This window comes from Luteimonas galliterrae (assembly GCF_023374055.1).
GTDB classification, from domain to species: domain Bacteria; phylum Pseudomonadota; class Gammaproteobacteria; order Xanthomonadales; family Xanthomonadaceae; genus Luteimonas_C; species Luteimonas_C galliterrae.
The window spans coordinates 114,660-171,474 of sequence record NZ_JAMBEP010000004.1 but is presented as its reverse complement, the minus strand read 5'-3'; the positions used below and the strand labels follow the sequence as shown (position 1 = coordinate 171,474).

At 65.6% G+C, this 56,815-nt stretch carries 47 protein-coding genes, 2 tRNA genes, 3 rRNA genes and 2 pseudogenes (2 of these 54 only partly in view); 27 read left to right on the top strand and 27 right to left on the bottom strand.

The genetic code is table 11. The features are described 5' to 3' along the window. The 3 genes in view from M2650_RS15035 to M2650_RS15025 are tightly spaced (at most 1 nt apart) and all read right to left on the bottom strand, a layout consistent with a single transcriptional unit that may run on beyond the window. Positions 1-1,054 carry the 5' portion of a COX15/CtaA family protein gene (locus M2650_RS15035; RefSeq protein ID WP_249475900.1) on the bottom strand. The gene continues 110 nt to the left of window position 1, outside the view, so only the first 1,054 of its 1,164 coding nucleotides appear in the window; its start codon is at positions 1,052-1,054; its stop codon lies off the left edge, out of view. 1 nt (position 1,055) lies between these two features. After that, positions 1,056-1,643: a hypothetical protein gene (locus M2650_RS15030; RefSeq protein ID WP_249475899.1), complete on the bottom strand. Its 588-nt coding sequence runs from the start codon at positions 1,641-1,643 to the stop codon at positions 1,056-1,058. Beyond that, a complete protein-coding gene (locus tag M2650_RS15025; RefSeq protein ID WP_249475912.1) occupies positions 1,640-2,314 on the bottom strand; it encodes an SURF1 family protein in 675 nt (224 codons plus the stop codon). Before M2650_RS15025 ends, M2650_RS15030 begins: the two co-directional genes overlap by 4 nt. Positions 2,315-2,434: 120 nt before the next feature. Between M2650_RS15025 and M2650_RS15020 the strand changes: the two genes are divergently transcribed. Further along, positions 2,435-2,659, top strand: a complete 225-nt coding sequence (locus M2650_RS15020) for a twin transmembrane helix small protein (RefSeq protein WP_249475898.1) — start codon at positions 2,435-2,437, stop codon at positions 2,657-2,659. Positions 2,660-2,849: 190 nt separating this feature from the next. On the opposite strand, the gene M2650_RS15015 is transcribed toward M2650_RS15020, so the two are convergent. The 5 genes and pseudogenes from M2650_RS15015 to coxB form a co-directional block, all read right to left on the bottom strand. Continuing rightward, complete coding sequence (locus M2650_RS15015; RefSeq protein WP_249475897.1) at positions 2,850-3,737, bottom strand: cytochrome c oxidase subunit 3; 888 nt, start codon at positions 3,735-3,737, stop codon at positions 2,850-2,852. Between the two features lie 32 nt (positions 3,738-3,769). Next, positions 3,770-4,318 (bottom strand): cytochrome c oxidase assembly protein, encoded by a 549-nt coding sequence (locus tag M2650_RS15010; protein WP_249475911.1) that lies wholly within the window; start codon positions 4,316-4,318, stop codon positions 3,770-3,772. Between the two features lie 41 nt (positions 4,319-4,359). Next, positions 4,360-4,503, bottom strand: coding sequence for a hypothetical protein (locus tag M2650_RS15005; RefSeq protein ID WP_249475896.1), 144 nt, complete (start codon positions 4,501-4,503; stop codon positions 4,360-4,362). 49 nt (positions 4,504-4,552) lie between these two features. Next, positions 4,553-6,175 (bottom strand): annotated as a pseudogene (ctaD, locus tag M2650_RS15000) (cytochrome c oxidase subunit I); the annotation flags it as partial. 22 nt (positions 6,176-6,197) lie between these two features. After that, on the bottom strand, positions 6,198-7,118 hold the full coding sequence (gene coxB / locus M2650_RS14995) for a cytochrome c oxidase subunit II (protein ID WP_249475895.1): 921 nt from the start codon (positions 7,116-7,118) through the stop codon (positions 6,198-6,200). Between the two features lie 219 nt (positions 7,119-7,337). Here coxB and putA point away from each other — a divergent pair, with 219 nt between their 5' ends. Further along, positions 7,338-10,649: a bifunctional proline dehydrogenase/L-glutamate gamma-semialdehyde dehydrogenase PutA gene (gene putA / locus M2650_RS14990; RefSeq protein ID WP_249475910.1), complete on the top strand. Its 3,312-nt coding sequence runs from the start codon at positions 7,338-7,340 to the stop codon at positions 10,647-10,649. Positions 10,650-10,966: 317 nt separating this feature from the next. On the opposite strand, the gene M2650_RS14985 is transcribed toward putA, so the two are convergent. Next, a complete protein-coding gene (locus M2650_RS14985) occupies positions 10,967-12,298 on the bottom strand; it encodes an OmpP1/FadL family transporter (RefSeq protein ID WP_249475894.1) in 1,332 nt (443 codons plus the stop codon). A gap of 240 nt (positions 12,299-12,538) precedes the next feature. On the opposite strand from M2650_RS14985, the gene M2650_RS14980 reads away from it, so the two are divergent. From M2650_RS14980 to M2650_RS14970, 3 genes are all read left to right on the top strand, one after another. Next, positions 12,539-13,231 carry a rhomboid family intramembrane serine protease gene (locus M2650_RS14980; RefSeq protein WP_249475893.1) on the top strand — a complete coding sequence of 231 codons (693 nt, stop codon included), beginning with the start codon at positions 12,539-12,541 and terminating at the stop codon, positions 13,229-13,231. Between the two features lie 18 nt (positions 13,232-13,249). Next, positions 13,250-13,570 carry a DUF1820 family protein gene (locus M2650_RS14975; RefSeq protein ID WP_249475892.1) on the top strand — a complete coding sequence of 107 codons (321 nt, stop codon included), beginning with the start codon at positions 13,250-13,252 and terminating at the stop codon, positions 13,568-13,570. Positions 13,571-13,989: 419 nt separating this feature from the next. Then, the gene (locus M2650_RS14970; protein WP_249475891.1) at positions 13,990-14,520 is read left to right on the top strand and encodes a CHRD domain-containing protein; all 531 of its coding nucleotides are present in this window, start codon (positions 13,990-13,992) and stop codon (positions 14,518-14,520) included. Positions 14,521-14,539: 19 nt separating this feature from the next. On the opposite strand, the gene M2650_RS14965 is transcribed toward M2650_RS14970, so the two are convergent. From M2650_RS14965 to gpmI, 5 genes and pseudogenes are all read right to left on the bottom strand, one after another. Continuing rightward, positions 14,540-15,241, bottom strand: a complete 702-nt coding sequence (locus M2650_RS14965) for an RES family NAD+ phosphorylase (RefSeq protein WP_249475890.1) — start codon at positions 15,239-15,241, stop codon at positions 14,540-14,542. A 3-nt stretch (positions 15,242-15,244) separates the two neighbouring features. Continuing rightward, the gene (locus tag M2650_RS14960) at positions 15,245-15,661 is read right to left on the bottom strand and encodes an antitoxin Xre/MbcA/ParS toxin-binding domain-containing protein (RefSeq protein WP_249475889.1); all 417 of its coding nucleotides are present in this window, start codon (positions 15,659-15,661) and stop codon (positions 15,245-15,247) included. A gap of 185 nt (positions 15,662-15,846) precedes the next feature. Next, a pseudogene (locus M2650_RS14955) lies at positions 15,847-17,193 on the bottom strand (S41 family peptidase); the annotation flags it as partial. 89 nt (positions 17,194-17,282) lie between these two features. Further along, positions 17,283-18,494 carry a murein hydrolase activator EnvC family protein gene (locus M2650_RS14950; protein ID WP_425602555.1) on the bottom strand — a complete coding sequence of 404 codons (1,212 nt, stop codon included), beginning with the start codon at positions 18,492-18,494 and terminating at the stop codon, positions 17,283-17,285. Next, positions 18,491-19,999, bottom strand: coding sequence for a 2,3-bisphosphoglycerate-independent phosphoglycerate mutase (gene gpmI, locus M2650_RS14945; RefSeq protein ID WP_249475888.1), 1,509 nt, complete (start codon positions 19,997-19,999; stop codon positions 18,491-18,493). The genes M2650_RS14950 and gpmI overlap by 4 nt, the downstream gene beginning before the upstream one ends. 149 nt (positions 20,000-20,148) lie before the next feature. On the opposite strand from gpmI, the gene M2650_RS14940 reads away from it, so the two are divergent. The 4 genes from M2650_RS14940 to M2650_RS14925 all read left to right on the top strand — a co-directional run bounded on the left by M2650_RS14940 (position 20,149) and on the right by M2650_RS14925 (position 23,749). Further along, on the top strand, positions 20,149-20,829 hold the full coding sequence (locus M2650_RS14940) for a DUF4097 family beta strand repeat-containing protein (RefSeq protein ID WP_249475887.1): 681 nt from the start codon (positions 20,149-20,151) through the stop codon (positions 20,827-20,829). 205 nt (positions 20,830-21,034) lie between these two features. Next, on the top strand, positions 21,035-22,735 hold the full coding sequence (locus tag M2650_RS14935; RefSeq protein ID WP_249475886.1) for a M28 family metallopeptidase: 1,701 nt from the start codon (positions 21,035-21,037) through the stop codon (positions 22,733-22,735). A gap of 241 nt (positions 22,736-22,976) precedes the next feature. Continuing rightward, a complete protein-coding gene (locus tag M2650_RS14930) occupies positions 22,977-23,369 on the top strand; it encodes an MAPEG family protein (RefSeq protein WP_249475885.1) in 393 nt (130 codons plus the stop codon). After that, entirely contained in the window at positions 23,369-23,749 is a 381-nt protein-coding gene (locus tag M2650_RS14925; RefSeq protein ID WP_249475884.1) for a hypothetical protein, read from the top strand. Before M2650_RS14930 ends, M2650_RS14925 begins: the two co-directional genes overlap by 1 nt. A 94-nt stretch (positions 23,750-23,843) precedes the next feature. On the opposite strand, the gene rrf is transcribed toward M2650_RS14925, so the two are convergent. From rrf to tyrS, 6 genes are all read right to left on the bottom strand, one after another. Continuing rightward, positions 23,844-23,957: ribosomal RNA gene (gene rrf / locus M2650_RS14920) — 5S ribosomal RNA — on the bottom strand. 131 nt (positions 23,958-24,088) lie between these two features. Continuing rightward, positions 24,089-26,967 (bottom strand): 23S ribosomal RNA (locus M2650_RS14915). A 240-nt stretch (positions 26,968-27,207) separates the two neighbouring features. Further along, a tRNA-Ile gene (locus M2650_RS14910) sits at positions 27,208-27,284 on the bottom strand. Between the two features lie 17 nt (positions 27,285-27,301). Beyond that, positions 27,302-27,377, bottom strand: a tRNA-Ala gene (locus M2650_RS14905). Positions 27,378-27,471: 94 nt separating this feature from the next. Beyond that, positions 27,472-29,016: ribosomal RNA gene (locus M2650_RS14900) — 16S ribosomal RNA — on the bottom strand. The 16S, 23S and 5S rRNA genes sit together here with 2 tRNA genes alongside, the layout of an rRNA operon. A 488-nt stretch (positions 29,017-29,504) precedes the next feature. After that, the gene (tyrS, locus tag M2650_RS14895) at positions 29,505-30,716 is read right to left on the bottom strand and encodes a tyrosine--tRNA ligase (RefSeq protein ID WP_249475883.1); all 1,212 of its coding nucleotides are present in this window, start codon (positions 30,714-30,716) and stop codon (positions 29,505-29,507) included. Between the two features lie 175 nt (positions 30,717-30,891). Here tyrS and M2650_RS14890 point away from each other — a divergent pair, with 175 nt between their 5' ends. From M2650_RS14890 to M2650_RS14880, 3 genes are all read left to right on the top strand, one after another. Next, the gene (locus M2650_RS14890; RefSeq protein WP_249475882.1) at positions 30,892-32,313 is read left to right on the top strand and encodes a M23 family metallopeptidase; all 1,422 of its coding nucleotides are present in this window, start codon (positions 30,892-30,894) and stop codon (positions 32,311-32,313) included. 129 nt (positions 32,314-32,442) lie between these two features. Then, a complete protein-coding gene (locus M2650_RS14885) occupies positions 32,443-33,612 on the top strand; it encodes an anhydro-N-acetylmuramic acid kinase (RefSeq protein ID WP_249475881.1) in 1,170 nt (389 codons plus the stop codon). A gap of 49 nt (positions 33,613-33,661) precedes the next feature. Further along, positions 33,662-34,993 (top strand): AmpG family muropeptide MFS transporter, encoded by a 1,332-nt coding sequence (locus tag M2650_RS14880; RefSeq protein ID WP_249475880.1) that lies wholly within the window; start codon positions 33,662-33,664, stop codon positions 34,991-34,993. A 15-nt stretch (positions 34,994-35,008) separates the two neighbouring features. On the opposite strand, the gene M2650_RS14875 is transcribed toward M2650_RS14880, so the two are convergent. Then, positions 35,009-35,782 carry an exodeoxyribonuclease III gene (locus tag M2650_RS14875; RefSeq protein ID WP_249475879.1) on the bottom strand — a complete coding sequence of 258 codons (774 nt, stop codon included), beginning with the start codon at positions 35,780-35,782 and terminating at the stop codon, positions 35,009-35,011. Positions 35,783-35,930: 148 nt separating this feature from the next. Here M2650_RS14875 and M2650_RS14870 point away from each other — a divergent pair, with 148 nt between their 5' ends. The 3 genes from M2650_RS14870 (at position 35,931) to M2650_RS14860 (ending at position 37,953) form a co-directional block, all read left to right on the top strand. After that, the gene (locus M2650_RS14870; RefSeq protein ID WP_249475878.1) at positions 35,931-36,437 is read left to right on the top strand and encodes a GNAT family N-acetyltransferase; all 507 of its coding nucleotides are present in this window, start codon (positions 35,931-35,933) and stop codon (positions 36,435-36,437) included. A gap of 24 nt (positions 36,438-36,461) precedes the next feature. Then, the gene (pyrE, locus tag M2650_RS14865; protein ID WP_249475877.1) at positions 36,462-37,124 is read left to right on the top strand and encodes an orotate phosphoribosyltransferase; all 663 of its coding nucleotides are present in this window, start codon (positions 36,462-36,464) and stop codon (positions 37,122-37,124) included. Between the two features lie 124 nt (positions 37,125-37,248). Further along, a complete protein-coding gene (locus tag M2650_RS14860; RefSeq protein WP_249475876.1) occupies positions 37,249-37,953 on the top strand; it encodes a hypothetical protein in 705 nt (234 codons plus the stop codon). A 190-nt stretch (positions 37,954-38,143) separates the two neighbouring features. Here the strand turns inward: M2650_RS14860 and M2650_RS14855 are convergent, their stop codons facing one another. Genes M2650_RS14855 through coaBC form a run of 3 tightly spaced genes read right to left on the bottom strand, consistent with a single transcriptional unit; the run spans position 38,144 to position 42,133 of the window. Further along, positions 38,144-40,411 (bottom strand): phosphomannomutase/phosphoglucomutase, encoded by a 2,268-nt coding sequence (locus M2650_RS14855; RefSeq protein ID WP_425602556.1) that lies wholly within the window; start codon positions 40,409-40,411, stop codon positions 38,144-38,146. A 55-nt stretch (positions 40,412-40,466) separates the two neighbouring features. Next, positions 40,467-40,940 carry a dUTP diphosphatase gene (gene dut / locus M2650_RS14850; protein ID WP_249475874.1) on the bottom strand — a complete coding sequence of 158 codons (474 nt, stop codon included), beginning with the start codon at positions 40,938-40,940 and terminating at the stop codon, positions 40,467-40,469. Then, a complete protein-coding gene (gene coaBC, locus M2650_RS14845; protein WP_249475873.1) occupies positions 40,937-42,133 on the bottom strand; it encodes a bifunctional phosphopantothenoylcysteine decarboxylase/phosphopantothenate--cysteine ligase CoaBC in 1,197 nt (398 codons plus the stop codon). The genes dut and coaBC overlap by 4 nt, the downstream gene beginning before the upstream one ends. 122 nt (positions 42,134-42,255) lie before the next feature. On the opposite strand from coaBC, the gene radC reads away from it, so the two are divergent. From radC to M2650_RS14805, 8 genes are all read left to right on the top strand, one after another. Next, positions 42,256-42,930 carry a RadC family protein gene (gene radC, locus M2650_RS14840; protein ID WP_249475872.1) on the top strand — a complete coding sequence of 225 codons (675 nt, stop codon included), beginning with the start codon at positions 42,256-42,258 and terminating at the stop codon, positions 42,928-42,930. 99 nt (positions 42,931-43,029) lie between these two features. Next, entirely contained in the window at positions 43,030-43,254 is a 225-nt protein-coding gene (locus M2650_RS14835; RefSeq protein ID WP_283254812.1) for a GIY-YIG nuclease family protein, read from the top strand. Between the two features lie 234 nt (positions 43,255-43,488). Further along, positions 43,489-45,177 carry an arginine--tRNA ligase gene (gene argS / locus M2650_RS14830; RefSeq protein ID WP_249475871.1) on the top strand — a complete coding sequence of 563 codons (1,689 nt, stop codon included), beginning with the start codon at positions 43,489-43,491 and terminating at the stop codon, positions 45,175-45,177. A gap of 2 nt (positions 45,178-45,179) precedes the next feature. Then, on the top strand, positions 45,180-45,926 hold the full coding sequence (locus tag M2650_RS14825; protein WP_249475870.1) for an SPOR domain-containing protein: 747 nt from the start codon (positions 45,180-45,182) through the stop codon (positions 45,924-45,926). 3 nt (positions 45,927-45,929) lie between these two features. After that, the gene (locus M2650_RS14820) at positions 45,930-46,784 is read left to right on the top strand and encodes a carboxylesterase family protein (protein ID WP_249475869.1); all 855 of its coding nucleotides are present in this window, start codon (positions 45,930-45,932) and stop codon (positions 46,782-46,784) included. Positions 46,785-47,036: 252 nt separating this feature from the next. Further along, entirely contained in the window at positions 47,037-47,399 is a 363-nt protein-coding gene (locus tag M2650_RS14815; protein ID WP_249475868.1) for a hypothetical protein, read from the top strand. 39 nt (positions 47,400-47,438) lie between these two features. Continuing rightward, the gene (locus tag M2650_RS14810; RefSeq protein WP_249475867.1) at positions 47,439-48,005 is read left to right on the top strand and encodes a methyltransferase family protein; all 567 of its coding nucleotides are present in this window, start codon (positions 47,439-47,441) and stop codon (positions 48,003-48,005) included. Positions 48,006-48,156: 151 nt separating this feature from the next. Then, a complete protein-coding gene (locus M2650_RS14805; protein ID WP_249475866.1) occupies positions 48,157-48,909 on the top strand; it encodes an SDR family NAD(P)-dependent oxidoreductase in 753 nt (250 codons plus the stop codon). 200 nt (positions 48,910-49,109) lie between these two features. Here the strand turns inward: M2650_RS14805 and speA are convergent, their stop codons facing one another. Together speA and M2650_RS14795 are read right to left on the bottom strand one after the other, a co-directional pair. Continuing rightward, positions 49,110-50,999: an arginine decarboxylase gene (speA, locus tag M2650_RS14800; RefSeq protein WP_249475865.1), complete on the bottom strand. Its 1,890-nt coding sequence runs from the start codon at positions 50,997-50,999 to the stop codon at positions 49,110-49,112. Positions 51,000-51,059: 60 nt separating this feature from the next. Further along, positions 51,060-52,910, bottom strand: a complete 1,851-nt coding sequence (locus M2650_RS14795) for a M48 family metallopeptidase (RefSeq protein WP_249475864.1) — start codon at positions 52,908-52,910, stop codon at positions 51,060-51,062. Positions 52,911-53,014: 104 nt separating this feature from the next. Here M2650_RS14795 and speE point away from each other — a divergent pair, with 104 nt between their 5' ends. Continuing rightward, positions 53,015-53,863 (top strand): polyamine aminopropyltransferase, encoded by an 849-nt coding sequence (gene speE / locus M2650_RS14790; RefSeq protein ID WP_249475863.1) that lies wholly within the window; start codon positions 53,015-53,017, stop codon positions 53,861-53,863. A gap of 171 nt (positions 53,864-54,034) precedes the next feature. Here speE and M2650_RS14785 read toward each other — a convergent pair whose 3' ends face one another. Further along, positions 54,035-54,373 (bottom strand): P-II family nitrogen regulator, encoded by a 339-nt coding sequence (locus tag M2650_RS14785; RefSeq protein ID WP_249475862.1) that lies wholly within the window; start codon positions 54,371-54,373, stop codon positions 54,035-54,037. 133 nt (positions 54,374-54,506) lie between these two features. Here M2650_RS14785 and ubiK point away from each other — a divergent pair, with 133 nt between their 5' ends. The 3 genes from ubiK to M2650_RS14770 form a co-directional block, all read left to right on the top strand. After that, a complete protein-coding gene (gene ubiK, locus M2650_RS14780) occupies positions 54,507-54,782 on the top strand; it encodes a ubiquinone biosynthesis accessory factor UbiK (RefSeq protein ID WP_249475861.1) in 276 nt (91 codons plus the stop codon). 9 nt (positions 54,783-54,791) lie between these two features. Next, the gene (locus tag M2650_RS14775) at positions 54,792-56,306 is read left to right on the top strand and encodes a YifB family Mg chelatase-like AAA ATPase (protein WP_249475860.1); all 1,515 of its coding nucleotides are present in this window, start codon (positions 54,792-54,794) and stop codon (positions 56,304-56,306) included. A 272-nt stretch (positions 56,307-56,578) separates the two neighbouring features. Beyond that, positions 56,579-56,815, top strand: partial view of a potassium/proton antiporter gene (locus M2650_RS14770; protein WP_345779869.1) — the start only. It continues 1,521 nt past the right edge of the window; only the first 237 of its 1,758 coding nucleotides appear in the window; its start codon is at positions 56,579-56,581; its stop codon lies off the right edge, out of view.

Here is a 56,815-nt window from a genome sequence, read left to right as displayed (position 1 = left end):
CGTTGGCGATGCCGAGCATCACCTGCGCGACCGTCAACCCGCCGAGCAGCAGCGTCCAGCCGCGCATGCCCGGCGTCTGCAGCAGGCGCGCGCACATGCACGACAGGTAGAGGAACAGCGCGATCGCCATCATCCGGTGCGCGAGCTGGATCGCGATGCGCGATTCGCCGTCGAGGATGCCGCCTTCGTAATCGACGCCGATGCCGCGCCACAGGACGAATCCTTCGCGGAAATCGTGCGGCGGCCACCATTGCCCCACGCACTTCGGAAAATCGGTGCCGCACGACAAGGCCGCGTAATTGGCGCTGGTCCAGCCACCGAGCGCGATCTGCACGCCCAGCAAGGCCAAGCCGACGATCGCCCAGCGACGCAATGCGTCGGCTTCGGCCAACAGGATCGGACGGTCGATCGCGCGCCACGCCATCCACACCAGCAGCGAGAACGTCAGCAGGCCGCCGAGCAGGTGTCCCATCACCACGATCGGCTTCAACAGCCAGGTGACCGTCCACATGCCGAGCAGGGCCTGGAACACGATCACCATCAGCGTCAGCGCGGCGGCGCGCGACAGATCCGCGTTGGACCAGCGCAATGCGACGACCAGCAACAGGGCTTCGCCCGCGGCCGCCAGCGCGCTGGCGGCCGCATGCTGGCCGCGCATGTACAACGGAATCGACACCGCGACCAGGGCAGCCGCGCCCAGCACCTGCAGCACGCCGTAGCGCCGCTTGCGCGCGGCCACCAGCGCCAGCGTCAGCACCAGCACGCCGAGCGCGCCGGCCAGCATGCGATGCACCTGTTCGCGCCAGGCCTTGTGCGGTTCGACCGGACGGATCGCGGTAGCGACGTGGTCCACGGCTTCGTGCGCGGCGCTGGGCCATGCTGCGCGGCCGTAGCAGGTGGGCCAGTCGGGACAGCTCAGGCCCGCGTTCGACAGGCGCACGAACGCGCCGAATACGATCACGCCGAACGCCAGCGCCACCGCCAGCCAGGCGATGCGGTGGAAGTTGCGGTTCAAGGCCGGATGCTGCAGCACGGGGCGGAAAGTTGGATTCATGTCATCGCAGTTTCAGCAAGCGCGCCACGTCGGTGCGCAGATCGCCGGGATCGAAGCCGGGAGCGTAGCGCAATATGACGAAGCCGTTCGGGTCGACGACGTATACCGGCACGCCGGGCCGGCCAGCGCTACCGGCATCGTCCACGCGCGGCAGCGCGGCGCGCAGCGCGGGCGCGGGGCGCAGCGATTGCAGCTTCACGGTCGTTTTTTTGACGCCGGCGGGCGGCGCGCCCATCCATAGCACGTGGACGCGATCCGCATCGCGGCCGAACAGCTGCCAAACCACGTCGATCTCGCGCGCGAGCTCCACGCAAGCCTGAGTGCAATCGGCAGGAGGCGCCACCACGATGCGCCAGGTGCGTTCCACCGGATTCCAACGATACACGCTGCCATCGGCCAGCACCGGTTCCATCTGGCGCAAATCGCTCGGCGGCTGCAGCAACTCGCCATGATTCTTCAGCCCGCTGGGGCGCCAGCCGGAAAAGCGCAATACGCCGGCCACGAAGAAGCTGCCCAGGAAGATCGCGAAGATCGCGATCAGCATCCTGCGATTGCGGTTGCGCTGGGAGAGCGATTGCTGCGTGGTCATCGGCGCGGTCTTCTCTTACGGAAGGTGAGAACGAACGCGGTGACGAGCACCGCAAGCGCCAGCGCGAACCACTGCACCGCGTAGCCGAGGTGCCGTTCCGGCGGCAGAGTGTTGGGCAGAATGTCCAGATCGCGCGCATAGCCGATCTTGTTCGCGGGATCGGGCCGCAGGATGCGCGCCGCGATCGGCGGCGAACGCAATGCCGCCGGCAACGCTTGCATGTCCAGCGAAAGCGCCAGCAAGCTGCCGTCGTCCTGCGCCTGCAACGGCGCGGCCGCGATGCCGGCCGACGGCGGCGGCAGCAGCAGGCCTTCCAAGCGCAGCACACCTTGCGGCGCCGGCACGGCCGGCATGCGCCGGTCGCCCGGCAGCGGCAGCCAGCCGAGCTCGACCAGCAGCGGCATTGCGTCCGATGCCGGCTGGAACAAGCGGTAGGCGCGCACGCCCGGCCGTCCGTCGCGTTGCTGGTTGTCGAGCAGCACCGCGGGTGCCGCAGCGAAACGGCCTTCGCCGGCCGCCCAGTCGTAGTCGTGCCGGCGCGCAGCATCGCCCGCGCTTGAAAGCGGCTTCGCCTGGCGCCGCGTCAGCACCGCCTGCGCCGCGTCCAGCATCGCCTGTTTCTCATGCATGCGCCCGAGCTGCCAGCGGCCGAGCCCGGCGAACAGCGCCATCGTCGCCAGCGCCAGCGTCCAACCCAGGAACAGTCTGTTACGGCGTCCGCTCACGCCGCACTACCGGCCGGCTGCGATAATGCGGCACTCGCGACGCAGCGCCGCGACCCGGACATCGCCATGAACGACTCGCTCAAGACCCTGCTGATCGTCGCCTTCCTGATACTCATCTTGTGGAACCTGGGGGCCGGCCTCTACTACATGCTGGTCGACAAAGGGCAGACCAAGCGGACGGTGAACGCGTTGACCAAGCGCATCGGGCTGTCGGTGGCGCTGATCCTGCTGGTGATCCTCGCGATCTATATGGGCTGGATCACGCCGCACGGCGTCGGCCGCGCGCCTTAAAGTTTTGCTATTCCTTCCCTCCGGAAGAAGGTGCCCGAAGGGCGAGGGTGCGGCGAAAAGCTCGGGCTCCAAGATCGCGATAGACGTGCTGCGCTCACGAAGCATGGATAGGTTTTTGCGATCGGTCGCTTTCACCGCTTCGCCGAACCCTCATCCCGACCCTTCTCCCGGAGGGAAAAGGGCTTAAGCGTCACAGCACGTAGACGAACAGGAACAGGCCCAGCCAGACCACGTCGACGAAGTGCCAGTACCAGGCCACCGCTTCGAACGCGAAATGGTCGTCCTTGCTGAAATGGCCCTTCAGGCAGCGCAGCCAGATGATCGCCAGCATGATCGTGCCCAGCGTCACGTGCGCGCCGTGGAAACCGGTCAGCATGAAGAACGTGGAGCCGTAGATGCCCGAGCCCAGCGTCAGGTTAAGTTCCGTGTAGGCGTGGATGTATTCCTCGGCCTGGAAGAACAGGAACAGCGCGCCGAGCAGCACCGTCAGTCCCAGGAACAGCAGCAACTGCTTGCGGTGGCCGGCCTTGAGCGCGTGGTGGGCGATGGTGACGGTGACGCCCGACGACAACAGGATCAGCGTATTGAGCAGCGGCAAGCCCCAGGCGGGGATGGTCTGATAGGTGCCGCCGATCGCGCCCGGGCCGTTGCTCGGCCAGGCCGCGCTGAAACCGTCCCACAGCAGCGCGTTGGTCATCACGCCGTCGCCTTCGCCGCCCAGCCACGGCATCGCGTACTGGCGCGCGTAGAACAGCGCGCCGAAGAACGCGGCGAAGAACATCACCTCGGAAAAGATGAACCACACCATGCCCATGCGGAACGAGGTGTCGACCTGCTTGTTGTAGTAGCCGCGGATCGATTCGGTGATCACGTCCGCGAACCACTTGAAGAGGATCAGCGCGAGGAAGACCAGGCCCGCGAAGAACACCGGACGGCCCCAACTGGCCTCGTTGAGCCAGCTGGCGAAGCCCAGCATCGTGGTGAACAGCGCGACCGAGGCGATGACCGGCCAGCGGCTGCCGTGCGGCACGTAATAGATGTTGGAATCGTGCTGGTCGTGGGAATGGGCCTGGGCCATGGTGTTCGTCCGTTGCTGATCTGGCTATCGGGTCAGGGCGCCGCGAGCGCGGCGCGCGAAGATGCCGTCGCCGGCGCGTTGAGGCGCTGGGTCAGGGCATCGTTCTTGTAGAACGTGTAGGAGAGCGTGAGGGTGGTGACTTCCGGCGGCAAGGCCGGATCGACGATGAAACGCACCGGCATGTCGCGCGATTCGCCGGGATTCAAGGTCTGCGCGGTGAAGCAGAAGCATTCGGTCTTGCTGAAATAGCCCGAGGCCTTGGCCGGCGCCACCGAAGGCACTGCGTTGCCGACGATGGCGCGGTCGCCGTTGTTGCGCGCGAAATAGGTGGTCTCGTACTGCCGGCCGGGCTGCACTTTCATCGTCAGCTGGTTGGGATGGAAGCCCCAAGGCAGCTTGGAATTGACGCCGCCGTCGAACTGCACGGTGACCCAGCGCTCGTTCGGATCGGCTTTTTTCGCCTGGCTGCCGTCGACGGCATTCCTTTCCAGGCGGATGCCGAATACCTTCTCGCACGCGATCCGGTACAGCGGCACCAGCGCGAAGGTGAAGGCGAACGCAGCCAGCGCCACGGCGACCATCTTGCCGATGCCGAACCCGCCGCTCTTGTTCTCGCCGGCGTTCACTGCCCCATCGCTCCGGACAGGATGAAAGCGCCGTAGATCGCTACCGCGATGACGACCAGCACGAGCACGGTGCGCCGCACGCCACGGCGTGCGGCGTCGCTGCCGGCGTTATCGCTGCGGGGGTCAGGACTGGCGCGCATTCTGGTGGGCGGCGGTATCGGCGCCGGTGGTCGCGGAGTCGTAATCCAGGTGCTCGAAATCGCCGTGCGCCAGGTCGCCCGGCCGGATCACCGGCGGCGTGGTGAAGGTGTGGTGCGGGGCCGGCGACGGCACTGTCCACTCCAGGCCGCGCGCGCCTTCCCAGGCGCGGGCCGGGGCCTTGGCGCCGTTCTTGAGCGAGGCGTAAAGGATGGCGAACATCATGAACGGCGTGACGAACATGCCGAAGGCGCCGATCGAGCTGACCAGGTTCCAATCGGCGAACACCACGTTGTAGTCCGGGATGCGGCGCGGCATGCCGGCCAGGCCCAGGAAGTGCTGCGGGAAGAACAGCAGGTTGACGAACACCACCGTCCACCAGAAATGGAACTTGCCCCAGAACTCGTTGTACATGCGCCCGGTCCATTTCGGCCACCAGTAGTACGTGGCCGCGATGATCGAGAACAGCGCGCCGGTGACCAGCACGTAGTGGAAGTGCGCGACCACGAAGTAGGTGTCGTGGTACTGGAAGTCGGCGGGCACGATCGCCAGCATCAGGCCGGAGAAGCCGCCGATGGTGAACAGGATCACGAAGGCCACGGCCCACAGCATCGGCGTTTCGAAGCTCAGCGAGCCCTTCCACATCGTGCTGACCCAGTTGAACACCTTCACGCCGGTGGGCACCGCGATCAGCATGGTCGCGAACATGAAGTAAATTTCGCCGCCCAGCGGCATGCCCACCGTGAACATGTGGTGCGCCCACACGATGAACGACAGGAAGGCGATCGAGGCGATCGCGTACACCATCGCCTGGTAGCCGAACAGCGGCTTGCGCGAGAACGTCGGCAGGATCTCCGAGACCACGCCGAACGCCGGCAGGATCATGATGTAGACCTCGGGATGGCCGAAGAACCAGAAGATGTGCTGGAACATCACCGGGTCGCCGCCGCCGGCCGCGTTGAAGAAGCTGGTGCCGAAGAACTTGTCGGTCAGCAGCATGGTCACCGCGCCGGCCAGCACCGGCATCACCGCGATCAGCAGGAAGGCGGTGATCAGCCAGCTCCACGCGAAGATCGGCATCTTCAGCAGGTCCACGCCCGGGGCGCGCATGTTGAGGATGGTCGCGATGACGTTGATCGCGCCCATGATCGAGCTGATGCCCATCATGTGGATCGCGAAGATCGCGAACGCGACGTTGCTGCCGCCCTGCAGCGACAGCGGCGGGTACAGGGTCCAGCCGCCGGCCGGCGCACCGCCGGGCAGGAACAGGGTCAGCAGCAGCATGGTGAAGGCGAACGGCAGGATCCAGAACGACCAGTTGTTCATCCGCGGCAGCGCCATGTCCGGCGCGCCGATCTGCAACGGCACCATCCAGTTGGCCAGGCCGACGAAGGCCGGCATCACGCCGCCGAAGATCATGACCAGCGCATGCACGGTGGTCATCTGGTTGAAGAATTCCGGCTTCATGTGCTGCAGGCCGGGCTCCATCAGCTCCCAGCGGATCAGCACCGACATCGCCGCGCCGACGATGAACATGATGAAGCTGAAGATCAGGTACAGCGTGCCGATGTCTTTGTGGTTGGTCGAAAAGAACCAACGCTCGACGAAGGTCTGCTTGTGACCGTGGTCGTCGTGATGGTCTGCGTGATCGGCAGCGGCGGGATACGTGGACATGGCCTACCTCGAGTGTTCTTTATCAGCCGGCCGCAGGCGCGGCGGCGGAGTTATTGGCAGTCGCGGGCGCGGCGGCGGGAGCCGGCGCTGCCTCGGCGGGCGCTGCAGGCGCGGGTGCGGGCGCCGGAGCGGGCGCGCGCTTGGCCTTTTCGGCCGCCAGCCACGCCTGGAATTCCTGCTTGCTGACCGCTTTGACCACGATCGGCATGAAGCCGTGGTCCTTGCCGCACAGTTCGGCGCACTGGCCGCGGTAGATGCCCGGCTCGCGGATGTCGGACCAGGCCTCGTTGACGATGCCCGGGATCGCGTCCTGCTTCCAGCCCAGCGCCGGCACCCACCAGGCGTGGATCACGTCGTCGGCGGTGACCACGAAGCGGACCTTGGTGTCGATCGGCAGCACGAGCGCGTTGTCGACGTCGAGCAGGTAGTACGGATTCTTGGCCATATCGGGCTTTTCGCCGCTCTGGCGGATCCGGTCGCTCTCGCGGTCCAGGCGGCTGGTGAAGCTGACGCCTTCGCCGAGGTATTCGTACTTCCACATCCACTGGTAGCCGGTGATCTTCACCGTCATCGCCGAATCGCGGGTGTCGTACATCTTGATCAGGTTGGCCGTGGCCGGCCACGCCAGCGCGATCAGGATCACTACCGGCACCACCGTCCAGATGATCTCGGCGGTGGTGTTGTGGCTGAACTGCGCGGCGACCGCGCCCTTGGATTTGCGGAACTTGAACATGGCGTAGAACATCGCGCCGAACACCAGCACGCCGATCACCACGCAGATCCATAGCACGATCATGTGGGATTCCCACGCGATCTGGGCGGTATGGGTCACGCCCTTCCGCATGTTCAACTGCCAGCGGTGCGGATCGTGCGGCTGCGCCCACGCCAAGCAGGGCATCAAAGCCGCCAACATTCCCCATCGCATCGCACGCGCTAGATTCATCTTTGCCTAGACCCCGATTTACAGGACTGTCGTCGTCGGTATGGAGCGTCCGCAGCCGACGACCGCCGCAACCGGCGCGCAGGGCGGCCGGATCGGACGGTGAACGGGCTTGCGACCGCGGAAAACTGCGAAATGGTAGCTCCCGAGGGCCTTCTCGGGCAAGCCAGACGGTGCCGTACGCGCTCGCGCGACTGCCGCGAAACCCGCGCAAACGCTAGAATCTGCGGTCTTGCGTCCGCCGATGCCATCGTGACCCAAATCCTCTCGTCCGAACTCCCCGCCCCGCCTTCTGCGCTGCGTGCGGCCATCACCGCGGCCTGGAGCCGCGACGAAACCGCGCACGTGGCCGAACTGCTGTCGCAGGCCCGGCAGCCCGATGCCGACCGCGCCGCGATCCAGGCTACCGCCGCGGAGCTGGTGCGCCGCGTCCGCGCCCGCGCGCAGGATCAGGGCGCGATCGAGGCTTTCATGCGCCAGTACGACCTGGGCAGCGAGGAAGGCGTGCTGCTGATGTGCGTGGCCGAGGCGCTGCTGCGCATCCCCGACCAGGGCACCTCCGACCGCCTGATCCGCGACAAGCTGGGCGAAGCCGACTGGCGCAAGCACATGGGCCAGTCCGATTCGGTGCTGGTCAACGCCTCCACCTGGGGCCTGATGCTGACCGGGCACCTGGTCGACCTGGCCGACGACACCAAACGCGACGTGCACAACGCCTTCAAGCGCCTGGTCGGCCGCGTCGGCGAGCCGGTGATCCGGCTGGCGGTGCGCCAGGCCATGCGGATCATGGGTCACCAGTTCGTGATGGGGCGCACGATCGACGAGGCGCTGACGCGGTCGCGCAAGGGAGACAACGCCCACTACCGCTACTCGTTCGACATGCTCGGCGAGGGCGCGCTGACCACGAAGGATGCGCTGCGCTATCTCGATGCTTACCGGCTCGCGATCCACGCCATAGGCAAGAGCGGCCCGTTCGCCGACGTGTTCGCCGCCCCCAGCATCTCGGTGAAGCTGTCCGCGCTGCATCCGCGCTACGAACACGCCAAGCGCGAGCGCGTATTGGCCGAACTGACGTCGCGCGTGCTGGAACTGGCGCAGATCGCCAAGTCCTACGGCATCGGTTTCACCATCGACGCCGAGGAATCCGATCGCCTGGAACTGTCGCTGGATGTGATCTCCGCGGCCTACGCCGACAAATCGCTCGACGGCTGGCAGGGCTACGGCCTGGCGGTGCAGGCCTACCAGAAGCGCGCGCCGTACGTGATCGACTATCTGGCCGACCTGGCGCGCAGGACCGGACGCCGCATTCCGGTGCGGCTGGTGAAAGGCGCGTACTGGGATTCGGAAGTGAAGCGCGCTCAAGTGGATGGGCAGCCCGGCTATCCGGTGTTCACCCGCAAGCCGAATACGGACGTGTCTTATCTCGCCTGCGCCAGGCGAATGATGCAGGCGAGCGATGCGATCTATCCGATGTTCGCTACGCATAATGCGCATACGATCGCGGCGATACATCGCCTTTCGCTCTCCCTTCTCCCCTCGGGAGAAGGTGCCCGAAGGGCGGATGAGGGTACGGCGGAGCGACGCGAGCTGGAACGCTCGTCGTACTCCGAACCCTCGCCCCAACCCCTCTCCCAACGGGAGAGGGGCTTAAGCGCACCGCCGTTCGAATTCCAGAAGCTGCATGGCATGGGCGACGATCTCTATGCGGAAGTGATTCCGAAGGATCGCCTCGACGTGCCCTGCCGTGTCTACGCGCCGGTGGGTTCGCACGAAGACCTGCTGCCCTACCTGGTGCGGCGCCTGCTGGAAAACGGCGCCAATTCCAGCTTCGTCAACCGCATCACCGACGAAGACGTGGCCATCGACGACCTGATCCGGGATCCGGTGGAAACCGTCGCCGCGTTCGAATCCATTCCGCATCCCCGTATTCCGCTGCCGGTCGATCTGTACCGGTCGCAAGGCTTCGAGAGAGACAATTCCATGGGCATCAACCTTGCCAACGACGACCAGCTGCGCGAACTGGCGCAGCAGGTCAACGCCGCCACCGCGAACTGGCGCGCCGAACCGCTGGTGCCGGGCGCGAAAGCCGCCGGCCCGGATATCGCCGTGACCAATCCTGCCGACCGCCGCCAGACCGTCGGCCAGTGGCAGGCCGCCGATGCGGCCACCGTGGAGAAAGCGCTGCAGAACGCCGTCGCCGCGCAACCGGCCTGGGACCGCATGCCCGCCGCATCGCGCGCCACCATCCTGGAGCACGCCGCCGACCTGCTCGAGCAGCGCATGCCGCAATACATCGCGCTGTGCACCAAGGAAGCCGGCAAGACCATCGCCGACGGCGTGGCCGAAGTGCGCGAAGCGGTCGACTTCCTGCGCTATTACGCCGGCCAGGCGCGCAAGCTGTTCGCGCCGGAGCCGCTGCCCGGTCCGACCGGCGAATCCAACACGTTGCAACTGCAGGGCCGCGGCGTGTTCGTCTGCATCAGTCCGTGGAATTTCCCGCTGGCCATCTTCACCGGCCAGATCGCCGCCGCACTCGCCGCTGGCAACGCGGTGCTGGCCAAGCCGGCCGAACAGACCAACCTGATCGGCTACGCCGCAGTCAAATTGCTGCACGAAGCCGGCGTGCCCGAAGCCGTATTGCAGTTCCTGCCCGGCGACGGCGCCACCGTCGGCGCGACGTTGACCCGCGATCCGCGCGTGGCCGGCGTCGCTTTCACCGGCTCCACCGACACCGCGCGCGCCATCAACCGGGCGTTGGCCGCGCGCGACGCCGCGATCGGCGTACTGATCGCCGAGACCGGCGGCCAGAATGCGCTGATCGCCGATTCGTCCGCGCTGCCCGAGCAACTGGTCAAGGATGCGCTGTCGTCCGCGTTCACTTCCGCCGGCCAACGCTGTTCGGCCGCGCGCGTGCTGTACGTGCAGGACGACATCGCCGACAAGGTGATCGGCATGTTGGCCGGCGCGATGGCCGAACTGACGGTGGGCGATCCGGGCCTGCTGTCGACCGACGTCGGCCCGGTGATCGACAACGACGCCAAATGCCTGCTCGACGAGCACGCCGGCAAGATGCAGGGCAGCGCCAAGCTGATCGCCGAAGCCAAGCTGGGGCCCGGCACCGAGCACGGCACGTTCTTCGCGCCGCGCGCTTGGGAATTGCAGTCGCTGTCGCAGCTCACCCGCGAGAACTTCGGCCCCGCGCTGCACGTGCTGCGCTGGAAGGCCGAAGAACTGGATCGGGTCGTCGATGCGATCAACGCCACCGGCTACGGCCTGACGCTGGGCATCCACTCGCGCATCGACGACACCATCGACCGCATCGCCGCGCGCGCCAACGTCGGCAACATCTACGTCAACCGCAACCAGATCGGCGCGGTGGTCGGCGTGCAACCGTTCGGCGGCCAGAACCTGTCCGGCACCGGCCCCAAGGCCGGCGGCCCGCATTACCTGCCGCGCTTCGCCACCGAGAAGACGCTGACGGTGAATACCACTGCGGCCGGCGGTAATGCCTCGCTGCTGACGTTGGGCGAGTAAGTCCGCTTTCCCGTCGCCCCTCCCCGGACTCGATCCGGGGAGAGAATCCACCCATGCGAAAGCCCCAGCGAAACAAGTCTCGTCGATGGGCCTGCTGAACCGGCGCGGCCTGGAAGTGGAATTGCAATCGCGGATCGATCGCCTGCCGGGCGATCCCCTATCGCCGTGATCGCGCTGGACCTGGACCGCTTCAAACCGGCCAACGACCGCCACGGCACCAGCGGCCGCGACCGCGTGTCGTTGCGCCGGTACGCGCCGTAACGGCGAAAAAAAGCCCCGCCGAAGCGGGGCTTTTTCTTGTTGCGTGTCGCGCCGGATCAGAACTTGTACTGCGCCGAAACGCCGAAGATGTTCACGTCCGCATCGTAAGAGCCGGTCAGCGTGCTGCTGCTGCTCGACAAGATGTTTTCGATCTTCGGATCGTCGACGAAGATGCGGGTGTAGGCGGCATCGACCTCGAACGCATCGCTGACCTTCCAGGACAGGCCGATCGAGGCCCACTGGCGGTCCGCATCGGGCAGGCGCGGGGTGCGGGTTTCGATCTTGGTCGGCGACTGGTCTTCCGCGTAGCCGGCGCGCAGGGTAAAGGCTTCGCTCAGGTCCCATTCGGCGCCCAGCGACCAGAAACCGGTGTCCTTCCAGTCGAAATCTTCGACCGAATCGGCCTGGTTCGACCCGAACTGGATGGTGACGTTCTTCATCGAGCTCCACTGGGTGCGCGAGAAGTCGGCCATCAGGGTGAAGTTGTCGGTCAGGCCGTAGGACACGCTGATCGTGTCGACTGCAGGCGTGGTCAGCGCGGCCAGCGCGCTGGTATCGATGAACTGGCCCGGAGCGGCGAACGCGAGGACGGTTGCGGCGTTGGACGGCACGGTGAAGTTGGCGTTGCCTTCCAGATCGTGGTCGATCTCGGAACGGTGGGTGAAGCCGATCGAGGTGCGCTCGTTCGGATGGATGTGCATGCCCATGGTCCAGCCGATGCCGGTGTCGTCGCCCTTCACTTCGGCGAAGCCGTCGGCGTTCTGCGGCGCGAAGCCGGGCACGCCCCCCGCGGCCAGCAGGGTGCCGAAGTCGACCGCGTTGGACAACGTGGCTTCGGCGCGCTGGTAGATCAGGCCTACGCCGAACGAAACTTCCGAGCCGAAGTCGAACGAAGCGGCCAGGGTCACGTCGACGGTCTTCACGTCGGATTCGACGGCGTTGTAGCGGCCGACCCAGTTGCGCTCGTACTCGGTCTTCAGGCCGAACGGTGCGCTGACTTGGGCGCCCAGCGTCATGCCGGTGTCGCCGACCGGGAAGATCGCGGAAATCGACGGCACTGCGGTGGCATCGCCCGGATCGCCGCCGTCGCCGCCGCTGATCGGCGTGCCGAAGGCGGTGCGGCCGCTGCCGGTGAAGTCGGCGGTCAGGTCGATCACTGCGACGTCGGCCTGCACGGTGCTCTGCTTGAAGGTGGACATCGCAGCGGGGTTGTTGGAGACCACCGAAGCGTCGCCGCTGGCGGCGCCCGAACCGGCGAATGCGCGGCCCAGCGCCTTGGTGCTGTTTTCCTTGATCTGGAAGCCCGAAGCCTGGGCTTGACCGAACGCCAGCACGCCGGCGATGCCGAGTGCGAGCGCGGTGACGCGCGCGAAATTCTGGTTTTGCATGTACGTTCTCTCCGGGGCAAATAAAAAAAGGCTGCCTGCGTCGCGCAGGTCAGGAAGCGGATGCTTCCCTGCTTCGCCGCGCCGGTTCCCCTCCCGACGTACGTCGCCGTATGCAATATACCTCGTCTTTTAACCTTATGCTAACAATACGATTCTGCGGAAACCCGTATGGAATCAGGCGTCTACCGCACTATCCTTCTTCCAGCCTTCAGTACGGGTCCGGCCCATAATCTCCGCCGCATGTTCGTCACCATTCCCTCCCGCCAAAGAAATGCCGTCCGCTGGGCCACGCCCCTGCTGCTGGTGGCGCTGTGGGCGGCCTTTCTGTGGGTGATCGCCCGACCGGACGCTGCCCACCGGACGTTGCTGATCGACTGGGGCGTGCTGTCGGGCGGCCTGGATGCGCCAGGCGGTTGGCGCGGCGCTTTCGATCACGAGCGCGGCCTGCGCCTGCTGACCGCGCTGTTCCTGCATGCGGATTGGGCGCACCTGTTGGGCAATCTGGTATTCCTGCTGATCTTCGGCCTGCCCGCCGAGCGGGCGATGGGCTCATGGCGGTTCCTGGCGTTGTTCCTGCTGGGCGGCGCGGCGGCGAACTTCGCGGCGATGTTCACGATCAGCGCGCCGGACCGGGTGATCATCGGCGCCAGCGGCGCGGTCTCGGCGGTGATCGGCGCCTATCTGGCGCTGTTTCCGCGCGCCAAGCTCGGCGTGGTGCTGCCGCTGGGTCTGTTCCTGGAATTCGTGCGCGCGCCGGCGTCGCTGCTGATCGGCATTTGGGTGGTGCTGCAGATCGTGTTCACCTACATCGGCCCGGCCTACGGCGCGGTGGCGTGGACCGCGCACCTGGCCGGCTTCGCATTCGGCGGCGCCTTCGCGCTGGTGATGCGCGCTTCGATCGCGCGGCGCATGCGCCAGCGGCAGGGCTACTGACGCGCCTATAATTCCGGCATGGCGAAGGCGCTCTACAAAGTCACGTTCCACAACCACGGCAAGGTGTACGAGCTGTACGCGCGCAAGGTCGCCAGCGGCGCGTTGTGGGGCTTCACCGAAATCGCGGATCTCGTGTTCGACGTGCACGAAGGCCTGGTCGTGGATCCCACCGAGGAACGCCTGCGCGACGAGTTCGGCGGCACGCGCGTGTTGCACCTGCCGATGCAAAGCATCATCCGCATCGAGGAAGTCGAGAAGAAAGGGCAGGCGGTGATCCGCGATGCGGAGACGGGCGAGAAGGTCGTCACGCCGTTTCCGTTGCCGGCCAAGCCGCGATGAAAGCTCCCTCTCCCGCTTGCGGGGCGACGCTGCACACGCTTGCGCGGCACCGCCGCGCGTGCAGCTGAGCGCCCGCGCGGAAGCGCGGGCCGGGGCGCGGAGCGGGGCTGGGGTGATGGCGCGCGAATTTTCAGATCGCGTCAAACAGTAGAAGCGTGTCGAAAAAAACGGCCTGAATGCGGTGCCCGCCGCTATCTGGCATTGGCGCGCGCCCTCTCCCAACCCTCTCCCGCAAGCGGGAGAGGGCTATGGGCCGCACGCTGAATAGGTCTGCGCGACGATCACGCCTGTCATCACTACCACTCGTCGGACGACACGACGTCACGAGCTTTCTTTCACCGATCTGAAACGCCACGCGACTTAGCGTTCCGGCGCCGGTTTCGCTTTCCGGCCCACCGCCTTCCCCCGAGGCAGATGCCATGAAACGTACCCCTATCTGGTCGCGCGCCCTGCTGGGCGCGGCGCTGTGCGCCGTGCCCGTGTTGGCCTGCGCCGAAGTCGTCATCATCCCGCTGCGCGGTTTCGAAGAAGTGCCGTCGGTGTCCTCGACGGCACAGGGCCGGTTCCGCGCCTTCATCAACGACCGTGCCGGCACTATCGCTTACGAACTGTCGTACGACGGTTTGCAGGGCGAAGTGCGCCAAGCGCACATCCATTTCGGCCAGCGCGGCGTCAACGGCGGCGTCAGCGTGTTCCTGTGCCAGACCTCCGCCAATCCCGATCCGACCGGACTGGCGCCGATCTGCCCGCAGTCGGGCCAGGTCAGCGGCGTGCTGCAATCGGCGAATGTAGTCGGCCCCGGCGGACAAGGCATCGCCGCAGGAGAATTCGCCGAATTGATCGCCGCGATGCGCGCGGGCGTAGCCTATGTCAACGTGCATTCCACCACGTTCCCGGGCGGCGAAGTACGCGGGCAAACGCGCGGCTTCGGATCGCACGTCGGACATTGAGCGGATACGAGACGCCGTTTCAGCGGTTGCGGCGCATCTGGGCAGCGCGCAACACGCGATCCACCACGCCCGGCTTGCGCTCGATCGTCACCGTATCGGCGACGGCATCGATGCGGTAAGTGAGGTAGTAGATCAGTTGCGGATCCGATAACGGCTCCGCCCGGAACGCGGCCAGGCAACTGCCGTCCGGCCAGCGCGCGGCCGGATACAGCAAGCCTTGCAGACCCTGTCCGGCCGCATGCTTGGCGATGCCTTGCGTCGCGGCGTAGTCCTCGTCCAGCAGCTCCGGATGCTCGTGCTGCTTGCCGCGCAGTTCCAGGAACAAGCCGCGCGCACGGACGCGGTACATGGCGCGGTAGCGCACGACCGGGCGGTCGATGCCTTCGATGGCGCGCAGCTGCTGCAGCGAATGCCAGCAAGTTTCCGCGATCGAAGTGTCTTCCTCCAACGCGCCGTACCAGACGCGCAAACTGCCGTCGCCATAGCGGCTCGCGACGGTCTTGTCGCTCGCGAACGGGTAAGCGATGGCCTGCGAATATTCGAAGCCGCGGTCGATCACGCCCGGCGTGCCGGGTTTCATCCGCATGTCCGCGGCGATGGCGGCGTTCTGTCCGGCCGCGTCCGGAACCAGATCGTCGAACAGATGCTCGGTGCTGCGCAGCGAGACGATGTTGCGATAGACGCTGCCGTCGAAATCGGTCAGCGTGTCGTACAACGACACCGCTTATTGACCGCGCTGGAAATCGGCGAAGCGGGCGATGCGGGCCAGGCCGACCAGGCCTTCGTCCAGCATCACCTGCAACGGTTCCTTGCCGTCCAACATGCGATTGCGGCGGCGCACCCAGCCGTAGCGCAAGGCTTCGTCTTCCGGGAACAGCAGACGCAGGGCCTTGTGGATGCCGAGCAGATAGCCGGCGCGGTCGAGCGTGTCGCGCGTGTTGGGCAGCGCGCGCTCGCCGCGGCGGAACTGCGGCAGCACCTTGCGGCTTTCCGGGCTCATGCCCAGCAGGGCGAGCTGGGCCTCGGTGGGCAGAGCCCACTTCTCGAGCAGGGCGGCGACCACGCGGGCCAGGTCGTGGCGCACGGCTTCGTCGCCCAAGTCGGGCAAGGTGTCGGGAAGTTGCCTGGCGCTGAGGCCCATAGGACTCACCTGGTGAGGTTATGTCACCCGATTATGGTGATATATCCCCAATTGTCAAGCCCCTGCCTCGATTTTTCGGCCTGAAGGCTAGCGAAATAGGTTGGGTTACCCTCACCAACCCAGCTCTGCCGTGCCGATGACTCGTCAAGCTGGGTTGGTGAAGCCAACCCAGCCTACGATCAACCTTTCCCGGCCGGCTTCGAGGTGGCGCTGGCGACCGGTTTCTTGAGCTCCGCCAGCGCCGACGCGATCGGCGCATCGCCGTCGAGCACGTCGCCGGCGGAGAAGCCTTCCTTGCCTTCGTCGTCGCCGCGCAGGTGGCCGGGCAAAGTGGCTTCGGTATAGCTGAGGTCCGCATCCGCCTTGTCGCCGGGCTTCTTCTCCGGCTTCAGCACCACTTCCGGCGCGATGCCCACGCCCTGGATCGATTTGCCGCTGGGCGTGTAGTAACGCGCGGTGGTGAGCTTGACCGAATCGCCGTTGTCCAGCGGCAGCACGGTCTGCACCGAGCCCTTGCCGAAGGTGCGGCTGCCGACCACGCGCGCGCGGTGGTTGTCGCGCAGCGCGCCGGCCAGCACTTCCGAGGCGCTGGCCGAGCCTGCGTCGACCAGCACGACCGCAGGCGCGCCTTTCAAACGATCGCCCGGCGTAGCGGAAAATTCGGCGTCGCTGATCGCGATGCGGCCGCGGGTGCTGACGATCTTGCCGCTGTCGAGCAGTTCGTCGGCGATCTGCACCGCCGCGGTCAGCAAGCCGCCCGGGTTGCTGCGCAGGTCGAGCACCAGCCCGCGCAGCTTGCCGCCCGCGTCGAGGTTGAGCTTGTCGAGCTGGCGCACGAAATCGGCGGCGGTGTCGGCCTGGAACGTGCTGACGCGGATATAGCCGTAGCCGGGCTCGAGCATGCGCGAACGCACGCTGGCGACGCGGATCTTCTCGCGCGTCACGGTCACGTCGAAAGGCTTGGCGACGCCGGCGCGCACGATCTTCAGCTTCACCGACGTGCCCGGCTTGCCGCGCAACGGCGTGGAGCCGCCGTCGCCGTCGATCGGCTTGCCGTCGATGGCGACGATCAGGTCGCCGGACTTGAGTCCCGCGCGCGCGGCGGGAGTGTCGTCGATCGGCGACACCACGCGGTAGGTGTTGTCGGGCAGCTGCTGCAGCTCGACGCCGATGCCGTCGTAGGCGCCGGTGGTGGCCTCGTCGAATTCCTTGGCGTCGTCCTTGTCGAAATAGACGCTGTGCGGATCCAGGTCGTTGAGCAGGCCGCGCACCGCCGAATGCATCAGCTTGCTGTCGTCGACCGGATCCACATAGGCCTGCTTGACCGCGTTGTAGACCGCCACGTAACGGCGGATCTCGTCGAGCGGCACTTTCGACGTGGCGGTTTCCACGGCATCGGGGTCGTCGCTGGCGGCGATCTCCAGCGTTTGCTGCTCGGCTTCGTCCTGCTGGGCCTGCTCCTGCGCGTGCAAGGCGAAGGCGGGCCATAGCAGCAGGCCGAGCGCGGCGGCGGGCATAGGACGAAAACGCATGCGGCAACTCCAGATTCGGCGGCGGTTCGGGATTTGGACCGCGCCCGGGGACGCGGGTTCGGGCCGATTATGCGTCCTGCCCTGTGGGTTCAGCGTTTCTGCAGCCAGACGTCGGGGTTGACCGGCTGGCCGTTGCGGCGCAGCTCGAAATACAGCGACGGACGGCCCTGGCCACCGGAATTGCCTACGCTGCCGAGCGCGTCGCCGCGCTTGACCGCGTCGCCGGCGTCCTTGAGCAGCGCGTCGTTGTGCGCGTACAGGCTCATGTAGCCATTGCCGTGGTCGACGATCAGCAGCAGGCCGTAGCCGGTCATCCATTCCGCGTACACGACCGTGCCGTCGGCGACGGCGCGCACGGGGCTGCCGGCCGATGCGCCGATCAGCACGCCTTCGCTTCTGCGGCCGTCGGGCATGGTGCCGCCGTAACCGGCCAACAGCGCGCCGGAGGCGGGCCAGCCCAGGCCGCCCACATTGATCGGCGCCGTCGCCGCGACGCGCACCGGCGCCCGTTTCGCGCCGGACGACGACGGGCTGCGGCTGGCCGCACGTTCCGCCGCGGCCTCGCGCTCCTTGGCCGCGCGCGCGGCCGCGGCGCGCAATTGCGCCAGCAGGCGTTCCAGCGCCTTCACGTCGCGGCCGAGCGCTTTTTCCTTGGCGTTGCGGTCCTTGTAGCGCTGGTCGAGCTGGGCGATCAACGCGGCGCGCTCGCGGCGCTGTTTTTCCAGGGCCGCCAGTTCCTTGCGCTTGTTCTCGCGGGTGTCGTCGAGCTGTTCGCGCTTCTGCACGATGTCGCGTTCCAGGTCGTCCAGCTCGCGCAGGTCCGCGGTCAGCGCAGCGACGCGTTGCGCGCGGTCGCGTTGCAGATAACGGTGGTACGCCAGATCGCGGCTGGCATCGGCGACGCGGTCCTGCGCCAGCAGCACCTTCAGCGGCGCATCGCCGCCGAGCTTGTAGGCCGCGCGCAGCAGGCGCGTGAGCTCCTCGCGCTGCGCATTGAGGCTGCCGTGCAGCACGTCGCGGCGCTGCTGCAGTTCCGCCAACGCGGCGGCCTGCCGCGCCAGCGCGGATTCGGTTTCGCGCAGCGTGCGGCTGGACTGGCCGACCTGTTCGTCGGCCTGGCGCAGCTCGCGCGAGGCGGCGCCGCGCTGCCCTTCCAGCTTGCGCCGTTCCGAGGCGATGCTCTTGAGCTCGCTGCGCGCGCGCTCGAGCTTGCGCTCGGTCTCGCGGCTGCTCTGGGCCGGCGCCGCGCCGGCCGCCAGCAGCGCGGCGAGCAGCAGCAGGCGCGCGCGCGCGGGCATCATCCGGCGAACAGGCTGCGCCCGGTCATTTCGGCGGGCGCCGGCAGGCCGAGCAGGTCGAGCACGGTCGGGGCCACGTCGCGCAAGGCGCCGCCGTCGCGCAGCGACGCATCGCGGTCGCCGACGTAAACGAACGGCACCGGGCCGACCGTGTGCGCGGTGTGCGGCTGACCGGTGACCGGATCGCGCATCATCTCCAGGTTGCCGTGGTCGGCGGTGATCAGCAGCGCGCCGTGCGCGGCGCGCACCGCGTTGTCGATCGCGCCGAGCGCGACATCCACCGCCTGCGCCGCCTCGATCGCCGCCTGCAGGTCGCCGCTGTGGCCGACCATGTCCGGATTGGCGATGTTGCAGACGATCACGTCGAACCTGCCCGAAGCGATCGCCTCGACCAGTTTCGCGGTCAGTTCCGGACAGCTCATTTCCGGCTGCAGGTCGTAAGTGGCGACCTTCGGGCTGGGGACGAGGATGCGTTCCTCGCCCGGATACATGTCCTCGCGGCCGCCGCTGAAGAAGAAAGTGACGTGCGCGTACTTCTCGGTCTCGGCGATGCGCAATTGCTTCAGGCCCTGCGCGGACACGATTTCGCCCAAGGTATGCGCCAGGTCGTCCGGCGCGAACGCCACCGGCGCCGGCAGCCTGGCGTCGTACTCGGTCAGGCAGACGAAGCGCGACAGCTTGGGGCGGCGCGTTTCGAATCCCGAGAAACCCGGATCGACGAAGGCGGCAGCCAGCTGGCGCGCGCGGTCGGCGCGGAAATTCATGAACACCACCGCGTCTCCGTCGCGCATCGGCTGCGCGCCTTCGATCACGGTGGGCAATACGAATTCGTCGTTTTCGCCGCGCGCATACGCCGCCTGCAATGCGGACAGCGCGCCGGCGGCGCGGTGCTCGGCCTGCGCTTCGACGATCGCATCCCAGGCCTTGCGCAGCCGGTCCCAGCGCTTGTCGCGATCCATCGCGTAATAACGGCCGCTGACGGTGGCGATGCGCGCGTTGCCGAGCCTTTCGCATTGCGCCTGCAGCGCGCGCAGGCTGGCTTCGGCCGAGCGCGGCGGCGTGTCGCGGCCGTCGAGAAAGGCATGCACGGCCACGCGCGGGACGCCTTCGCGCTTGGCCAGGTCGAGCATGGCGAAGATGTGCGTCTCATGGCTATGCACGCCACCGGGCGAGAGCAGGCCCATCACGTGCAGCGTGCCGCCGGAAGATTTGGCGTCGGCACATGCCGCGCGCAGTTCGGCATTGGCGAAAAAACTGCCATCTTCGATCGCCGCGTCGACGCGAGTCAGGTCCTGGTAGACGATGCGGCCGGCGCCGAGGTTCATGTGCCCGACCTCGGAGTTGCCCATCTGCCCGTCCGGCAGGCCGACGTGGCGGCCTTCGGTATGGATCAGCGTGTGCGGCGAACCAGACCACAACCGCCGCCAGTTCGGCAGCTCGGCCTGGGCCAGGGCATTGTCGGCCGGATCGTCGCGGTGGCCCCAGCCGTCCAGGATCAGCAGGACCACCGGTTTGGGCGGGGCGGCATTTGGTTTAAACGTCGGCTGCGGCAAGACGACAGTCCCAGTGACTAACGACAGTCGAGGATTGTAACGAAGCGGCCTAAGCTTCCGGCCGACGCATCAGATGCCGGTTCGCCGGCCTTTCAGGAGACCCCATGCCGCGCCTTCCTCTCGCTTTCGCGCTCGCCGCCGCCCTGGGCATCGCCGGCGCCGGTCCGGCCGCCGCCCAGGAGGACGTCAACAAGGTGAACGGCAGCATCACCGCCAATGCCGGCCAGGCCTACGGCGACCTGGAAACGGTCAACGGCAGCATCCGCATCGAAGCCGGCGCCCGCGTCGAGAGCGCGCAGACGGTCAACGGCAGCATTAAAGTCGCCGAGCGCGCGCAAACCCGCGACCTGGGCACCGTCAACGGCGGCATCCGGGCGGAGCATGGCATTCAGGTCGACGGCCACATCGAAACGGTCAACGGCGAAATATTCGTGGATCGCGGCGGCCGCGTCACGGGCGGCATCAGCACCGTCAATGGTTCGATCGGCCTGGTCGATACCGATCTGGGCAAGGACATCGAAACCGTGAACGGCGACATCACCGTCGGCGTCGGTTCGCATGTGCGCGGCGGCATCAAGGTCGAAAAGCCGACCAGCAGCTGGATGCCGATCAGCTTCGGCAAGCGCCGACCGCCGCGCATCATCATCGGGCCGGATGCCGTGGTCGACGGATCGCTGGTGTTCGAGCGCGAGGTCAAGCTGTACGTGCACAAGACCGCGAAAATCGGCCCGGTGACCGGCGCCACGGCCGTGCCGTACGAAGGCGAACGCGCGCCCGAAGAATGAGGCTCGGCCTTCGCTCTTCGTAAAAGCGGCTTTTTGTAGGAGCGGCTTTAGCCGCGAGCTCTTGTCGGATCAGAGCGGCTGGGAAAGCTCGCGGCTAAAGCCGCCCCTACAAAAAGCCGCTCCCAAGACGGAAGGTCGCCAATGGCACCTTTCGCCGCCCGCCGTGGGACGTAGAATCGGCATTCCGTTCCCATGAGGATTCCCGATGCTGCGCCCTTTGCTGTTGAGCGCGATCGCGCTCGCGACGCTGGCGGCCTGCCAGCGCGAAGCTCCTCCTGCGGCCGAGCCCGCCGCGCCGCAGGCGGCCGCGCCGGCCGCGCCGACCCATGCCTTCGACCCCACGATTCGCGCCGAAGATTTCGCCGAGCTGGTGAAGACCCTGTCTTCGGACGCGTTCGAAGGCCGCGGCCCCGGTAGCCCGGGCGAGGACAAGACCGTCGATTACATCAAGGCGCAGTTCGAACGCATCGGCCTGAAGCCGGGCAACGGCGACAGCTATTTCCAGACCGTGCCGATGACCGAGACCACCGCCGACGAATCGACCACGTTGAAGATCGACGCCAACGGCAAGCTCTACGACCTGAAATTCGGCACCGACATGGTGATGGGCACGCGCACCGGCAAGAACGAAGTGAAGATCGACGGCAGCGACCTGGTCTTCGTCGGCTACGGCGTCAACGCGCCGGAGCAGAGGTGGAACGACTACGCTGGCGTCGACGTGAAAGGCAAGACGGTGGTGATGTTCGTCAACGATCCCGGCTTCCACAGCAAGGACGAGTCCTTGTTCGAAGGCAAGCGCATGACCTACTACGGGCGCTGGACCTACAAGTTCGAGGAAGCCGCGCGGCAAGGCGCCGCAGCGGCAATCATCGTCCACGATACCGAAGGTGCTTCGTACGGCTGGGAGGTGGTGCGAGGTTCCTGGTCGGGCGCGCAATTCGACCTGCGCGCGGCGGACGACCCCGCGCCGCGCTTGCCGGCGCAAGGCTGGATCACCGCCGATGTCGCCAAGAAGCTGTTCGCCGACGCTGGCTTGGATCTGGCCGCCGAATACAAGGCCGCGAATAAGCGCGGTTTCAAGGCCAAACCGCTCAAGGCGACGCTGTCGCTGGACTTGAAGAGCAAGGTCGCCGAGAAGCAGTCGCGCAACGTGATCGGCGTGCTGCCGGGCAGCGAGCATCCGGACGAAGCGATCGTCTACATGGCACACTGGGACCATCTGGGTAAGCATCCGGAAGAGTCCGGCGACAACATCTATAACGGCGCGATCGACAACGCGACCGGCGTGGCCGGCATCATCGAAGTCGCCGGCGCCTTCGCCGCGCAGCAACCCAAGCCGCGGCGTTCGGTGGTGTTCCTGGCCGTGACGCTGGAGGAATCGGGTTTGCTGGGCTCCAAGTACTACGTCGCCCACCCGGCGATTCCGCTCGCCAAGACCGTGGCGGTGGTCAACATCGACGCGATGTCGGTGGCCGGCAAGACCCGCGACATTACGGTGGTCGGTTTCGGCAGTTCGGAATTGGAGGACGTGCTCAAACCGATCGCCGACAAACAGGGGCGCAAGCTGCATGCGGAAGCGCATCCGGAGGCCGGCGGCTTCTTCCGCTCGGATCACTTCAATTTCGCCAAGGCCGGCGTGCCGGCGCTGTACGTCGACGGCGGCAACGACCTGGTCGAAGGCGGCGTTGCGGCGGGTGAGGCCGCGGGCAAGGACTACGGCGACAACCGTTACCACAAGCCGGCCGACGAATACGATGCGGCGACGTGGAAGCTCGACGGCACGATGGACGATTTGGCCGCCGTGTACGAAGTGGGCCGCGAACTGGCGGGCTCGGACAAGTGGCCGAATTGGTACGCCGGCAACGCCTTCAAGGCCGCGCGCGATCAGATGATGCAGAGCAAGTAACGAAGTTTGCGCTTCCGATAAGCCCGCGGCACGAGCCGCGGTCTTTTTTGCTTTTTCCCCCTTTGAAAAAAGGGGACACAGGGGGATTTGCTCTTGCTGTTGCTATTGCTTCATGAGCACGGCTAACCGCAGAGGCAAGAGCAAATCCCCCTCAATCCCCCTTTTTCAAAGGGGGAAGAACAGCAGAGCTCGGCGACCGACGGTTGCGCTACGCTAGGGGCCGACCCCACGGAGTCGCGACATGACCATCCCCTACCTCTGCATCCTGATCGCGGCGCTGCTGCCGTATCTGTGGGTCTCGATCTCCAAAGCCAGCGGCCAGCGCTACGACAACCGCGATCCGCGCGGTTGGTTGGCGAAACAGGACAATCCGCGCGCGCATCGCGCCAATTCGGCGCAGCTCAATGCTTTCGAAGCGTTTGCGCCGTTCGCCGCAGCGGTGCTGATGGCGCAAGCGGTCGGCATCGACCCCATCATGATCAGCGCGCTGTCGCTGGTCTTCATCGCGACACGCATCGTCCACGGGTTCCTCTACCTGGCCAATCTCGCGGTTTGGCGCAGCCTGGTCTGGGGAGTGGGATTCGTCAGCGTACTCGCGCTCATGGTGCTGGCGATCATGCGCGTCGGCGGCTGATGCTGATCCGGTTTACCGTACTGGCCATTGATCGGGATTCAGGGCGCAACCAAGGCATCCTGGTCGCCGCGCATACCCTGAGGGACGAGGGCCCGCTTACGGCAACCGAGCACGTGGAGTTGAATGCTTGCTTGTCGTGGTTCAACGAGCATCTTCCTCTTCCGTCTTTGCTCGGCGAGGCCGAACACCGGCGTGCTATTTCCTGGTTCAAGAGCGGCGCCTTGGAGGCCATTCAACGCATGTGGTCGTTGAAGCGTCTGCTCGACTCGCATGGATGCCATGTCGAAGTGATTCGTACCGCAGATCCGGGCGTGATCGTTTACGAAGACGATTGGCAGGTAGTGGCGAAACCCCATAAAAACCAGCGTTTTCAGCGTTGAGCCGCGCACCGAGCGCCGAAACCTGGCAGACGCGGACGCATTGCGATTCGCACAAAGAAAAAGCCCGTCCTTGCGGACGGGCTTTTGGGGTAGAACCTGGCGATGACCTACTCTCGCATGCTAAATGCACACTACCATCGGCGCAGCTGCGTTTCACTTCCGAGTTCGGGATGGGATCGGGTGGTGCCACAGCGCTAAAGTCGCCAGGAAGACGGTGAAGCGTCGCGGGCTCCAAAAAAACGGAGTCGCGCCGTCTTGCATAGGGTTCGTGACGTAGCGGGCTGGTCGAGGCGAGAGACATCAACGTGTCATCTTCGGCTCAAGGCCACTTGAGGTTATATGGTCAAGCCACACGGATCATTAGTACTGGTTAGCTCAAACGGTTGCCCGTCTTACACACCCAGCCTATCAACCACCTAGTCTTGATGGTTCCTTTAGGGGACTTGTGTCCCGGGAGATCTCATCTTGAGGCGCGCTTCCCGCTTAGATGCTTTCAGCGGTTATCGCTTCCGAACATAGCTACCCGGCAATGCCACTGGCGTGACAACCGGAACACCAGAGGTTCGTCCACTCCGGTCCTCTCGTACTAGGAGCAGCCCCTCTCAAATCTCCAACGCCCATGGCAGATAGGGACCGAACTGTCTCACGACGTTCTGAACCCAGCTCGCGTACCACTTTAAATGGCGAACAGCCATACCCTTGGGACCGACTACAGCCCCAGGATGTGATGAGCCGACATCGAGGTGCCAAACACCGCCGTCGCTATGGACGCTTGGGCGGTATCAGCCTGTTATCCCCGGAGTACCTTTTATCCGTTGAGCGATGGCCCTTCCATTCAGAACCACCGGATCACTAAGACCTACTTTCGTACCTGCTTGATCCGTCGATCTTGCAGTCAAGCACGCTTATGCCTTTGCACACAGTGCGCGATGTCCGACCGCGCTGAGCGTACCTTCGTGCTCCTCCGTTACTCTTTGGGAGGAGACCGCCCCAGTCAAACTACCCACCATACACGGTCCCCGCTCCGGATTACGGAGCCAGGTTAGAACGTCAAGCACTTCAGGGTGGTATTTCAAGGTTGCCTCCACCTCAGCTAGCGCCAAGGTTTCATAGGCTCCCACCTATCCTACACAGAAGAACTCAACGTTCAGTGTAAAGCTATAGTAAAGGTTCACGGGGTCTTTCCGTCTTGCCACGGGAACGCTGCATCTTCACAGCGATTTCAATTTCACTGAGTCTCGGGTGGAGACAGCGCCGCTGTCGTTACGCCATTCGTGCAGGTCGGAACTTACCCGACAAGGAATTTCGCTACCTTAGGACCGTTATAGTTACGGCCGCCGTTTACTGGGGCTTCGATCAAGAGCTTCGCCTTGCGGCTGACCCCATCAATTAACCTTCCAGCACCGGGCAGGCGTCACACCCTATACGTCCACTTTCGTGTTTGCAGAGTGCTGTGTTTTTGATAAACAGTCGCAGCGGCCTGGTCACTGCGGCCCCTCTCAGCTCAGCTACGCATGTAGCCACCAAAAAGGGCGCACCTTCTCCCGAAGTTACGGTGCCATGTTGCCTAGTTCCTTCACCCGAGTTCTCTCAAGCGCCTGAGAATTCTCATCCTACCCACCTGTGTCGGTTTACGGTACGGTCTGCATAAGCTGAAGCTTAGGGGCTTTTCCTGGAAGCGTGGTATCAGTCACTTCGCTCTAATGAGCTCGTCTCGGTGCTCGGTGTAGAGGATCCCGGATTTGCCTAAGATCCACACCTACCTCCTTTCCCCGGGACAACCAACGCCCGGTAGACCTAACCTTCTCCGTCCCCCCATCGCACTTATGCGAGGTGCTGGAATATTAACCAGCTTCCCATCGACTACGCATTTCTGCCTCGCCTTAGGGGCCGACTCACCCTGCGTCGATTAACGTTGCGCAAGGAAACCTTGGGCTTTCGGCGTGCGGGCTTTTCACCCGCATTATCGTTACTCATGTCAGCATTCGCACTTCCGATACCTCCAGCGGACTTCTCAATCCACCTTCGCAGGCGTACGGAACGCTCCTCTACCGCGCATCACAAAGTGATGCACCCCAAGCTTCGGTTTATCGCTTAGCCCCGTTAAATCTTCCGCGCAGACCGACTCGACCAGTGAGCTATTACGCTTTCTTTAAAGGGTGGCTGCTTCTAAGCCAACCTCCTGGCTGTCTATGCCTTTCCACATCGTTCACCACTTAGCGATAAATTTGGGACCTTAGCTGTGGGTCTGGGTTGTTTCCCTTTTCACGACGGACGTTAGCACCCGCCGTGTGTCTCCCGCGCAGTCTGTCTTGGTATTCGGAGTTTGCCATGGTTTGGTAAGTCGCAATGACCCCCTAGCCATAACAGTGCTCTACCCCCAAGAAGATTCACGCGAGGCGCTACCTAAATAGCTTTCGAGGAGAACCAGCTATCTCCGGGTTCGATTAGCTTTTCACTCCTAATCACACCTCATCCCCTACCTTTGCAACGGGAGTGGGTTCGGGCCTCCAGTCGGTGTTACCCGACCTTCACCCTGGGCATGACTAGATCACCCGGTTTCGGGTCTACTGCCCGCGACTATGCGCCCTTATCAGACTCGGTTTCCCTTCGCCTCCCCTATACGGTTAAGCTCGCCACGAACAGTAAGTCGCTGACCCATTATACAAAAGGTACGCAGTCACCCTTGCGGGCTCCTACTGCTTGTACGCACACGGTTTCAGGGTCTATTTCACTCCCCTCGCCGGGGTTCTTTTCGCCTTTCCCTCACGGTACTGGTTCACTATCGGTCGGTCAGGAGTATTTAGCCTTGGAGGATGGTCCCCCCATATTCAGACAGGGTTTCACGTGCCCCGCCTTACTCAATTTCATCTGCATGGCCCTTTCGCATACTGGGCTGTCACCGTCTATGGCCGGCCTTTCCAGGCCGTTTTGCTAAAACCATGCAAACTTTTGGGCTAGTCCCCGTTCGCTCGTCGCTACTCAGGGAATCTCGGTTGATTTCTTTTCCTCCGGTTACTTAGATATTTCAGTTCACCGGGTTCGCTTCCATGAGCTATGTATTCACTCATAGATACTCCTTGCGGAGTGGGTTTCCCCATTCGGACATTGCCGGATCAAAGCTTGTTGCCAGCTCCCCGACACTTTTCGCAGGCTGCCACGTCCTTCATCGCCTCTGACCGCCAAGGCATCCACCGTGTGCGCTTATTCGCTTGACCATATAACCTCAAGTCGCCTCGAGGTCGTCTGTGCCTGCGGGTACAAACCGCAGAACGCGAATATCAACGACAACTTCAAATGTAAGAGTGCTTTTTACGGCACTCCGCCTTAGCCTCTACGACACGTTGTAAGAATCTCTCTTCAAACGCTCGCTACGTCACGAATTTTAAAAGAACACAACACCGGCCTCAGCGCCGGGCTGTCTCTAATCTTTGTGTGCGCTATTTACATCCAGAGAATGGTGGGTCTGGGAGGACTCGAACCACCGGCCTCACCCTTATCAGGGGTGCGCTCTAACCACCTGAGCTACAGACCCAATGTTTCCGTGCCAGATGGTGGAGCCAGTCGGGATCGAACCGACGACCCCCTGCTTGCAAAGCAGGTGCTCTCCCAGCTGAGCTATGGCCCCGAAAGGGGACGATTCCTCGGTGTTTTCACCGGGAACTCTGGATGCAGGTCACTTGTGCGGACGTCTGACAAGCAATTAGCTGTCTTTAGTCTCTAAAGGAGGTGATCCAGCCGCACCTTCCGATACGGCTACCTTGTTACGACTTCACCCCAGTCATCGGCCACACCGTGGCAAGCGCCCTCCTTGCGGTTAAGCTACCTGCTTCTGGTGCAACAAACTCCCATGGTGTGACGGGCGGTGTGTACAAGGCCCGGGAACGTATTCACCGCAGCAATGCTGATCTGCGATTACTAGCGATTCCGACTTCACGGAGTCGAGTTGCAGACTCCGATCCGGACTGAGATTAGGTTTCTGGGATTGGCTCGCCCTCGCGGGTTTGCAGCCCTCTGTCCTAACCATTGTAGTACGTGTGTAGCCCTGGCCGTAAGGGCCATGATGACTTGACGTCATCCCCACCTTCCTCCGGTTTGTCACCGGCGGTCTCCTTAGAGTTCCCACCATTACGTGCTGGCAACTAAGGACAAGGGTTGCGCTCGTTGCGGGACTTAACCCAACATCTCACGACACGAGCTGACGACAGCCATGCAGCACCTGTGTTCCGATTCCCGAAGGCACTCCCGCATCTCTGCAGGATTCCGGACATGTCAAGGCCAGGTAAGGTTCTTCGCGTTGCATCGAATTAAACCACATACTCCACCGCTTGTGCGGGCCCCCGTCAATTCCTTTGAGTTTCAGTCTTGCGACCGTACTCCCCAGGCGGCGAACTTAACGCGTTAGCTTCGATACTGAGTGCCAAGTTGCACCCAACATCCAGTTCGCATCGTTTAGGGCGTGGACTACCAGGGTATCTAATCCTGTTTGCTCCCCACGCTTTCGTGCCTCAGTGTCAGTGCTGGTCCAGATGGCCGCCTTCGCCACAGATGTTCCTCCCGATCTCTACGCATTTCACTGCTACACCGGGAATTCCGCCATCCTCTACCGCACTCTAGCCCGCCAGTATCCAATGCCATTCCCAGGTTGAGCCCAGGGCTTTCACATCAGACTTAACGAACCACCTACGCACGCTTTACGCCCAGTAATTCCGAGTAACGCTTGCACCCTTCGTATTACCGCGGCTGCTGGCACGAAGTTAGCCGGTGCTTATTCTTTGGGTACCGTCATCCCTACCGGGTATTAGCCGACAGGATTTCTTTCCCAACAAAAGGGCTTTACAACCCGAAGGCCTTCTTCACCCACGCGGTATGGCTGGATCAGGCTTGCGCCCATTGTCCAATATTCCCCACTGCTGCCTCCCGTAGGAGTCTGGACCGTGTCTCAGTTCCAGTGTGGCTGATCATCCTCTCAGACCAGCTACGGATCGTCGCCTTGGTGGGCTTTTACCCCGCCAACAAGCTAATCCGACATCGGCTCATCTATCCGCGTAAGGTCTTGCGATCCCCTACTTTCACCCGAAGGTCGTATGCGGTATTAGCGTAAGTTTCCCTACGTTATCCCCCACGAAAAGGTAGATTCCGATGTATTCCTCACCCGTCCGCCACTCGCCACCCAAGGAGCAAGCTCCTCTGTGCTGCCGTTCGACTTGCATGTGTTAGGCCTACCGCCAGCGTTCACTCTGAGCCAGGATCAAACTCTTCACTTAAGTTTTTCGGCTTTCCGTCCCGAAGGACTTGGGCCAATTTTTTGAGTGCAGTCGTCGTCACCGAGCTCCAGAACCACTCGCTTGCATTTCTGCATTTGAATTGATTTGGAGACTCTGTTCGAACGCCCTGCAAATGGACAGTCATCCACCTGCCAGACGCCCGCACAAGTCACCTGCGCACACTGTCAAAGATCGTGGAATTGGCCTCAGCGCCGATCCCCATTTCCCGCGAGGCCAGTGCCTCAGCGAGCCGCCCACTATACAGCCAAATTCCGGTCCGTCAACACCTCGAATCGAGATTTTTTCGGTCCGTCTGCTTGGCCCCGGGCGGTGAAACTTCCCGGGCAGCGGGTCGAAAATAATAGCAGGCGGATCGGCCGTTTGGGAACTCCCGGAACCGAAAAAATTCCGGGCCCGACACCCCGGATTGGGCGCCACGCGCCGCATGTCTTTTTTTGCAGGGTTTTCTGAGAATCCTGAAGGCGGGTTCAGGCCGCCGCGATCAGCTTCACCCGGGCGAAATTGCGCTTGCCGACCTGGATCACGCCCTCGAAACCGGGCGCAAAGACCCGTTGGGCGTCCTCGATCACCGTGCCGTCCACCCGAACGGCGCGTTCAGCCAGTTTCCGGGTGCCTTCGGTATTGCTGGCCGCCAAACCGGCGGCTTTGAGCAGCGCGGCCGTGCGCAGGCCTTCCGCAGGCACCGCAATCTCGGTCAGCGGCAGCAGCGAAGTGTCGCCTTCGCCGCGCACCACCGCGTGCCAACCGGCGATCGCGGTGTCCGCGGCGGCGGCATCGTGGAATCGCGCGGCCAGTTCGCGCGCCAAGCGCAGTTTCACGTCGCGCGGATTCAGCGCGCCGGCCGCGACATCGGCCTGCAGACGCTTGGCCTCATCGATGCCGATTTCGAAGCTGAGCAGGTCGATCCAGCGCCACATCAGGTCGTCGCCGATCTTCATGGTCTTAGCGACGATGTCGATCGCAGGTTCGGCGATACCTATGTAATTGCCGAGGGATTTGGACATTTTCTGCACGCCGTCCAGGCCTTCCAGCAATGGCATGGTCAGCACGATCTGCGGCGGCTGGCCGAAATGCTCCTGCAGGCCGCGGCCCATCAGCAGGTTGAATTTCTGGTCGGTGCCGCCGAGTTCGACGTCGCTTTTCAAAGCCACCGAATCGTAGCCCTGCACCAGCGGATACAGGAATTCGTGGATCGCGATCGGCTGCTGCGAGGCATAACGCTTGGCGAAATCGTCGCGCTCCAGCATGCGCGCCACAGTGTGCTGCGCGGCGAGTTTGATCATGTCGGCGGCGCTCATGGCGCCGAACCACTCGGAATTGAAGCGCAATTCGGTCTTGCCGCGATCCAATACCTTGAACACCTGATCGGCGTAGGTGCGGGCGTTGGCTTCGACGTCTTCGCGCGTGAGCGGCTTGCGGGTGACGTTCTTGCCGGTGGGGTCGCCGATCATGCCGGTGAAATCGCCGATCAGGAAAATCACCTGATGTCCCAGATCCTGGAACTGCCGCATCTTGTTGAGCAGCACCGTATGGCCGATATGCAGGTCCGGTGCGGTCGGATCGAAACCGGCTTTGATGCGCAGCGGGCGGCCCAGTTTGAGCCGCGCTTCGAGCTCCTCGCGCTTGAGGATTTCGTCGGCGCCGCGGGCGATCAGGTCGAGAGCGTTTTGAGTGGGCACGGCGTCTTTCCGGGAAAAAGCTGAATAGGGCGAAGTGTGAAGTTTGTATTAAATAAAGGTTAATCGGTGTCGCGCGTCAAAAAAACCAGTCGTTTCAGGCATTTGACGGCTGCAGTTCGCGTGATTATGGTACGGACGTTACGCGCCCGTCACACATGGGCCCCGGGATAAGAACATGAAGAAATCCGGCAGCGGCGGCGAACGACGCGAACGTCTGATGCTTTTACGCGAAGCCGCCCTGCACCGGAAGGTGCTGGCGAAATTACCCACCGGGTTCGACGGTCGCTGGACGCGCCGTCATTGGCTGCACGCCAGCCTGTTCGCCACGCTTGGCGCGCTCGTCGCAGCGATCGTGCCGGGTTTCTCCAACGCGATGCAGACGCCCAAGGCGTTGCCGCAGACTTCTCTCGCGCTGGCATTGCCGCCGCTGAGCCTGGCGCAGTTGCGCGGCCATGCCGGCGACAGCTGGCAGATCGTCAGCATCGAACGCGGCGAGACCCTGAGCCATGTGTTCGATGAGCTCGGTATTCCGAAATCGGAATTGCAACGCGTGCTGTCGCACCCCGGCGTCAAGGGCACGTTGACCAAGCTCAAGCCCGGTACCGAGTTGGCCTTCGACCTGCCGGTCGACGGACAACTGCGTGCGATGCGCTTCAATAAGGATCAGACGACGCAGGTCGAATTGCTGATCGGCAAAGAAAAGATCGAAGAGAAAGTCGTCGCCAAGGAAACCGACGTGCGCACCGCCGTGCTCAGCGGCAAGGTCGGCAAGTCGCTGTTCCGCTCGGCGCGCAAGGCGGGGCTCACCGGCTCCAATATCAACGCGCTGACCGACGACATCTTCAAGTACGACATCGACTTCGATTCGGACGTCGGCGCCGACGACCGTTTCAGCGTGGTGGTGGAGCAGACCTGGCAGAACGGCGAGCTGGTCAAGACCGGTCCTGTGCTGGCCGCGGCGTTCACCGTGGACGGCAAGCTGCACAGCGGCTTCCGCTACGTGCGCAACGGCAAGCCCGAATACTTCACCGCCGAAGGTCGTCCGCTGCAACGCGCCTTCATCCGCATGCCGATCCCCTATGCGCGGCTGACGTCGCGCTTCGGTTCGCGCCGCCATCCGGTGCTCGGTTCGATGCGCATGCACAAGGGCGTGGATTACGCCGCCGGCACCGGCACGCCGATCATGGCCGCCGGCGATGCGCGCGTGCAGTTCGTCGGCCGCAAGGGCGGCTACGGCAATGCGGTGATCCTCGACCACGGCCGCGGTTACACCACGCTGTACGGCCACATGTCGCGCTTCGGCAAGGTGCGCACGGGCCAGCGCATTCCGCAGGGCACGGTGATCGGCTACGTCGGCTCGACAGGCCTGGCCACCGGCCCGCACCTGCACTACGAATTCCGGATCAACGGCGTGCACCGCAATCCGCTGTCGATCACGATGCCGCCGCCGGAGCCGCTGAGCGGCAAGCAGCTGGCCAGCTTCCGCGTCGAGACCAGCCGCGCGCTGGCCAAGATCCGCACCGTCGAGAACATCATCTACGCCGAGCCCAAGCGGGTGGCGACGGTGGCCAAGCCTGCGCCTCCCAAGAAGGGCTGATCGCCCGAGCGGACGGCTCTTGTAGGTGCGAATTCATTCGCACGCTCCCGGATCGAAAGCGTGCGAATGAATCCGCACCTACGAACGGCCGGTTGCTAACATCGGCCGGTCTTCGTTCGGCCATCCCCAATGTCCACGCCCAGCGCGTCGCTTTATCTAGGCCTGATTTCCGGCACCAGCGCCGATGGCATCGATGCTGCGTTGGTGCGGATGGCGCAAGAGCAAGAGCAAATCCCCCTCAATCCCCCTTTTTCAAAGGGGGAAGAACAGCGGGCGCGTTGCGAGTTGGTGTTGGGTCGCACTTATGCATGGGATTCGGCGCTGCGTGAGCGGTTGATCGCGTTGGGGCAGGGACAGGACACGGTTTCGCTGGATGCGATCGGCTCGCTCGATGTGCAAGTGGCGCTGGCCTTCGCCGAAGCGGCCGCGCGCCTGCTGCGCGAGGCGGACGTAACGCCCGCGCAGGTGCGGGCGATCGGTTCGCACGGGCAGACGGTGCGGCATCGGCCCGAAGCGGAATTCCCCTTCACCTGGCAACTCGGCGACGGCAACGCGATCGCCGAACGCAGCGGCATCGCCACGGTCGCCGATTTCCGCCGCCGCGACGTCGCCGCCGGCGGACACGGCGCGCCGCTGATGCCGGCCTTCCATGCCGCGATGCTGCATTCGGACCGGGAAGACCGCGCCGTGCTCAACCTGGGCGGGATCGCCAATTTCACGCTGTTGCCGCGCGTGGGCGACGTGCGCGGCTTCGATACCGGTCCGGCCAATGCGTTGCTCGATGCGTGGTGCGAACGCCATATCGGGCATGCCTTCGATGCCGACGGGACCTTCGCCGCGAGCGGGCGCGTGGACGAGGCGCTGCTGACGCGCTTGCTGGACGATGCATGGTTTGCGCTGCCGCCGCCGAAAAGCACCGGGCGCGAACAGTTTCACCTCGAATGGGCGCAGGCCCGGATCGGCGATGGCGCATTCGCGCCGCAGGACGTGCAAGCGACATTGCTGGAACTGACCGCCGCCACCGTCGCCGACGCCTTGCTCGCGACGCAACCGCAGACGCGGCGCGTGCTGGTCTGTGGCGGCGGCGTGCGCAATCCGGTGCTGCTCGCACGCATCGCAGCGCGCCTGCCGGGGGTGGCCGTGGAATCGACCGCGGCTTACGGCCTGGATCCGGATTTCGTCGAAGCGATGGGCTTCGCCTGGCTGGCGCGCGAAACGCTGGCGGGACGGCCGGGGAATTTGCCTAGCGTCAGCGGCGCGAAGGGACCGCGGGTGTTGGGCGTGGTTTATCCGGCTTAGACATCCGCAGCACGGCCCAAAGGTGGCAACGCTCGGTTAGCATGCCCGCATGACGACCTCTTCCTCCGTTGCGCGCACCGGCCGTTGGTCCAACTGGCTCGGCCCCTATCTGGAACGCGCACCGTTGGGGGCGCTGCTGCTGGGGATATCCTCCGGCTTTCCCTACGCGATGATCGGCGCCACCCTGACCACGCGCCTGGCGCAGGACGGCATCGACAAGAAGAGCGTCACGGCGTTTTCCCTGGCCTTCCTGGCCTACAACTTCAAATTCCTCTGGGCGCCGGCGGTCGACCGCTTCCACCTGCCGCTGCTGGGACGCTTCGGTCAGCGACGATCGTGGCTGTGGCTGTCGGCAGTGCTGGTGGTGGCGGCGCTCGCTTTCCTGGCGCTGAGCGATCCGAGCGCGCATCTGGGCACGGTGGCGGTGGCTGCCGTGGCTCTGGGCGTGGCCGGCGCGACCTTCGACATCGTCATCGACGCTTATCGCATCGAGTTGTTGTCGCCGCAGCAGCTCGGCGTCGGCTCGGGCATGTCGCAATACGGCTGGCGGATAGGTTCGGTCAGCGCCGGTGCGCTGGCGTTGCTGGTCGCCGAGCGCCTGGGCTGGAGCGGTGCGTATCTGTTGTGCGCGGTCTTCGTATTGCCGGCGGTTTTCGTCGGCTTCTGGCTGGGCGAGCCGCAACGGCACCGCGAACCGACGCCCAAGCGCGGCGTTGCCGCCGCCGTGGCCGCGGTCGTCGGCCCGCTCGCCGAATTCTTCCGCCGCCGCGGCGCTTTTCTGGTGCTGCTCTTCGTGCTGCTCCACAAGATCGGCGACACGCTTGCCAACCTCACCTTGCGCCTGCTGCTCAACGACCTGAACTTCAGCAACGCCGAAATCGCGACTTACGATGTCGGCATCGGCTTCGTCGCCTACTTGGTCGGCATCTTCGTCGGCGGCATCCTGTATGCGCGCATGGGCATGAAACGTTCGGTGCTGCTCAGCCTGGTGCTGATGGCGGTGTCCAATCTGTCGTTCGCGTACCTGGCCTACTTGGGCCATAGCAACGCTTTCCTGGCCTTCACGATGGCTTTCGAGCATTTCGCCAGCGGCATCGGCGGCGTGGTGGTGGTCGCCTATCTGTCCGCATTGTGCAACCTGTCGTTCACGGCCACCCAATTCGCGCTGCTGTCGGCCGCCGCATCGATCGTGGGCCGCTTCCTCACCGGCACCACCGCCGGCGCGCTGATCGAATGGATGGGCTATGTGAACTTCTACCTGCTGACTACCGTCATCGCATTGCCCGGCGTATTCCTCTACGCCTGGATGATCCGCAGCGGGCTGGTGGAAGCTTCCATCGTCGAACAGGACGTCAAGCAGGCTGCGCAAAGCCCCGGATAACGGCTGCGCCGGTGCCTATAGCTCGTAATCCACGACGAACGGCGCGTGATCGGAGAATCGCGGCTCGGGATGGATCGAGCACGCCTTGAGCTTGTCGCGCAGCGACGGCGTCACGATCTGGTAGTCGATGCGCCAACCGACGTTGTTCGCGCGCGCCGCACCGCGCGCGCTCCACCAGGTGTAGTCCTGGCCTTCGGCGTTGAGGGCGCGATAGGCGTCGATCCAGCCTTTGTCTTCGACGCACAGACCGTTGAGCCAGTCGCGCTCGGGCGGCAGGCAGCCGGAATTCTTTTGGTTCGACGTCCAGTTCTTGATGTCCAGCCGGCTGCGAACGATGTTCCAGTCGCCGCACAAGACGTAGTCGCGGCCGCTGGTCAACCATTCGTCGAGGATGGGTTTCAGCCAGTCCATCACCTCGAACTTGAAGCCCTGCCGCAATTCGCCGGACGATCCGGACGGGATGTAGAACGAAACCACGCTCAGGTTGCCGAAGCGCGCTTCAAGGTAACGGCCTTCGTCGTCGAACGGCGCCCAGCCCAGCGAGCTGCGCACCTCGTCCGGCTCGCGTTTGGCGTAAATGGCCACGCCGCTGTAGCCCTTCTTGGTGATCGCGTCCTTGAAGAAGGCCTTGTAGCCCTTGGGCAGGAATTCCGGCCCGGCGAGCTGGTGTTCCTGGGCCTTGGTCTCCTGCACGCAGAGCACGTCGGCCTTTTGCGCGGCGAACCAGTCGAAGAAGCCCTTGCTGGCCGCGGAACGCAGGCCGTTGGCGTTGAAGCTGATGATGCGCATGCCGGTCCGGAGCAATGGTCGTAGGCCGATTGTAGGCATTGCGCACGATGTGCGTAGCCCGGGTGGAGCCGAAGGCGATACCCGGGGTCGAGTCGCGACGTGTTTCCCCGGGTATCGCCTACGGCTCCACCCGGGCTACGATCCGAGCATGACCGACCCCCCGGCCATCCGCGTCGCCCCGGTCACACGCGAGCTGACCGCGCAAGTGCGGGCCCTGCGAGTGGCGCCGGAGCAGTACAGCTTCGTCGGCGATATCGCCTTCAACCTGGTCGACGCCGAGCGCGATCCGCGCAGCGACGCCATGGCGATCCTGGACGGCGACGGCGTGATCGGCTTCTACCGGCTCGACTACGCGCCCACCATCGTCGCTTGGCAGCCGATCGCAGCCAGCGTCGGCCTGCGCTCCTTCCTGATCGATCGCCGCTGCCAGGGCCGCGGCTACGGCACGCTGGCCATCGCCGCGTGCTGCGACGACCTGCGCCGGCGCCATCCCGAGCGCAAACTGCTCGCGTTGAACGTGAACTGCATCAATCGCAGCGCAATCCGCGCCTACCGCAAGGCGGGGTTCGTGGACACCGGTGAACTGTATTTCGGCGGCCGCGCCGGTCCGCAACACCTGATGCTGCGCAGCCTCGAAGAGTCGCGCCTTGGCTGACCGGTGCATGGGATAATCCGCAACATGGACGATCACCGCTCGCGCTTCCTGCAACTGGCATTGCGCGCCGACGCCCTGCGCTTCGGCGAGTTCACGCTCAAATCCGGGCGCAGCAGCCCCTATTTCTTCAATGCCGGCCGTTTCGATTCGGGCGCGGCGCTGGCCGAGCTGGCCGGCTGCTATGCCGACGCGATCGAACAAGCGGGCATCGGCTTCGATGTGCTGTTCGGCCCGGCCTACAAAGGCATTCCGCTGGCGACGGCGCTGGCCTGCGAGTTCGCGCGCCGCGGCCGCGATCTGCCGCTGGCGTTCAACCGCAAGGAAGCTAAGGCGCACGGCGAGGGCGGCCTGCTGATCGGCGCGCCGCTGGCCGGCAGGCGCGTATTGATCGTCGACGACGTGATCACCGCCGGCACCGCCATCCGCGAAGCCTTGGCGATCATCGCCGATGCCGGCGGCACCGCCGCGGGCATCGCGATCGCGCTCGACCGCCAGGAAGCCGTCGACCCGAACGTGTCGCGACGCTCGGCGGCACAAACTGTCGCGATCGAACAGGGTTTGCCGGTGGTCTCGGTCGCCACCCTCGACGATCTGCTGGCCTATGCCGGCGCTTCGCCCGAACTGGCCGCGCAGCGCGCACGACTGCTGGCCTACCGCGAGGCCTATGGCAGCGACATGCCCGGTTGATCTGCGGCGCCGCGTTGGTAAGGATGCCGGGACGCCCTCTTTGGCGACGGCAGGCAACTCATATGGCCCGACTCTTGCGTATGCCGCTACGAATGGACCGAGCGAAGGACGGCGGGGGCGGATCATGAACAAATTTCTTCCGATGCTGGCAGGGGCGCTGGCGTTGTCGTGGGCCTTGGGCGTTGCCGCGCAGAGCAAACCGCCTAAGCCGTCCAAGCCGACCCCGTCGGCAGCGGCAGCCAAGAAGCTCTATTGCTGGAACGAGAACGGCCGCAAGGTCTGCGGCGACGCGCTGCCGGCCAGCGCCGTGGATAGCGAGCGCACCGAGCTGAGCGGACGCAGCGGCCTGCGCATCGGCGGCGTGGATCGCGCCCTGAACGACGCAGAACGCGCCCAGCATGAAACCGAACAGAAGCGGCTGGCCGCCGAAGCCGAAGCCGCCGAAGCGGCAAAACGGCGCGACTTGGCGCTGGTCGCCTCTTACACGTCCGAAGAAGAACTGCGCCGCGCCTACCGCATCCGCTACGAACTGATCGACGAAGCCATCAAATCGTCGCGCCTGGCCCTGGACAACCTGCACCAGAGCCTGTTGCGCATGTTGGAGCAGGCCGGCGAGAACGAATTGTCCGGCAAGCCGGTGTCCAAGCCTTTGGCCGACAATATCCGCGCGCGCCGCACTAGCTATCTCGACCTGCAGGCGGGCCACCAGAAACAGCAGCGCGAGCGCGCCGCCATCGACGCGCAATTACAGCAAGCCGTGGCGCGCTACCGCGAGATGAAAGCGACCGAGCCGGGCGCAGCGCCGGCGGAAACCAACACTCCGGGCTGATCCCGCGCGTTATCGCGATTCGTCCGGAGCACGCCCTGCTTTTTCCCTCCCCTCTTTGCGGGGAGGGACCGGCCCGAAGGGCCAGGGAGAGGGGCCGGCTTTTCGCGCCATCCAACAAAGCACGGCTCCCTCCGCTCCGCCGCGAGGAGGAGGAAAGCCAAAGCCCGTCGCTTCGGCCAGGGTTTAGCGCTTAGAACGGCAGCGCCAAGCCCGCATCCAACGCCAGCAACCGCGCCCGGAACGCATCCTGGATCCGCGCCAGCGCCTGCGCATCGTTGGCCTCGAAGCGCAGCACCAGGATCGGCGTGGTGTTGGAAGCGCGCACCAGGCCCCAACCGTCGGGCCAGTCCGCACGCAGGCCGTCGATGGTGGACACGCGAGCGCCCTCGAACTCGCCTTGCGCAACGAAACGCGCCACGAACGCATGCGGATCGGCCACCGGCACCTTCAGCTCCGGCGTGGACAGGCCTTCGGGCAAGGTTTCGAAGACCTGATCGGGCGTTTCGCTGCGGCGACCCAGGATCTCCAGCAGGCGCGCGGCGGAATAGATGCCGTCGTCGAAACCGTACCAGCGTTCCTTGAAGAAGAAGTGGCCGCTCATCTCGCCGGCCAGTTCCGCTTCGGTCTCGCGCATCTTGGCCTTGATCAGCGAATGCCCGGTCTTCCACATCAGCGGGCTGCCGCCGTGGCGCAGGATGTACGACGACAGCGCGCCGGTGCACTTGACGTCGTACACGATCACCGCGCCCGGATTGCGTTCGAGCACATCGGCGGCGAACAGCATCAACAGGCGGTCAGGGAAGATGTTGCGCCCGCCGCGGGTGATCACGCCCAGGCGGTCGCCGTCGCCGTCGAATGCGATGCCCAGGTCGGCATCGAGCCGCTCGACCATGCGCTGCAGGTCTTCGAGGTTGTGCGGCTCGCTGGGGTCGGGGTGGTGATTGGGGAAGTTGCCGTCGATTTCGCAATACAGCGGCGTCACCTCTGCGCCGATCGCCTCCAGCACGCGCGGACCGAGCTCGCCGGCGGCGCCGTTGCCGGCGTCCACCACCACTTTCAGGCGGCGGTCGGTCTGGACGTCGGAAGCCACACGGTTGACGTAATCGGCGCTGACGTCGCGCTGCTGCAGCGTGCCGGGCGCCGGCGCGTCGTACAGGCGGCCGTCGGCGATGCGGGCGTACAGGTCGGTGATGGCGTCGCCGGACAGGGTTTCGCCGCCGACCACGATCTTGAAGCCGTTGTAGTCGGGCGGATTGTGGCTGCCGGTCACCGCCACCGCGCTGCCGGTGCGCAGGTGATAGGCGGCGAAATAGATCAGCGGCGTCGGCGCCAGGCCCACGTCGATGACGTTGCGGCCGGCCCTGCGCAGCCCCGCAATCAGGCCGCCCACCATCTCCGGTCCCGACAGGCGACCATCCCGCCCGACCGCGATGTCGGCCAGGCCCTGCTCCTGCATCGACGAGCCGATGGCGTGTCCGATCAGTTCGGCGATGCCCGGATCGAGCGATTCGCCGACTACGCCGCGGATGTCGTAAGCGCGGAAGATGCCGCGGTCGATCATCACCGCAGCGCGCTTGGGCGCTTCCTTCACGTCGATAGTCTTGCGCTCCGGTTCGGCCGGCGCCGCCTGCAGCGCCTGGGTCAGGGTCGGCTGTTCTTCGACGTCGGCCGGAACGCTGCGCGCGGGATCCCAACGCCGCCAAGCCGTCCAAGCGGCTAACGCCAGCCCGGCGAGCACCGCGGCCGCGATCAGGCAAGCCATGCCGTTCAGGCCCCACGGGGCGAAGCTGCCGTCGGGCACCGCGGCGGCGATGCGGAAGTCGCTGCCGGGTACTTTGGCGGACAGCGCTTCTGCGCTGTTCTGCAAGGTTTCGTCGCCGCGCGCGAGGACGGTGTAGCTGCCTTGGCGCAAGGCGAGGTAATCGTCGTCGTCGACATCCGCGGCGGCCAAATTCGCGGTCAGATTCGTCAGCGGGAACCGCGCGTAGACCACGCCTTCGGCCTGCACGCCCATCGTGACCGGCGCGGCCAGCACGAATTGCGGCTTGCCGTGCTCTGCAACCACGCGGGCGACCGGCGCCTTCTTGGCCAACGCGGATTCGATCGTCGCCAGGCGGCCGTAGCCGGTTTTCGGCAGGCCGTCGTACACCGCCTGCAGATCGGCCGGCACCACCTCCGCGCCGAGCAAGCCCGGCCAGCCGGCGGCGATGCGGGCCGCAGCCGCCTGCGGATCGCCCGCTTGCAGCGCGGCCTGCACCGGCGCCTGCGCAAGCTTGTCGCGCAGGCGCTTGGTTTCGCCCCCGATGGCGCTGCCCACCGCGGCCGCTGCGGCATCGCGCTGGGCGGTCAGCGACGCCAGCCGGGCGTCGTCCCGGAACTGCTGCACGCCGGACCATGCCAGCCACAAGGCCAGCAACGCCAGCGCGCCGATCAGCCACGGCAAGGCCGGGCGCAGCATGGCGCCGTCGAAGTTGAAGCGACGCGCTTCGGACTCGGTCATCGGTACTCCCCTGTCATCGCACACCCGTATGGCCGAAGCCGCCTTCGCCGCGTGCGCTGCTGGCGAAACCTTCCACCACTTGCAGCGCCACGCGCACCACCGGCAGCACCACCAATTGGGCGATGCGATCCCCGGGTTGCATCGTAAAAGCCTCGCGGCCGCGGTTCCAGAGGCTGATCAGCAGCGGCCCCTGGTAGTCGGCATCGATCAGGCCGGTGCCGTTGCCCAGCACGATGCCGTGGCGGTGGCCCAGGCCCGAGCGCGGCAACACCACGGCGCACAGGCCCGGATCGGCGAGATGGATCGCCAGCCCGCTCGGCACCAGCGCCGCATCGCCGGGCGCCAGCGTCAACGGCGCATCCAGCGCGGCGCGCAGGTCGAGGCCGGCGCTGGCGTCGGTGGCGTAGGCCGGCAAGGGCCATTCGTCGCCGAAGCGCGGATCCAGCAGTTTCACTTCCAACGGGTGGGCGGCCTGCAGTCCGTTCATGCGCGCAAACGCTCCGCGATCAGATCCAGCAATTCATCGGCCAGCCGCGTCTTGGGCGCGGGGCCGAGCGTGCGCGCGGCCTCGCGCGAATAGACGGTCAAGGCGTTGTCGTCGCTCTCGAAGCCGCTGCCCTGCACGCCGACGCGGTTGGCGGCGATCAGATCCAGGCGCTTCTTCTGCAGCTTGCCGCGCGCATGCGCTTCGACGTCTTGGGTTTCCGCCGCGAAACCGACCACGCAGCGCGGCCGCGACGGCGACGCCGCCACCTCGGCCAGCGTGTCGGGCGTGGGCACCAGTTCCAGGACGAGCGTGTCGGACGACTTCTTGATCTTGTTGTCGGCCACCGCGCGCGGCGCGTAATCGGCGACGGCCGCGGCGCCGATGTAGACGTCTGCCGGCAAGGCGGCGAACACGGCATCGCGCAGCTGGGCGGCCGAGCGTACGTCGGTGCGGCGAACACCTGCCGGCGTAGCCAAGTGCACCGGACCGGCGATCAACGCCACTTCGGCGCCGCGGCGCGCGGCAGCGGCGGCGATCGCGAAGCCCATCTTGCCGCTGCTGCGGTTGCCGACGTAGCGCACCGGATCCAGGTCCTCGTAGGTGGGCCCCGCGCTGACCACGAAGCGCAGGCCGGCGAGATCGCCGGATTCGGCGCCCTGGGCCAGGGCTGCGACGATGTCCTCGGGCTCGCTGAGCCGCCCCGGCCCGGATTCGCCCTCGGCCAGCGGGCCGTCGACCGGGCCGATCACCTGCACGCCGCGTTCGCGCAGCAAAGCCAGGTTGGCCTGGGTGGCCGGATGCAGCCACATGCGGTGGTTCATGGCCGGCGCGACGGTCATCGGCGCGGTCGTGGCCAGGCATAGCGTGGTGACCAGGTCGTCCGCGAAGCCATGCGCCAGCTTGGCCAGGGTATCGGCCGTGGCCGGCGTGACCAGGATCCGGTCGGCCCAGCGCGCCAGTTCGATATGGCCCATCGCCGCTTCGGCGGCCGCGTCCCACAGCGAAGTGCGGACCGGTTCGCCCGATACCGCTTGGAAGCTCGCCGTGCCCACGAAGTGCTGCGCGCCTTCGGTCATCGCCACGCGCACCTGGGCGCCGGCGTCGCGCAGGCGGCGGACCAGTTCGACCGCCTTGTAGGCGGCGATGCCGCCGCAGACGCACAGCAGTACTCGTTGTCCCGTCAGCGATGCCACGCGGCGCGGATTCCTACGGCGAAACAGGCCGCTAGCTTACCCGATGGGTCGCTGGCGCCCGATTCCGCGCGGCCAAAAGCCTCCATAGGGTGAAGCGCGTCCACAAAACAGAGTCCTCGATCTTGCGCATCCGCGACTGGCCCCCGCCCGAACGTCCGCGCGAAAAGCTCCTGGCCCGCGGCGCCGCCAGCCTGTCGGATGCCGAGCTGCTGGCCATTTTCCTGGGTTCGGGCTTGCGTGGCCGGGATGCGGTCGCCACCGCGCGCGACCTGCTCGCGCGGCACGGACCGCTGCGCGCGCTGCTGGAACGCCCGCCGTCGGCGCTGGCCGGATTGCCGGGGCTGGGCCCGGCGCGCGTTTGCGCCCTGGCCGCCGCGCTGGAGCTGGGCAACCGCCACCTGGCCGGCACGTTGGAACGCGGGGACGCCTTCAGCGATCCGGGCGCGGCAGGCCGCTATTTCGCGCTGCGCCTGCGCCACCATGGCCACGAAGTCTTCGCCGCGTTGTTCTTGGATACCCGCAACCGCGCCATCGCCTTCGAGGAACTGTTCCGCGGCACGGTCGACAGCAGCGAGGTGCACCCTCGCGAAGTCGCGCGGCGCGCCATGGCGCACAACGCCGCGGCGGTGATCGTCGGCCACAACCATCCCAGCGGCAATCCGGAACCCAGTGCGGCCGATCGCGCCGTCACTGCGCGCCTGAAACAGGCGCTCGGACTGCTGGATGTGCGTCTGCTCGACCATTTCGTGATCGGCGATGGCCCGCCGGTGTCGCTGGCGGCGCGGGGGTGGGTGTGAGCTCGCCGACAAAGCCCCGTTCTCTCACTTCCGTCATCCCGAACGAAGTGAGGGACCTGTTTTTTCTCCATTCGCCTCGATTCCAGCCGCCCCTACTCAATGACTGACCGGGTCTTTCACGTCTATATCTCGGCGAGCCGCTCCCGCGCCCTCTACATCGGCGTCACCAACGATCTAATGCGCCGAATCTTCGAACATCGCCAACATCTGGTGCCAGGGCATACTGCCCGCTACCGGATAACGCGACTGGTGCATTACGAAACCTTGGACAACGTGCTCGCTGCAATCGGTAGAGAGAAGCAGCTCAAGGGTTGGCGCCGGTAGAAGAAGATCGCGTTGATACAAGCGAACAATCCTACCTGGGAGGATCTGTCCACCGATTGGTACTGCTAGACCGATTGCGTTCGGCCTTAAAGCTAAGCAGGTCCCTCGCTGCGTTCGGGATGACGATGTTGGGGAGCTCGCGGCACAGGCGACTCCTCGTGCACGGGTGCCCGAACCGCTGCCCCTGACCTCCTCGCGTACAATCGCGCATCCCGCATCACCTCCCGAGAGCCCGTGAAAGCCCCGCTCCGCGCCCTGATCGAACAGGGCATCGCCCAATTGCGTTCCGCCGGCGCGCTGCCGGCCGATGCCGCCACGCCCGACTTCGTGGTCGAACGACCCAAGGACCGCAGCCACGGCGACTTCGCCACCAATGCCGCCATGCTGCTGGCCAAGCCCGCCCGCAGCAATCCGCGTGCGCTGGCGCAGCAGCTGGTCGAAGCGATCCCGGCCTCGGGCGATATCGCCAAGGTCGACATCGCCGGGCCGGGTTTCATCAATATCCATCTGTCCCCCGCGGCCTACCAGCGCGAAGTGGCCAAGGTACTCGCCGACGGGGCAGGCTACGGCCGCAATACGTCCGGCAAGGGCGTCCGCGCCGGCGTCGAATACGTGTCGGCCAATCCCACCGGTCCGTTGCACGTCGGCCACGGCCGCGCCGCGGCCATCGGCGACAGCATCGCGCGCGTGCTCGCGGCCAACGGCTGGGAGGTGATGCGCGAGTTCTACTACAACGACGCCGGCGCGCAGATCGACAACCTGGCCAAATCGGTGCAAGCGCGCGCCAAGGGCCTGGGCCCGGACGACGCCAGCTGGCCGGCCGACGGGTATCGCGGCGACTACATCAAGGACGTCGCCACCGCCTATCTGAACGGCGAGACCGTCGAGTTCGAAAACCACTCCGAGACCGGCGCCAAGGATCCCGACGATTTCGAGGCGATCCGCCGTTTCGCCGTGGCCTACCTGCGCCGCGAGCAGAACCTGGACCTGGCCGCGTTCGGCGTGGGCTTCGACGTGTATTTCCTGGAATCGTCCCTGTACGCCGACGACAAGGTGGAAGAGACCGTGCGCGAACTGATCGCCCACGGCCACACCTATGAGGAAGGCGGCGCGCTGTGGCTGCGCAGCACCGATTTCGGCGACGACAAGGACCGCGTGATGCGCAAGTCCGACGGCGCCTACACCTATTTCGTGCCGGACGTGGCCTACCACTTGTCGAAATGGCAGCGCGGCTACAAGCGCGCGATCACCGAACTGGGCGCCGACCACCACGGCTCGCTGATGCGGGTAAAAGCCGGGTTGCAGGCGCTGGATGCGGGCATTCCTGCCGGTTATCCGGAGTACGTGCTGCACCAGATGGTCACGGTGATGCGCGGCGGCAAGGAAGTGAAACTCGGCAAGCGCGCCGGCAACTTCCTCACGCTGCGCGACTTGATCGAGGAAGCGGGACGCGACGCCACGCGCTGGTTCCTGATCGCGCGCAAACCCGATTCGCAATTGACCTTCGACATCGATCTGGCGCGCCAGCAGAGCAACGACAACCCGGTGTTCTACGTGCAGTACGCGCACGCCCGCGTTTGCAGCCTGCTGCGCCAGGCGACCGAAAAAGGCTATGCGTACGACCAGGCCAACGGCCTGGCGCACCTGGATCTGCTGGGCGACGACGCCTCGCAGGCCTTGCTGGTGGAACTGACGCGCTATCCGGAAGTGGTGGAGACCGCCGCCGACGCGCTGGAACCGCACCTGATCTCGATCTACCTGCGCGACCTGGCCAACGCCTTCCACACCTGGTACCACGCCACGCCGGTGCTGGTGGACAATGCCGACACGCGCGACGCACGATTGGCGCTGGCCTCGGCCACGCGCCAGGTACTTAAAAACGGGCTGGATTTGTTGGGCGTAAGCGCCCCGGAGACGATGTAGCAATGGCAGCAAGACGCGGCAAGTCGCAGGCGCGGCGCAACAGCGGCAACGGCATCCCCGGTTGGGCCTGGCTGATCCTCGGCGTGGTGCTGACCATCGGCGTGATCCTGGCGGCGCCCAAGCTGCTCAAGTCCGACGGCAAGGACGGTTTCTTCCGTCCCAAGCCCAATCCGGATGCGCAGCCGGCGGCCAGCAGCGCCGGCGACGACAACGACGCGGTGGTGCCGGAAGACGCCGGCAACGACGGCGGCGCCAAGCCGGAGGCGGCGGCCGAATCCGACTACGATTTCTACACCTTGCTGCCCGGCAAGGAAGTCAAGATGTCCGACGCCGAACTCGCCGCCACCGCGCGCGAGGAAGAGGCCCGGCAGCAGCGCGCCGCCGCCGCGCAGCCCGCGCAGTCGGAAGATGCGGCCGACTTGGCCACGCCGGCGACCACCGCGCCCACGACGACCGCACCCGCAACGGCGGCCGCTGCGACGACTGCGGCCGCCGCCGGTCCGGCAGCCGGTAGCGACGCGCGCTACATCCTGCAGGCCGGCGCATTCGGCGCGTCCGGCGATGCGGAAGCTTTGAAGGCCCGCATCGCATTGCTCGGCTTGAATGCCCGCGTCGAATCGGCCGTCATCAAAGACAAGACCGTCTACCGGGTGCGCATGGGGCCGTACGGCACCGCGTCGGAGCTGGCCGAAGCCAAGGGCAAGCTCGGCAACGGCGGCTTGCCCGCCATGGCGATCAAGGCGAAATAAACGATGGCGATGTCTTCTTCGGGCGCCGCCTCGCGCGGCCTGGCCCTGGCGCTGTGCGCGCTGCTGGGCGCCTGTGCCACCGTCGACACCGGCGTCGACCGCATCGACGCCGCTCCGGTGCTCGATCCGGCCGTGCTGCAATCGCTGCCCGGCGCCGATTTCGCGGAAGGCGAGTTCCGCGCCAAGAACGGCGTACGCATCCCTTATCGCTGGCTCGCGCCGGCCAACGCCGACGAGGATAAGCAATACCCGCTCGTGCTGGTGCTGCACAGTTCGGGCCAGATCGGCGACGACAACCGCGGCCAGTTGAACGGCTTCGCGCGCACCTGGGCCGCACCGGAGCTGCGTACGCGCTATCAGGCGTTCGTGCTGGTGCCGCAGTTCCCGACGCGCAGCGCCGAGTACGACGATTCGGCCAAACCGCAGCTCGCGCGCGGCACGCCGGCGCTGTCGGCCGCGCTGGAGATGGTGGATGCGTTCGTCGCCGGACATCCGGTGGATCGGCGCCGCATCTACGTCACCGGTTTTTCGATGGGCGGCTCGGCCACCTGGCTGGCCCCGCTGCTGCGGCCGGACCTGTTCGCGGCAGCGATGCCGATTTCCGGCATCGCACCCGATCGCGCATCGGCTCCGCGGCTGACAGCGTTGCCGATCCGGGTATTGCACGGCGATGCCGACACCGAGAATCCGATCGATTCCGATCGTGCGATGGTCGCCGCGATCCGCGCGGCGGGCGGCGAAAACGTGCGCCTGCGCGAGTACGCCGGCCTGGAACACACGGTTGCGGGCGATGTCTTCCTCGGCACTTGGTGGCGCGACTGGATGTTCGAGCAGCGCCGTCCCAAGCCCGAAGAATGACGTAGGGTGGGCCTTGGCCCACCATCGCCGTCCAACATCCGCGACGGATAAAGGGCGAAGCCCAGCTATCGTCCTTCCGATGGGATTTAGCCACGATCGCGACATGGCAATGGTGGGCCAAGGCCCACCCTACGGCGATCTCAGGGTTGGCGACGCGCTCGAATCCGCGCTTTGCGACGCGCGTCAAAACCGCATCGCGGCCGTTGAGAAGACCTGCGCGGACAATGCTTCCCCAAGAGAGAGGAAGCCGTCATGGTCATCGAAGCCGCCCTGATCAAGCCCGTCGTCGACGTTCTGCTGGCCCTGTTCAGGCAGGGCGAAAACCTGCAGCTGAAAAGCAGCGCCGAAGCCGCGGTGCGCGAAGCGATCCGCGAACTGCTGTTGGCCAATCCCGACGAGAACAAGGCCGAAGCCCGGATCGCGGTGGCCAAGGCGGCCGGCATCCTGTCGGAGGACGTGGTCCTGGCCGAAGACATGCTGAAGAAGCACCGCGCCACCAAGACCCGCACCAACGGCAAGGCTTCGACCGGGCGCAAGCGCAAGCCGGCCGAGCCCAAGGCCGAGAAGGCGCCGGCGAAATCGGCACCCAAGAAGGCGGCCAAGAAAGCCGCATAGGCGTAGGCTGGGCGGACCTGCCGCGGCGGTCCGCCCACGATGGCCAGCAAACTTTTTTTCGCGCTTTGCCTGATCTGGTTGGCCAGCGAACTCTGGCTCGGCTGGCGGCGCCGTTCGTCCGATGCGGCGCGCACGCGCGACAGCGGCACGTTGCGGTTGTTGCTGATCACCATTTATTGCTGTATCGCGCTCGCGGCCTGGTTTTCGTATAGCGGTTGGCTGCGCTTCCCTGCCGGCGTGCGCGAGCCGCTGTTCTGGACCGGACTGGGGCTGATGGTCGGCGGCATGCTGTTCCGCGGGTGGGCGGTGCGCGTACTCGCGGACTATTTCACCGTCGACGTGACGATCCGTCCCGATCACCAGCTGATCCGTAACGGACCCTATCGCTGGCTGCGACACCCCTCGTACACGGGTTCGCTGACGACGTTCTACGGATTCGCGTTGGCGCTGGGCAACTTCGGCTCGCTGGCGATGGTCGTGCTGCCGGTCACCGCGGCCTTTCTGTGGCGGATCCGCATCGAAGAGCGCGTGCTGTCGGAAGCGTTTCCGGCGCAGTACGCCGCTTATGCGCGCGAAACCAAACGATTGCTGCCGTATCTCTGGTGACCCGGCACTCTTTCTTGCGAGGCGGCTTCTGTAGGAGCGGCTTCAGCCGCGAGCTTTTCAAGCCCTGGCATAAGGGTCAAGAGCTCGCGGCTGAAGCCGCTCCTACAGAAGCCATCCCACAAAGGCCAGCGCCTTCTTCTAGAATCGCGGCATGGACAAGACCATCCTGATCACCGGCGCCACCTCCGGTTTCGGCGCCGCCGCCGCAGAACGCTTCGCGAGCGCCGGCTGGCGCGTCGTCGTCACCGGTCGCCGTGCGGACCGGCTGCGGCAGTTCGTCGACCGCCACGGCGCGGATCGCGTGCATGCCGCTGCGTTCGACATCCGCGATACGGACGCGATGCTTGCGGCCATCGATGCCATTCCGCCCGCGTTCGCCGATATCGACGTGCTGGTCAACAATGCCGGCCTCGCGCTCGGCACCGCGCCGGCGCAGCGCGCCGATCTGGCGCAGTGGCGGCAGATGATCGACACCAATGCGACGGCGCTGGTCGCGTTGACGCACCGGTTGCTGCCGGGCCTGATCGAGCGCAAAGGCGCGATCGTCAACATCAGTTCCATCGCCGGCAGCTATCCGTACACCGGCGGCAACGTCTACGGCGCGACGAAAGCCTTCGTCACCCAATTCTCGCTGGGTTTGCGCAGCGACCTGCACGGCACCGGCGTGCGGGTCACGTCGATCGAACCCGGCTTGGCCGAGACCGAGTTCACGTTGGTACGTACCAGCGGCGACCAGGGCGCGTCGGACAAGCTATACGAAGGCGCGCATCCGATCACCGGCGAAGACATTGCCGAAACGATCTGGTGGGTGGCCAACCTGCCGCCGCACCTGAACATCAACCGGCTGGAAGTGATGCCGGTGAGCCAGTCGTTTGCGGGATTCCAGATCCATCGCGACGCTTAGGCGTCGCTTTGCTTTTTTAAGCCGTCATTCCCGCGAAGGCGGGAATCCAGTGACTTTAGCGCTGCCGCCAGATACCGACGGCGCTACCTGCCATACCGTGCGCCCTCACCCAACCCTCTCCCGCAAGCGGGAGAGGGCTAAGGCCAAGGCAAAGTCACTGGATTCCCGCCTTCGCGGGAATGACGGCTAAAAACGCAACCTCAAGCCAGCGGCGTATCGTCGAGGTAGGTGTATCCGGTCAACCCGGCCTCTAGCGCCGCATTCATGCGCTCGGATTCGTCCGCAGGCAATTTTGCAGCGGCGACCTTGTCCTGGTAAGCCTTGCGCAGATCGTCCAGCTTGTAGCCCACGTAATCGAGCATGACGTCGGTGGTATCGCCGCGTCGCTGCTGCGCGATAGCGTGACCGTCGCCTTGCACCCGCACTTCGATCGCATCTGTGTCGCCGAACAGGTTGTGGATGTCGCCCAGGATCTCCTGGTAGGCGCCGACCAGGAAGAAGCCGAGCCGATAGCTTTCGCCCGGACGCAGCGCATGCAGCGGCAACGAAGAGTCCAGGTCCTCGTTCTCGACATAGGTGTCGATCTTGCCGTCCGAATCGCAAGTCAGGTCGGCGATCACGCCGCGCCGCTCGGGAACTTCGTTCAGGCGCTCGATCGGCACGATCGGGAACACCTGGTCGATCGCCCACACGTCCGGCATCGATTCGAACACGCTGAAATTGACGAAATACTTGTCGACCAGGCGTTCGTTGAGCTCGTCCAGCAGGGGGCGATGGCTTTTTTCGTCGTAGGTGAGCCGCGATTTCACCGCATGGGCGATCGCGTAGAACAGATCGTCGATGCGCGCCCGGTGCGCCAGGTCGATCTGGCCCAGCGCGTACAGCGTCAACCCTTCCGCATGGAAATGCTGCGCTTCCTGGAACAGCTCGACCGCGGGACGCGCGTCGATTTCGCCGTGGATCTCGCGCAGGTGGCGGATGACCGCCGGCTCGTCGTCGTGCGCATCGGGCACGCGGCCTTCCGGCGCGCGTTCGACTTCGGACACGTTGGCCACCAGCACGGCATGGTGCGCGGTCATCGCGCGGCCGCATTCGGTGACGATGCGCGGCGGCGCCAGGCCGTGCTCTTCGCAGGCCTCGGCCAGCGGCTGCACGATGTTGGACGCGTACTGGCCGACGCCGTAGTTGACCGAACAGAAGCTGCGCGACCGCGTGCCCTCGTAATCGATGCCCAGGCCGCCGCCGACGTCGACATGCGAAATCTTCGCGCCGAGCTTGGACAGCTCGACGAAGTAGCGCGTCGCCTCGCGCATGCCGTTGGCGATGTCGCGGACGTTGGAGATCTGCGAACCCATGTGGAAATGGAGCAGGCCTAGGCAGTCGCTCATGCCGCTGTCGCGCAACGACTTCCACAGATCCAGCACCTGGCGCGGGCTGAGCCCGAACTTGGCCTTGTCGCCGCCGCTGTTCTGCCATTTGCCGGCGCCGAGCGACGCCAGCCGCATGCGTACGCCCAGGCCGGGCCTGACGCCCAACGCCTCGGCTTCTTCCATCACCAGCGGCAGCTCGGAGGGCTTTTCCACCACGATGTAGGTCTGCAGGCCCAGCTTGCGGCCGATCAGCGCCAGGCGGATGTATTCGCGGTCCTTGTAGCCGTTGCAGACGATCAGTCCGCCCGGCCGCGACAAGGCGAGCACCGCCATCAGTTCCGGCTTGCTGCCCGCTTCCAGGCCGAAACCTTCGCCCGCGTGCGAAGCGAGCGTGCCGGCCACGCCGTAATGCTGGTTGACCTTGATCGGATACACGGCGGTGTAGCCGCCTTTGTAGTCCCACTCGCCCTGCGCCTGCGCGAACGCGGCCTGCAGCTTGCCCAGACGGTCGCCCAGGATGTCGGGGAAGCGCACCAGCACCGGCATGTTGGCGCCAGCGGCCATGGCCTCGTTGATCACTTCCGGCAACGCGATCGTCGGTCCGCGCTCGCCTTTGGGACGCACCACGATGCGGCCCGCGCCGTCGACATCGAAATAGCCTTCGGCCCAGTGCGGGATCGAATAGGTCTTGCGGGCTTGGTCGAGCGACCAGGCGGTCATGGGCGTAGGTCCGGCGGAAAGCGAGCGCGCATTCTACCTGCGCACCGCGCAACGGGGATGTCAGCGTCGCTTGCGGTAGATCGGCTCGCCGCAGGCCCGCCGCACCCGCTTCGCCATGTCGCGGTGATCGGTATCGGTCATCACCGAATGGCTGCCGGGCAGCTCGAAAGCGTCGGAAAGCCGCTTCAAGCCCGCCGCCTCGCTGACCACCGAACCGCGCCAGTCCACCAGAACGACGTAGTGCGGCGGTTCTTCGGCCATGTCGATGCGCTTGCGCGCCAGCCAGGCCTGGGCGACGCGCTCGCTGCGCGCGAGCACCACGCGCAGGCCGTGCAGCGCGGCTTCGTCCAGATCGTGCGCCAGCAGATCGTCTTCGCCGGCCACGGTGTCGCGCGCATCCAGCGACTGCGCGCGCGGCGCGAACGCCTCGCGCAAGGACGACAACTCGGCGGCCGTCGCCGCGTCCAGCGCGGGATCACGGGCGAAATCGTCGACATCGGCCAGCACGGGGCGGATCGCGCCGGGATCGAGCTGCATCGCACGGCGCAGGCGCGCGATGCCGCGCGGCCTGTCGCCGGCGCGCAGATCCAGCAAACCTGCGCGGTAGTGCGCCATGGCGCTGTCGGGCAAGCGTGCGATGGCTTTCTCGTACAGCGGCAACGCGTCGAAATCCGGACGCAGCTTTTCGATCAGCCGCGCGTACTCGAGCGTCTCGGCCGGCGTCGGCTCCGCGCGACCTTCGATCTCGGCCAGGCGGTTTCGATCGGCGGAGGCCGCCTGATACTGCTCGATCCATTGCGCTTCGATTTCGCTGCGCCATTGCGCATCGAGCTGGCGTTCTATTTGCGGGACCAGATCGCCGAGCCAATCGGACGCCGCGCTCGCTTCCGCGCGGCCGCGCAGGGCGAGCGCCGCATCCATCGCGGCGACGCGCTGCGCGAGCGGCGGATGGGTGTCGTCGAGATCGGCTTCCCGCCGGACGACCGCGGCCAGCCGGGACAGGTCCGTTTCCGCCGGACGCTGCAGCAATCGCGCGATGTCGGCGTGCAGCTGCAGCGGCGGATGCCGTTGCGCATGCACGCGCGCCTGCACGCGCGGCCAGAAATCGCGTTGCAGCCGCTGCGATGCGATTTCCACCCGGATCAGCGCGCTCGCCGCGACATCCGCGCCGGTCGCCCGCGCCGCCGCGGCATCGGCTTCGTATTCGTTGCTGCGCGCCAGCACGAAGCTGTAGGCGTTGAAATATGGCACGTACCAGGCGAAGAACTTGCCCAGCAGCCGCGCGGCGATACCGCCGCGGTTAGAAAGCCCTTCCAGCACGCGGTACCAGCTCAGGCGCACGCGATAGATCCAGCCTGTGAACGGCCCGTGGCGCGCGCCGAAATGGCCGAATTCGTGCGCGATCACCGAAGCCAGTTCGGCGCGGTCGAGCAATTGCATCATCGGCAGGCCCAGCACCAGATAGTGCCGGTGCCCGAGCAGTCCGAATGCGCGCGGCACGTCGCTGGCCGACGCGTTGAGCTCGCCGTCGATGACGATGCCGTCCAACGGCGGCGCGCCGACCGCCAGGCGCAGGCGCTCCACTTCGGCTTCCAGCAACGGCGCCGCGCCCGGCGCCAGTGCGTAGCCGGTAGGCGCGCCGAAGCGTATCCACAACGCGCGCAGCACCACCACGCCGAACGCACCGGGCAACAAGATGGCGTAGGCGAGCGAAGGGTCGGTGCGCCCGGTCGCCCACATCACGATCAGCAGACCCAGCGGCAAGCCCAGCGCGACCGCCAGGATCAGCACCAGCACCGCATAGCCGGCCAGGGCCAGCAGCGCCAGCTTCAGCCGATAACGCTGCGGCGCCTCGCGCGCCTCGATCTGCAGCCGCTCCACCAATGCCGCATGCCCGGCGACCGATGCCATGGTTCGTCCCCCGCTGTCCCGTCCGCATCGTAACGGTGACATCGGCCCGTTACGAGTCCTCCGCTACAATCCACGCCCCGGCAATCGCGACTTTGGACGCCCGCATGACCGCCCCCACCTGGATTTACGAGAATTTCGAACCCGCCGGCTCGGCCATCGGCTACCGCATCGTCCGCAAGCTGGACGAGGTGCAGTCGCCTTTCCAGAAGATCGAGATCTATGAAAGTACGGACTGGGGCAATCTGATGCTGATCGACGGCGCGATGATGCTGACCACGCGCGACAATTTCCTGTACCACGAGATGATGTCGCACCCGGCGCTGTTCACCCACGCCGATCCGAAGCAGGTCGTGATCATCGGCGGCGGCGACTGCGGCACGCTGCGCGAAGTGCTCAAGCATCCGGGCGTGGCCAAGGCCGTGCAATGCGATATCGACGAGCAGGTGACGCGCATGGCGGAGCGATATTTCCCCGAGCTGTGCGAATCCAATAGCGACTCGCGTGCGGAATTGCTGTTCGACGACGGCATCGCCTACATGAAGAATGCGGCGCCGGGCAGCCTGGATATCGTGATCGTCGATTCCACCGATCCGGTCGGCCCGGCGGAGGGCCTGTTCAACAAGTCGTTCTACGAATCCTGCTTCCGCGCGCTCAAGGACGACGGCATCCTGGTGCAGCAGTCCGAATCGCCGCTGGTGCTGCTGGACCTGATCAAGGAAATGCGCGGCGAGATGGGCAAGGCCGGATTCAAGGCATTCAAGACGCTGCCGTTCCCGCAGCCGTGCTATCCGACCGGGTGGTGGAGCTGCACCTTGGCGCGCAAGGGCGGCGGATTCGATTTCCGCGAGAAGGATGCGGCCGCCAAGCGCTTCGACACGAAGTATTACAGCGCCGATATCCATCGCGGTGCGGCGACGTTGCCGCCGTTCGTGGCTGCTGCCCTCGGCGAATAAGTAGCCCGGGTAAGCCAAAGGCCGCACCCGGGAACCTGCGCCGCCACAGGAACACCCGAGTGCGCTTCGCTTACCCGGGCTACGTTGGCACTATTTTCGTAGGTGCGAATTCATTCGCACGCTTTCTCGATCAAGTCAAAAGCGTGCGAATGAATTCGCACCTACGAAAAACTACAACGCGTCTCCATCCAACTCGCCGGTACGGATCCGCACCACCCGCTCCAAATCCCACACGAACACTTTGCCGTCGCCGATCTTGCCGGTGCCGGCGGCCTTCATGATCGCCTCGGTCACCGCGTCGACCAGCTCGTCGGTCACCGCGACTTCCAGTTTGATCTTGGGCAGGAAGTCGACCACGTACTCCGCGCCGCGATACAGTTCGGTGTGGCCCTTCTGCCGGCCGAAGCCTTTGACCTCGGTGACGGTGATGCCGGCCACGCCGGCCTCGGCCAGCGCCTCGCGGACGTCGTCGAGCTTGAACGGCTTGATGATCGCCATGACCATCTTCATGTGAGTCCTCCCGTTAATCCTGGCTCAGGATAATCGGATTTTTCCTACCCCGCGCCGCGGCCCGGGCCGACGCCGTTTTCACACCGCGCCGGCGCATGCTGGGTGCGCCCTCGCCCCCAAGGACGAATGCCCCATGATCGACCTGAGCCATATCGACGAACTCGCCCGCCGTCTCAGCAACCTCGTACCGCCCGGCCTGCGCGAAGGGCGGGAGGAAATGCAGGAGAACTTCAAGGCCGTGCTGCAGGGCGGCCTGGCCAAGCTCGATCTGGTGACGCGCGAAGAATTCGACGTGCAGCGCGCGGTGCTGCTGCGCACCCGCGAGAAGCTGGAGGCGCTGGAGCGCGCCGTCGCCGAACTCGAAGCGCAGGTGGGCGTCGCCGACGCCGCACCGATGCAACAGCATTAGCGCACCGGCATGACGCTGGCGCTGGTGCACAGCCGCGCACGCGCGGGCGTAGCCGCTCCGGCGGTGAAGGTGGAAGTGCATCTGGGCGGCGGCGTGCCGCGCATGTCGATCGTCGGCCTGCCCGAAGCCGCGGTGCGCGAAGCCAAGGACCGGGTGCGCGCCGCGATCCAATGCGCGCAGTTCGAATTCCCCGCGCGGGTGATCACCGTCAACCTGGCGCCGGCCGATCTGCCCAAGGACGGCGGCCGCTTCGATCTGCCGATCGCGATCGGCATCCTCGCCGCAAGCGGGCAAGTACCGCGCGATGCCTTGGACCAGTACGAATTCCTCGGCGAGCTGGGCTTGACCGGCGAACTGCGCGTCATCGATGGCGTGCTGCCGGCAGCGTTGGCGGCGGCCGCAGCCGGGCGCAAGCTGATCGTGCCGCCGGGCAATGGCGCCGAAGCCGCGCTGGCCAAGGGCGTGGAAGCCTACACCGCGCGCACGCTGCTCGAAGTCTGCGCCGCGCTCAATGGCAGCAAATCGTTGCCGCTGGCGACCGCGCCCAGCGCGCAACGGTCGCGCGGACCGGACATGGAAGATGTCCGCGGCCAGGCGCATGCGCGGCGCGCGCTGGAAGTGGCCGCCGCCGGCAACCACCATCTGCTGCTGATCGGCCCGCCCGGCTGCGGCAAGACCCTGCTGGCCTCGCGCCTGCCCGGCCTGTTGCCGGAAGCCAGCGAAGCCGAAGCATTGGAGGCCGCGGCCATCGCTTCGGTCAGCGGACGCGGGCTCGACCCCTCACGCTGGCGCGAACGTCCCTACCGTTCGCCGCATCACACGGCCAGTGCGGTCGCCCTGGTCGGCGGCGGCGCGCAACCACGCCCGGGCGAAATCTCGCTGGCGCACCAGGGCGTGCTCTTTCTGGACGAACTGCCCGAATGGGATCGCCGCGCGCTGGAAGTGTTGCGCGAGCCGCTGGAGTCGGGCGTGGTGACGATTTCGCGCGCGGCGCGGCAGAGCGAATTCCCGGCGCGCTTCCAGCTGGTGGCCGCGATGAATCCCTGCCCCTGCGGCTGGGCCGGCGATCCGTCGGCGCGTTGCCGTTGCAGCGGCGAAGCGATCCGCCGCTATCGCGCCAAGGTTTCCGGGCCGCTGATGGACCGCATCGACCTGCATGTCGAAGTGCCCAGGCTGCCATCGGCCGATCTGCGCCCGGACGCGACGCCAGGAGAAAGCAGCGCCGCCGTCCGCGCCCGCGTCGAACAGGCGCGTGCGGTGCAGCACGATCGCGCCGGCAAAGCCAATGCGCAGTTGACCCAGGGCGAGATGTCGGATGTCTGCCGGTTGGGCGCCAACGACCAGTTGCTGTTGGAGCGCGCGATCGAAGCCTTGCAGCTTTCGGCGCGCTCGATGCACCGCATCCTGCGTGTGGCGCGGACCATCGCCGACCTCGGCGGCAGCGATCGGATACTCAGCCCGCACCTGACCGAGGCCCTGGGCTATCGCCGTATCGATCGCGGGCTGGCGCGGCTGGCGGCCTGACCCGGCTTTGTAGGAACGGCTTTAGCCGCGGGCCTTGATTGCGGTCATCCAGAGCGCAGGGAACGGCTGCGTCCCGGACAGATCCCTCGCTGCGCTCGGGATCACAGCGGAAGGCGAAGAGCTCGCGGCTAAGGCCGCTCCCACAAAGCCGCTCCTACAAAAGCTGCCCGCAGGGGTCGCTCCACCAGAAATCGCTTCCACAAGGAATCCCACCGCAGCGCAAGCCGAGCACGGCGCATTCAAGATGCGCTTGCTAGGATGCGGCATCCCCCATCGCCGAGGCTGCCTCCCTGGAAAGCCTGCACGCCATCGACCTGAGATTGCTCGGCGGGGCGCTGCTGATCCTGGCCGGCATCGTCTCGTCCCTGCTCGCGCGTCGTTTCGGCGCGCCGTTGCTGCTGGTGTTCCTGTTGCTGGGCCTGTTGCTGGGCGTCGACGGCCCGGGCGGCATCCGCTATTCGGACACGCGCTTCACTTTCCTGGTCGGATCGCTGGCGCTGGCCATCATC

Bases quoted from the DNA above. Each gene is read 5' to 3' on its own strand.
- speE (WP_249475863.1), top strand. From the start codon at position 53,015: ATGACCGCCCCCACCTGGATTTACGAGAATTTCGAACCCGCCGGCTCG.
- M2650_RS14890 (WP_249475882.1), top strand. From the start codon at position 30,892: ATGAAGAAATCCGGCAGCGGCGGCGAACGACGCGAACGTCTGATGCTT.
- pyrE (WP_249475877.1), top strand. From the start codon at position 36,462: ATGGACGATCACCGCTCGCGCTTCCTGCAACTGGCATTGCGCGCCGAC.
- M2650_RS14975 (WP_249475892.1), top strand. From the start codon at position 13,250: ATGGCGAAGGCGCTCTACAAAGTCACGTTCCACAACCACGGCAAGGTG.
- M2650_RS14970 (WP_249475891.1), top strand. From the start codon at position 13,990: ATGAAACGTACCCCTATCTGGTCGCGCGCCCTGCTGGGCGCGGCGCTG.
- ubiK (WP_249475861.1), top strand. From the start codon at position 54,507: ATGATCGACCTGAGCCATATCGACGAACTCGCCCGCCGTCTCAGCAAC.
- M2650_RS14785 (WP_249475862.1), bottom strand. From the start codon at position 54,373: ATGAAGATGGTCATGGCGATCATCAAGCCGTTCAAGCTCGACGACGTC.
- M2650_RS14980 (WP_249475893.1), top strand. From the start codon at position 12,539: ATGTTCGTCACCATTCCCTCCCGCCAAAGAAATGCCGTCCGCTGGGCC.
- M2650_RS15020 (WP_249475898.1), top strand. From the start codon at position 2,435: ATGAACGACTCGCTCAAGACCCTGCTGATCGTCGCCTTCCTGATACTC.
- coxB (WP_249475895.1), bottom strand. From the start codon at position 7,118: ATGAATCTAGCGCGTGCGATGCGATGGGGAATGTTGGCGGCTTTGATG.
- M2650_RS14960 (WP_249475889.1), bottom strand. From the start codon at position 15,661: ATGGGCCTCAGCGCCAGGCAACTTCCCGACACCTTGCCCGACTTGGGC.
- M2650_RS14835 (WP_283254812.1), top strand. From the start codon at position 43,030: ATGACTGACCGGGTCTTTCACGTCTATATCTCGGCGAGCCGCTCCCGC.
- M2650_RS14815 (WP_249475868.1), top strand. From the start codon at position 47,037: ATGGTCATCGAAGCCGCCCTGATCAAGCCCGTCGTCGACGTTCTGCTG.
- M2650_RS14935 (WP_249475886.1), top strand. From the start codon at position 21,035: ATGCTGCGCCCTTTGCTGTTGAGCGCGATCGCGCTCGCGACGCTGGCG.
- dut (WP_249475874.1), bottom strand. From the start codon at position 40,940: ATGAACGGACTGCAGGCCGCCCACCCGTTGGAAGTGAAACTGCTGGAT.
- M2650_RS15010 (WP_249475911.1), bottom strand. From the start codon at position 4,318: ATGGTCGCCGTGGCGCTGGCTGCGTTCGCCTTCACCTTCGCGCTGGTG.
- M2650_RS14985 (WP_249475894.1), bottom strand. From the start codon at position 12,298: ATGCAAAACCAGAATTTCGCGCGCGTCACCGCGCTCGCACTCGGCATC.
- M2650_RS14825 (WP_249475870.1), top strand. From the start codon at position 45,180: ATGGCAGCAAGACGCGGCAAGTCGCAGGCGCGGCGCAACAGCGGCAAC.
- M2650_RS14810 (WP_249475867.1), top strand. From the start codon at position 47,439: ATGGCCAGCAAACTTTTTTTCGCGCTTTGCCTGATCTGGTTGGCCAGC.
- M2650_RS14860 (WP_249475876.1), top strand. From the start codon at position 37,249: ATGAACAAATTTCTTCCGATGCTGGCAGGGGCGCTGGCGTTGTCGTGG.
- M2650_RS14805 (WP_249475866.1), top strand. From the start codon at position 48,157: ATGGACAAGACCATCCTGATCACCGGCGCCACCTCCGGTTTCGGCGCC.
- M2650_RS14855 (WP_425602556.1), bottom strand. From the start codon at position 40,411: ATGCTGCGCCCGGCCTTGCCGTGGCTGATCGGCGCGCTGGCGTTGCTG.
- M2650_RS14885 (WP_249475881.1), top strand. From the start codon at position 32,443: ATGTCCACGCCCAGCGCGTCGCTTTATCTAGGCCTGATTTCCGGCACC.
- M2650_RS14925 (WP_249475884.1), top strand. From the start codon at position 23,369: ATGCTGATCCGGTTTACCGTACTGGCCATTGATCGGGATTCAGGGCGC.
- M2650_RS14775 (WP_249475860.1), top strand. From the start codon at position 54,792: ATGACGCTGGCGCTGGTGCACAGCCGCGCACGCGCGGGCGTAGCCGCT.
- M2650_RS15025 (WP_249475912.1), bottom strand. From the start codon at position 2,314: ATGGCGCTGTTCGCCGGGCTCGGCCGCTGGCAGCTCGGGCGCATGCAT.
- M2650_RS14940 (WP_249475887.1), top strand. From the start codon at position 20,149: ATGCCGCGCCTTCCTCTCGCTTTCGCGCTCGCCGCCGCCCTGGGCATC.
- M2650_RS15015 (WP_249475897.1), bottom strand. From the start codon at position 3,737: ATGGCCCAGGCCCATTCCCACGACCAGCACGATTCCAACATCTATTAC.
- M2650_RS15005 (WP_249475896.1), bottom strand. From the start codon at position 4,503: ATGCGCGCCAGTCCTGACCCCCGCAGCGATAACGCCGGCAGCGACGCC.
- M2650_RS14875 (WP_249475879.1), bottom strand. From the start codon at position 35,782: ATGCGCATCATCAGCTTCAACGCCAACGGCCTGCGTTCCGCGGCCAGC.
- M2650_RS14870 (WP_249475878.1), top strand. From the start codon at position 35,931: ATGACCGACCCCCCGGCCATCCGCGTCGCCCCGGTCACACGCGAGCTG.
- M2650_RS14950 (WP_425602555.1), bottom strand. From the start codon at position 18,494: ATGATGCCCGCGCGCGCGCGCCTGCTGCTGCTCGCCGCGCTGCTGGCG.
- M2650_RS14795 (WP_249475864.1), bottom strand. From the start codon at position 52,910: ATGGCATCGGTCGCCGGGCATGCGGCATTGGTGGAGCGGCTGCAGATC.
- speA (WP_249475865.1), bottom strand. From the start codon at position 50,999: ATGACCGCCTGGTCGCTCGACCAAGCCCGCAAGACCTATTCGATCCCG.
- M2650_RS14820 (WP_249475869.1), top strand. From the start codon at position 45,930: ATGGCGATGTCTTCTTCGGGCGCCGCCTCGCGCGGCCTGGCCCTGGCG.
- M2650_RS15030 (WP_249475899.1), bottom strand. From the start codon at position 1,643: ATGACCACGCAGCAATCGCTCTCCCAGCGCAACCGCAATCGCAGGATG.
- M2650_RS14930 (WP_249475885.1), top strand. From the start codon at position 22,977: ATGACCATCCCCTACCTCTGCATCCTGATCGCGGCGCTGCTGCCGTAT.
- M2650_RS14880 (WP_249475880.1), top strand. From the start codon at position 33,662: ATGACGACCTCTTCCTCCGTTGCGCGCACCGGCCGTTGGTCCAACTGG.